This is a genomic window from Streptomyces sp. NPDC003027, assembly GCF_053591435.1.
The window spans coordinates 113,579-159,087 of the sequence record NZ_JBSFTU010000009.1; the positions used below are offsets into that span (position 1 = coordinate 113,579).

The following is a 45,509-nucleotide window of genomic DNA, read 5'->3' on the forward strand; positions in this document are numbered from 1 at the left end:
CTCCGGACGGAAAGAAGGCCGCGCCGGCCGCCGAGACGGGCGGAGGAGATGATTCCGGTACTGCCGCGGAGACTGACGGAGGAGATGATTCCGCTAAGGCCGCCGCAGGGCTCTCGGTGCGAAAGGATCCCAAGCTCGGTGACGTCGTGGTGGATTCGCGCGGAATGACGGTTTATCGCTTCACCAAGGATTCCGCCTGGCCGATGAAGACGGCCTGCACGGGGCCCTGTCTGAAGAAGTGGCCGGTTGTCGCCCCCGTGGACAAGAACGGCGTCGAGGGCATCACCCGCAAGGGCTTCGTCACCTTCAGCCGCCCCGACGGCGTCAAGCAGCAGACCATCGACTGCTGGCCCCTGTACACCTTCGCCGGCGACGAGAAGCCCGGGGACACCAACGGCCAAGGTGTGGGCGGCACCTGGTACGCCGTGTCACCCGAGGGAAAGCTGGTCGGAGCGCCCCGATAGGTCCCCCCGCCGCGCTCCGGCCGCTCGGGCCCGCCGTCACACCTCCCGTGACGGCGGGCCCGACGCACGTCCACATGCACGTGAATGTGCACGGTCCGAAGGCGTGAAGTCTTCGTTCTGCTCGCACGTGCCAATGGCGTGTGACCAAGAACGGACCGCGAATTTCCGTTTCTGCTCGCTCTCTCGGCGGGCGATCAGTAGCCTCGGCTCGAACACCGGCCGCGAACACATGGCCGCACCCCCGTGGCGACTTGTTGGAGACATTGATGGAGCGTCCCGCCTGGGCTCCGCCGGGTATCGATATTTCGGTGCCGAGCGTGTCCCGTATGTACGACTTCTATCTGGGCGGCTCGCACAATTTCGAAGTGGACCGCGAAGCGGCCCGCAAAGCCATGGAGTTCGTGCCCGGCCTCCCCAAGGTCATGCAGGCGAACCGGGCGTTCATGCGCCGCGCCGTACGGTTCGCCGTCCAGCAGGGCGTCACCCAGTTCCTGGACATCGGCTCCGGCATACCGACCTTCGGCAACGTCCACGAGGTCGCCCAGGCCGCCAGCCCCGACGCCCGCGTGGTCTACGTCGACCACGACCCGGTCGCCGTCGCCCACAGCGAGGCCGTCCTGGCGGGCGACGACCGCTCCGCCGTCGTCGCCGCGGACCTGCGCAAGCCGCGGGAGATCCTCAACAGCCCCGAGGTCGGCCGGCTCCTCGACCTCGACCAGCCGGTCGCCCTGCTCCTGGTGTCCGTCCTCCACTTCGTGGAGGACGCGGACGAACCGCAGCAGGCCGTCGCCGAACTCGGCGAGGCACTCGCCCCCGGCAGCCTCCTGATCATCTGCCACGCCGGCTACGAAGGCATCCCCCTGCCCCAGGAGCGGGTCGGCGGAGCGGTCGATGTGTACCGGGACATCCGCAACCCCCTCGTGATGCGGACCCGCGAGGAGGTCCAGCGCTTCTTCGACGGGTACGAGATGGTCGAACCCGGCCTCGTGTTCATGCCCGACTGGCGCCCCGACGGCCCGGTCGACCAGGAGGATCCGTACGCCTTCTCGGGCTTCGCAGGGGTGGGGCGCAAGGCGTGAAGCTGCCGTCTCAGCCGTCCGGTTCCGGCGCGGAACCGGACGACGTCGAGGACAGACTCAGGCGGTTCGTGACCATCTGGAGCCGGGCCATCTTCCCGGTCACCGCCACCTCGCTGACCCGCGCCGAGTTCGAGAGCCATCTGCTGCCGCTGGCCCGCTCCCTGAGCGCCGCGCTGCACGGCAGACCCTTCGACACCGCCCCCGCCCACCGCGCGGGCGCGGGCCTGGTGGCCGCCCACTGCACGGACCCGGACGCCCTCAGCCGTACCCTCGGCGTCGTCGACTCCTATCTCGTGCTCTACTGCGGCACCGCGCGGGACACGCCGGGCGAGGAGCTGCGGGCCCGCTGCGCGCGGCTGCAGCACGCGATGGCCGCCGGGTTCGCCCAGGCCCTGCGCGAGCGGACACTGGCCGAGCAGGAGGCCATCGCCCGCTCCGCGCTCTCCGCCCGCAGCGCCGCCGAAGTCGCCCTGCACGCCACCGAGAGCCGCTTCCGGGCCGTCTTCGACGGCGCCGCGATCGGGATCGGCATCGCCGACCTCGACGGCAACGTCCTGGAGGTCAACGAGACCCTCACCCGGATGTTCGGCGGCCTGGAGCACCACGTCCGCAGCCGCAACATCAGCGAATGGGGCCATCCCGAGGACGGCCCGCACGTCTGGCGGCTCTACGACGAGCTCGTGCGCGGCGAACGCGAGCACTACCGGGTCGAGAAGCCGTACTACCGCGGCGACGGCACCGTCCTGTGGACCAACCTCACCGTCTCGCTGCTGCGGGACGCCGAGGGATTCCCCCAGTACCAGCTCGCGCTGATGGAGGACACCACCGAGCGGCGGCTGCTCAACCTGCGGCTGCGCTACGAAGCCACCCACGACGCGCTGACCGGACTGCCCAACAGGACCCTGTTCTTCGAACGCCTGGAGAAGGCGCTCGCACCGGCCGACGGCGCCCGCTTCGGGCTCTGCTACCTCGACCTCGACGGCTTCAAGGCCATCAACGACAGCCTCGGCCACTCGGCCGGCGACCGGCTGCTCGTCGAGGTCGCCGACCGGCTCCAGAGCTGCGCGACCGCGCCCGGCGAGATGGTGGCCCGGCTCGGCGGCGACGAGTTCGTCGCCCTCACCACGGGCGCCGGCACCGAGCGGGGCGTCGTGGAGCTGGCGAACCGTATCCTCGCGGCGCTCGCCACCCCCGTCCGGATCGACGGCCGCGAACTGACCGTGCGCGGCAGCATCGGCGTCGTCGAGGGGCCGGCCGGCGAGCGGACCCCCGCCGAGGTGCTGCGCAGCGCCGACATCACGATGTACCGCGCCAAGTCGGCGGGCGGCAACCGCTTCGAGTTCGCCGACGCGGAGGCCGACGCCCGCGCCATCACCCGGCACGGGCTGACCACCGCGCTGCCGGCCGCGCTGGAGCGCGGCGAGTTCTTCATCGAGTACCAGCCGCTCGTCCACCTCGGCGACGGCAGCGTGCACGGCGCGGAGGCCCTCGTACGGTGGTGCCATCCGCAGCACGGCGTGCTCGGGCCCGACCGGTTCATCCCGCTCGCCGAGAACACCGGCCTGATCGTGCCGCTCGGCCGCTGGGTGCTCCAGGAGGCGGTACGCCAGGCCCGGTTCTGGCAGACCCGGCACTCCGACGGGGGGCCGCTGCGGATCAACGTCAACCTCTCGCCGACCCAGCTGCACCACCCGCGGCTCGTCGCCGACACGGTCGACGTCCTGGAGCGCTCCGGCCTGGAGCCGGGGGCGCTCTGCCTGGAGGTCACCGAGTCGGCGCTGATCGGCGCCGACGACGACCTGCTCAAGCCGCTGCGGCAGCTCGCCGAGATGGGCGTGGACATCGCGCTCGACGACTTCGGCACCGGCTACTCCAACCTCGCCAACCTGCGCCGGCTGCCGGTGAGCGTCCTGAAACTGGACCGCTCCTTCACCCGGGGCATGCAGCAGCATCCGGCGGACCCCGTCGACCTCAAGATCGTCGAAGGCATCGTCTCGCTGGCCCACAGCCTGGAGCTCGCGGTCACGGTCGAGGGCGTGGAGACGGGCGCTCAGGCGCAGCAGCTGCGGGAGCTCGGCTGCGACACGGCCCAGGGCTGGTACTACGCCAGGCCGGGGGCCCCGGACCGGATCCACTCCCTGGTCCTGGCGGACGCGGTGTAGTCCTCTCGTCCGGATCATGCCGGGCTCAACGGGCCCTGCCGCCCCGGTGCGGTGCCCGCACCGGGGCGGTCACGTGGAGCGCAGCAGCAGTCTCTGGAGCTCGCGGGCCGCCCGGGGCGGGGCCACGTCACTGCGGTGCGCGAGCGCGATCGTGCGCCGCAGGCCCGGGCGGGCCAGGGCCGTGACCCGCAGGTCGCGGCCCGCCCGCGCCGCCACCATGGCAGGCACCACCGCGACCCCCAGGCCCGCCCGTACGAAACCGAGCACCGCGTCCATCTCGCCGCCCTCCACCGTGAACGAGGGCTCGAAGCCCTCCGCCCGGCACGCGGCCACCGTCAACTCCCGCAGGTCGTAGCCGTGCCGGAACATCACCAGGGGCTGGTCGCGCAGATCCGCGATCCGCACCGGCCGCCGCGGGGCCGGCGCCGCCGCGCTCGACACCACCACCAGGTCCTCCCGCAGCAGCTCCACCGTCGTCAGCGCCGGTGACGGACTCGGCAGCGGCAGCACCACCAGCGCCAGATCGAGCGCGCCGCGCGCCAGCTCCCGTACGAGATCGTGCGAGCCGCCCTCCTCGATCAGCAGACGGATCCCCGGGTGCAGATCGTGGAACGCGCGCAGCACGTCCGGCAGCAGCCCCGTGCACAGGCTCGGCGTCGCGCCGAGCCGCACCCGCCCGCGCTTCAGCTGCGCCAGCTCCTGCACCTCGTGCCGGGCCGTGTCCGTGTCGGCGAGGATGCGCCGGGCCAGCGGCAGCAGCGCCTCACCCGCGTCCGTCAGCGTGATGTTCCCCCGCGCCCGGCTGAACAACTCCGCCCCGAGCTCCTGCTCCAGCGCCTTGATCTGCTGGGACAGCGACGGCTGCGACACGTGCACCCGCTCCGCGGCGCGGGTGAAGTGACGGGTCTCGGCCACGGCCACGAAGTAGAGAAGCTGCTGGAACTGCATAGGCTCAGCCTATCGAGATCAGCCGGACCATGTCTTGGACCTCTGGGGTTCTTCGGCCCTAGCGTCGTGCGCATGGCTCTGGCAACGAAGACGGCACCGACGGAACGACCACCGTCGCCCCCGCGCTCCCGCGGATTCTGGGCGTCCACGATCGGCAAGAAGACGGTCATGGCCGTCAGCGGCCTGCTCATGCTCGGCTACCTCGTCGCCCACGTGATGGGCAACCTCAAGGTCTTCTTCGGCCCCGAGGAGTTCAACGCGTACGGCCACTGGCTGCGCACCATGGGCGCCCCCGTCCTGCACCACTCCTGGGCGCTGTGGCTCGTACGGATCGTCCTCCTCACCGCAGTCGTCGCCCACGTCGTCTCCGCCTACCAGCTCAGCCGGCGCGACATCAAGGCCCGCCCCACCGCCTACGTCCACCGCCGCAAGCGGTCCTCCTACGCCACCCGCACCATGCGCTGGGGCGGCGTCATCGTCGCCCTCTTCATCGTCTGGCACATCCTCGACCTGACCACCGGAACCGCCCACCCGGGCGGCTTCCAGGAGGGCCACCCGTACCAGAACGTCGTCGACACCTTCTCCACCTGGTACGGCAACGTCGTCTACATCGTCGCCATGCTCGCCGTCGGCCTGCACGTCCGCCACGGCTTCTGGAGCGCGGCCCAGACCCTCGGCGTCGGCAACGCGCGCCGCGAGCGGGCCCTGAGGCTGCTCGCCAACGGGCTCGCCCTCGCCCTGACCCTGGGCTTCGTCTCCGTACCCGTCGCCGTCATGACCGGAGTGGTGAGCTGACATGAGCTTCCTCGACTACGAGGTCGGCGCCCCGCTCGCCGACGAGAAGGCCCCCACCGGACCCATCGCCGAGCGCTGGGACACCCGCCGCTTCCAGGCCAAGCTGGTCAACCCCGCCAACCGGCGCAAGCACACCGTCATCGTCGTCGGCACCGGCCTCGCCGGCGGTTCCGCCGGCGCCACCCTCGCCGAACAGGGCTACCACGTCGTCCAGTTCTGCTACCAGGACTCCCCGCGCCGCGCCCACTCCATCGCCGCCCAGGGCGGCATCAACGCCGCCAAGAACTACCGCAACGACGGCGACTCCGTCCACCGCCTCTTCTACGACACCGTCAAGGGCGGCGACTTCCGAGCCCGCGAGTCCAACGTCCACCGCCTCGCGCAGATCTCGGTCGAGATCATCGACCAGTGCGTCGCGCAGGGCGTCCCCTTCGCCCGGGAGTACGGCGGCCTGCTCGACACCCGCTCCTTCGGCGGCGTCCAGGTCTCCCGTACCTTCTACGCCCGCGGCCAGACGGGCCAGCAGCTCCTTCTCGGCGCCTACCAGGCGCTGTCCCGGCAGATCGCGGCGGGCAACGTCGAACTGCACGCCCGTACCGAGATGCTGGACCTGATCGTCGTCGGCGGGCGGGCGCGCGGCATCGTCGCCCGGGACCTGATCACCGGCGCGATCTCCACCCACTACGCGGACGCGGTGGTCCTCGCCAGCGGCGGCTACGGCAACGTCTTCCACCTCTCCACCAACGCGATGAACTCCAACGCCACCGCCGTCTGGCGGGCCCACCGGCGCGGAGCGTACTTCGCCAACCCCTGCTTCACCCAGATCCACCCCACCTGCATCCCGCGCACCGGCGACCACCAGTCCAAGCTGACGCTGATGAGCGAGTCGCTGCGCAACGACGGCCGCATCTGGGTGCCGAAGGCGAAGGGCGACACCCGGCCGGCCGCCGAGATCCCCGAGGACGAGCGCGACTACTACCTGGAGCGGATCTACCCCTCCTTCGGCAACCTCGTCCCGCGCGACATCGCCTCCCGCGCCGCCAAGAACGTCTGCGACGAGGGCCGGGGCGTCGGACCGGGCGGCCAGGGAGTCTACCTCGACTTCGCGGACGCCATCCGGCGGATGGGCCGCAAGGCGGTCGAGGAGAAGTACGGCAACCTCTTCGACATGTACGAGCGGATCACCGCCGAGAACCCGTACGAGGTGCCGATGCGGATCTACCCCGCCGTGCACTACACGATGGGCGGACTCTGGGTCGACTACGACCTCCAGACCACCGTGCCGGGCCTGTTCGCCATCGGCGAGGCCAACTTCTCCGACCACGGGGCCAACCGCCTCGGCGCCTCCGCGCTGATGCAGGGCCTCGCCGACGGCTACTTCGTCCTGCCGTCCACGATCAACGACTATCTGGCCCGCCACCCGTCGAGCGAGCCGCTCGACGACGACCACCCCGTGGTCCGGGAGGTGCTGGCCGAGACCGAGGACCGGATCAACTTCCTGCTCTCCGTCGACGGCGACCGGACGCCGGACTCCTTCCACCGCGAACTGGGCGAGATCATGTGGGAGTTCTGCGGCATGTCCCGTACGGACGAGGGCCTGCGCAAGGCGCTCGACCGCATCCCGCGCCTCCGCGAGGAGTTCTGGCGCCGGATCAAGGTCCCGGGCACCGGCGAGGAGTTCAACCAGTCCCTGGAGAAGGCCAACCGGATCGTCGACTACCTGGAGCTCGCCGAGCTGATGTGCCTCGACGCCCTGCACCGGGCCGAGTCCTGCGGCGGCCACTTCCGCGAGGAGTCCCAGACCCCGGACGGCGAGGCCGCCCGGCGCGACGAGGAGTTCTCGTACGCCGCCGCCTGGGAGTTCCGGGGCACCGGCGACGCCCCCGTCCTGCACAAGGAAGACCTCGTCTTCGAGTACGTCCACCCCACCCAGCGGAGCTACGCATGAAGCTCACCCTGCGCGTCTGGCGCCAGAAGAACGCCGACGCCGAAGGCACCATGGCCACCTACGAGGTGGACGGCATCTCCTCCGACATGTCCTTCCTGGAGATGCTCGACACCCTCAACGAGGAGCTCATCCTCCGCGGGGAGGACCCCGTCGCCTTCGACCACGACTGCCGCGAGGGCATCTGCGGCGCGTGCAGCCTCGTCATCGACGGGGAGGCCCACGGCCCCGAGCGCACCACCACCTGCCAGCTCCACATGCGGTCCTTCCGCGACGGCGACACGATCGACATCGAACCCTGGCGCGCCGCGGCCTTCCCGGTCGTCAAGGACCTCGTCGTCGACCGCTCCGCCTTCGACCGCGTCATCCAGGCCGGCGGCTACATCAGCGCCCCCACCGGCGCGGCCCCCGAGGCGCACGCGACCCCGGTCCCGAAGGCCGACGCCGACTTCGCCTTCGAGCACGCCGAATGCATCGGCTGCGGCGCGTGCGTGGCGGCCTGCCCGAACGGCTCGGCGATGCTCTTCACCTCGGCGAAGATCAACCATCTGAACGTGCTCCCGCAGGGCGCGCCGGAGCGCGAGACGCGGGTGCTGGACATGGTGGCCCAGATGGACGCGGAGGGCTTCGGCGGCTGCACGCTGACCGGGGAGTGCGCGACGGCCTGCCCGAAGGGCATCCCGCTGCCCTCGATCGCGGCGATGAACAGGGAGTGGCTGCGGGCACGGCGGAAGGTCCGCGGCTGAGCCCGACCGCCGACCGCCGCCGGGCTCAGCACCTCAGGGTGAGGGGCGGCCGCCAGACCTGCCCGTCCCCGGGCACGCCGGGAGTCGGCGCATAGCTGAGCGGTACGAGGTGGGTGGCGGCCCCGGCCTCGTTGCGGGTCCCGAGCCACAGGTCGATGATCTGCCAGGGCCGCCCGTCCAGGACCGCCACGGTACGGGGCTGCCCGCCGCACGAGTTCGCGTGGAACGCGCGACGCCCGAACGCCGGGGCGCCCCACCCGACGTTGCCCGGCGCCGACCAGCCGTCGTAGAGGCTCGGGGCCGTGGCGTAGCCGATGGGGGTACCGGCGCAGTAGCCGCAGCCGTGGTCGGAGTAGGTGAGGACGTACCGCCGGTGGACGGGGTCCCAGTAGCCCCCGGGTCCCTCCGCCCTGCTGATGCCGGCGACCCGCTCGACTCCCCGGCCCGGAGTACCGCCGGTGCCCCACCGATCGAGCTCCTGGAGGGAGAGCGCAGCCGTGCCGGCTCGGGTGCAGACGAGGGCCGGGCGGGCTCCCGGCGTGGCCGAGTCGATGAAACCGAAGTCGCCGTTGCCCCGGCAGATGTCGAGGTCCGGCTTCCGGTACGACCCGAAGGGCGCCCCGGCCTCCGGACCGCACGGCCCCACCGGACCCTCGCAGCCCATGGCGTTGTAGGCGTTCCGAGCCCCCATCGAGTACTGGCGGGGCGCGTTGAACCACAGGATGAACGCGCCGTCGTCCTCGCCCCATCCCTTCCGCCGGATCATGCGGGGGTTGAAGCAGCCCTGACCGGTCCGGCCGCACGTCTCCTGCCAGGACTGGAGCGTCGAGGGATCGGTGGACGTCGGGGAGAACAGCGGCCGGGGTTCGCTCCACGGCCCCTGCGGCTTCCAGGCGGTGCTGACCCCGAAGCCGCACCACTTGGTGCCGCGGACGTACCACTGGAACCCGCAGCCGTACATGCTGCCGTACATGAAGTAGCGGCGACCGAACTTGACGATCTGCGCGTCATGGAGGTCGACGCCGGAGATCGTGAACGACTTCGGCCTCGACGCGGTGCCGTGCTGGTCGCCCGTGGACGGAACGGCGGCCAGGGCCGTCGTCGGCGTCGACAGGAAGAGCAGCACTGTGGCCAGGAATCGGCGGAAACGCACAGCACATCTTCATCTCTTCGGTCCGGGCGCGAGGGGCGCGACACGGCACTTCCGTGCCCTTGTCACGCGGTCGGCCGCGTGACAAGGGCGGACTCGGGCCCCGTCGGGGCGTTATCCGGTATCAGCCGTCCGTGCCGGTCAGGCCCGTGACGCGGGCGAGCCGGCGGTACGAGTCGAGCAGCGCCCCGCGGTCGTACGTACTGGTCGTCACCAGCACCTCCTGCGCCCCGGTCTCCTTCACCACCCGCTCCAGCGCCTCGGCGACCTGCTCCTCCGTGCCGTACACATGGCCCCGCAGCCCCGACTCGAAGAAGCCGCGCTGCTTGTCGGTCATCGGCAACCGCTCGATCCGCTCGGCGGGCATCAGCGGCGGGAAGACGCCCCGCGTGCGCGAGTACGCCAGCGACCACGCCTCCGGAACCAGCAGGCGCCGGGCCTCCTCCTCGCTCCCCGCCACGGCGACCGTGCCCGCGACGACGACGTACGGCTCCCGCGCCCAGGCCGAGGGACGGAAGCCGGACCGGTACGCGTCGATCGCCGTCAGCAGCCGTTCCCGGCCGCGCAGATCGCCGATGACCAGCGGCAGCCCCGCCTCGGCGGCGAGGGCGGCGCCCTCCCCGGTCGCGAGGACGTACGGCGGGACGCTCAGGCCCTCCGCCGGGCGGGCGTGCACCTGGGGATGGGCGGTCTGGGTCCCCGTGAACCAGCCAAGCAGCTCGGTCAGCTGCTCCCCGAACCGTTCGGCGTCCTCCTTGTCCCGCCCCAGCGCCCGCCGGATCCCGTCGGTGAAGCCGACGGAGCGGCCGAGCCCCATGTCGATCCGGCCGGGGAACAGCGCTTCGAGGACGCCGAACTGTTCGGCGACGACCATCGGCTGGTGGTTGGGGAGCATCACCCCTCCCGTACCGACCCGGATGACCGAGGTCGCGCCGGCCACGGCGGCGGCCAGGACGGTCGGCGCCGACCCCGCCACGCCCGGCACGCTGTGGTGCTCCGAGACCCAGAAGCGGTGATAACCGAGCCTCTCCGCCTCCCGCGCGAGGCGTACGGTGTCGCGCAGCGCCTGAGCGCCTTCCTCGCCCTCCCGGGTGCGGGAGCGGTCGAGGACGGAGAAGCGGATGCCGTCGAGTGAAGAGGTCACGCCCGGTTCAACGTCCTCGCGCCACGAGGATTCCCCGGAGGCCGTCTTGCCGATCAGGCCCGGCTGATCGACAGGACGCCCCCTAGGCTGGCGACGTGACGCGCATCAACCGGCCAGTGGCCGTCTTCGACCTCGACAACACGCTCTCCGGCACCGCCCACCGCCAGCACTTCCTGGAGCGGCGGCCCCGTGACTGGGACGGCTTCTTCGCCGCCGCGCCCGACGACCCGCCGCTCGCCAAGGGCGTCGAGTTCTGCCTGGAGACGGCGCGGGAGTGCGAGATCGTCTATCTCACGGGGCGCCCCGAGCGGTGCCGCCGCGACACCGTCGCCTGGCTGGCCGCCCAGGGGCTGCCCGAGGGCCGGATCCACATGCGGCGCGACACCGACCGCCGCCCGGCGCGGGTGACCAAATTGGAGATCCTGCGCAGGCTCGGCCGGGAGCGTGAGATCCGGATGCTCGTCGACGACGACGACCTGGTCTGCGACGCGGCGGAGGCCGCGGGCTTCACGGTCGTACGGGCCCGCTGGGCGGTGCCGTCCGCGGAGCTGAAGGACGCCCAGGAGAGGGAGGGCCGCACCTGACGGCACCGCGCAGGCGCCGTCAGCCGCTGTCGCGCGGCCCGTCACCCGGGTCGCGGCTCCCGCCGTCCCCACGCGCGGTCGCGCGGTCTGTCACCCGGGCCCGCGCTCCCGCCGTCGTCACTCACCGTCCTCCAGGCGGAAGCCGACCTTCAGACCGACCTGGTAGTGCTCGATCTGCCCGTCGACGATGTGGCCGCGGACCTGCGTCACCTCGAACCAGTCGAGTGACCGCAGCGTCTGCGCGGCACGGCCGATGCCGTTGCGGATGGCCTGGTCGACGCCTTCCGTGGAGGTGCCGACGATCTCGGTGACGCGGTAGGTGTGGTTCGACATGGGGGCCGAACTCCTCTCCATGGGGTCTCAACGGGGTCATTCCACCGTGCCCCACCACGCCCCGGTCCGCGACACGTCGCGCGCCGGACCGGCGGCACGACCGCGGGCGGGGCCTCGTGCTCCTCCGGAAGGAAATCGTCCAGGACTTGACCACCCCGTTGGTCCAGACCAGAATCCAGGCCACCACCCGCGCGAACACCCCGTTCGTTCCCCCCACGTCGGGTCAGCTCCTCATGCCGCACTCCATGCCATGGAACGCAGAAGGTGACCTACGTGAAGAACCGCCCTCTCGCCTGCCCTCTCGCCGTCGCCACCGCCCTCGCGGTCACGGGCTGCGGGCTCCTGCCCGGCGGGGACCAGAGCCGCACGGTGAGCGTCTGGCTGATGCGGGACAGCGTCAGCGAGGACTTCCTCAAGCGTTTCACCGCGGCGTACGAAGCCGAGCACGCGGGCGTGAAGCTGCGGTTCACGTTCCAGGAGTGGACCGGCATCGGCAAGAAGGTCACCGAGGCGATCCAGGGGCCCGGCGGCCCGGACGTCATCGAGGTCGGCAACACCCAGGTCGCCCAGTACGCGGACACCGACAAGCTCTTCGACCTGACCCTGGAGTCCGTGCGCGACCTCGGCAGCGAGGACTGGCTGCCCGGCCTCGCCGAACCCGGCCGGATCGCGGGCTCCCAGTACGGCATCCCCTGGTACGCGGCCAACCGGGTCGTGATCTACCACAAGGACCTCTTCGCGGCGGCCGGCGTCACCAAGCCGCCGGCCACCCGCGCCCAGTGGCTCGACGACACCGAGAAGCTCAACCGGGACGGCACCCAGGGCGTCTACCTCGCGGGCCAGGACTGGTACACGCTGGCCGGCTTCATCTGGGACGAGGGCGGCGAACTGGCCGACGACAAGGGCGGTGACTGGACCGGCGCCCTGGACAGCCCGGCGGCGCTGCGCGGCATGGATTTCTACAAGGACCTGCAGTCCCTCGGCTCGGGCCCCAAGAACGCGGACGAACAGACACCGCCCCAGGCGGAGGTGTTCGCCAAGGGGGACGTCGCCCAGATCATCGCCACGCCCAGCGCCGTCTCCGCCATCACCCGGGCGAACCCGGCGCTGAAGGGCAAGCTCGGCTTCTTCCCGATCCCCGGAAAGAAGGCCGGAGAGCCCTGCGCCGTCTTCACCGGCGGATCCGACCTGATCATCCCCGAGAACGCGCCCGAGCGGACCGCCGCCATCGACGTCGTGAAGGCCCTGGCGGGCGAGAAATGGCAGACCGAACTCGCCCGCGCCATGAACTACGTCCCCAACAAGACGTCGCTCGCCTCCGTCGTCGAGGGCCAGGAGGCCACCGCCGTCATGGCCGTCGGAGCGGCGCGCGGCCGGGCCACGCCCAACTCCCCCCAGTGGGCCGACGTCGAGGCCGCCAACCCCATCAAGCCGTACATGACGGCGGTCCTCCAGGGCGAGGATCCCAAGCGGGCGGCGGAGCACGCCTCCGAGCAGATCACCCAGGCGCTCGCCGAATAGCATTCAGCGCATCCACACCCGCGAGCCCCCGAACGGACACGTCGAATCCAGCCGGTCACGGAAGAAGTAAGGAGCCGGACCACCGCCCCGCGCGGCCCGGCCCTCACCGTCCCCTTCCGTACGCCGGAGGAGCCCGACATGCCCGCACCGTCGCCCGCAGTCGCCGTCGCACCCGCCGTCCCGGTCCCGGCCGGCCTCCCGGCCCAGACCGGCACCGCGACCGGCACCACGGCCCCGCTCGGCGTCCCGGCTCCGCCCGGCCCCGCCGCCGGCGGTGTCCCCGCCCAGGCCGGGGTGCCCGCCCGGCCGACCGGGGACCCGCAGCCCCGCTATGTCGTCGGCCTCGCCCGCGACCAGGAGGACGTCCGCGCCGCCCAGCGGCTGCGCCACCAGGTCTTCGCCGGGGAGATGGGCGCACGCCTCGACGGGCCCGAACCCGGCCTGGACACCGACGCCTTCGACGCGTACTGCGACCACCTGCTGGTACGCGAGGAGACCACCGGCGAGGTCGTCGGAACGTACCGGGTCCTGCCGCCGGACCGCGCCCGGATCGCCGGACGCCTCTACTCCGAGAGCGAGTTCGACCTCGGCCGGCTCGCGCCCGTCCGCGACGACCTCGTCGAGGTCGGCCGCTCCTGCGTCCACCCGGCCCACCGCAACGGCGCCGTCATCGCCCTCATCTGGGCCGGACTCGCCCGCTACATGACCCGTACCGGCCACAACTGGCTGGCCGGCTGCTGCTCGCTACCGCTCGCCGACGGCGGCGGGCTGGCCGCGGCCACCTGGGACACCGTCAAGGCCAAGCACCTCGCCCCGGAGGAGTACCGGGTCACCCCGCACCGGCTCTGGACCCCCGACGGCGTCGCCCGCCCCGAGGGCCGCACCGAACTCCCGCCGCTGCTGCGCGGCTACCTCCGGCTCGGCGCCTGGGTCTGCGGAGCGCCCGCGCACGACGTGGACTTCGGCGTCGCCGACCTCTACGTCCTGCTCTCGCTGCGCACCACCGACCCCCGCTATCTGCGCCACTTCCTCTCCCTCGCACCGGCCCGGTGAACGCGGCCCCGTCCCCCTGGCTGCCGACCGCGCCCTGCACCCCCGGCAGGTGCGGCGCGCACCACGGTCCCGGGTGCGCCACCGTGCGGCCCGCCCGAGCGCTGGCACGGCTGACCGCCGGCCTCGCCGTGGTCCTCGCCGGAGTGCTGCTGGCCCCGCTCACGGCGCTGCTGCCGCCGGACGCCCGGCTATGGTCGGCGCGGTGGTGGTGCCGGGCGGTGGTACGGGCCTTCGGCGTACGGATCAGAGTCACCGGCGCTCCCGTCCCCACCGGGCGCGGCCCCCTCCTCGTCGTCGCCAATCACATTTCCTGGCTCGACGTCCCGCTCCTCGCCGCCGTCCTGCCCGGCCGCATGCTCGCCAAGCGGGAGATCCGCACGTGGCCCGTGCTCGGGCCGCTCGCGGCCCGGGGCGGCACCCTCTTCATCGAACGCGACCGGCTGCGGGCCCTGCCCGGCACCGTCCGGGAGATGACCCGGGCGCTCATCGACGGCGGACGGGTGATCGTCTTCCCCGAGGGCTCCACCTGGTGCGGGCGGGCCGGCGGCACCTTCCGCCCGGCCCCCTTCCAGGCCGCGCTGGACGCGGGGGCCGCCGTGCAGCCGGTACGGCTCGGCTACCGGCCCGCCGGGCCCGCCGCCTTCGTGGGCGACGATCCGCTGGCCGCCTCTCTGTGGCGGATCGCGGCGGCCCGGGGGCTGGTCGCCGAGCTACGGATATTGGATCCGATATCCAGCATCCGATATACGGACCGGCGCACCCTTGCCCGGGCGGCTCAGCGCGCCGTCGCCAGCGACAGCGCGAACCGCCCCTCCCTATCCGTCCACCAGTGGGCCGGCTCCAGACCGGCCGCCGTCAGCTCCTCGCACACACCCGCCTGACGGAACTTCGCCGACACCTCCGTCCGTACCTCCTCACCCCGCTCGAACGGCACCACCAGATCCAGCTCGCGCACCTTCACCGTGAGGGCGTGGCGGGCCCGCAGCCGCATCTCGATCCACTCCCGCTCCCGGTTCCAGAGCGCCACATGGTCGAAGTCCTCCGGCCGCACGTCGGCGTCCAGCTCACGGGCGATCACGGCCAGCACGTTCTTGTTGAAAGCGGCCGTCACCCCGGCCGCGTCGTCGTACGCGGCGACCAGCGTCGCCTCGTCCTTCACCAGGTCCGTGCCGAGCAGCAGGGCGTCGCCCGGCGTCATCATCGCCCGCACCGAGCGCAGGAACACCCTGCGCTCGGCCGGCAGGAGATTGCCGATCGTGCCACCGAGGAACGCGATCAGGCGCGGCCCGGGTGAGCCGGGCAGCGCCAGGCCCCGCGTGAAGTCGGCGACCAGCGCGTGGAGGTGGAGCCCCGGCCGCTCCGCGAGCAGCGCCTCGGCCGCCCCGGTCAGCGCCGACTCGCTCACGTCCACCGGCACATAGCTGTCCAGGCCGGGCAGCAGCGCCTCGATCAGGAACCGGGTCTTCTCCGACGAGCCGGAGCCCAGCTCCACCAGCGTCCGGGCGCCGGTGGCCGCCGCTATGTCAGGCGCCCGGGCGGCAAGGATCTCCCGTTCGGCACGGGTCGGGTAGTACTCGGGGAGCCGGGTGATCTCCTCGAACAGCTCGCTGCCGCGCGTGTCGTAGAACCACTTCGGCGGCAGCTCCTTGGGGGTGCGGGTCAGGCCGTGCAGCACGTCGGCGCGCAGAGCGGCGTCGGTGGCGTCCTCGGGAAGGGTGCGGGTCAGCTGGAACGGGCTCACGCGGAGGGCTCCTTGAGCGGGGACAGGGTGACGTCGGTACGGGTGGCGCGGAGCACTGTGTGGTCCGGCACCTCGCGCCAGAGCGGATCGTCGTCGTAGGGCTCGGACGCCACGACCGTGCGCGGCGCGCCGCTCCGGTCGGGGCCCGTCAGATAGAAGAGCGTGTTCCCCCAGGTCGTCGCGGTGATCTCGGACCCGTCGGTGACGAGCAGGTTCAGCCGGGAGCCGGGGGCCGCCCCGGCGGCCTCCCGCACGGTGTCGGCGAGCGCCCGCCCCGGCGCGTCCCCGGCCCGCAGCCGGTGCAGCACCAGCCCCCACAGCAGGGCCGAGTCCGTCCGTGCCTCCAGCCCGATCAGTTCCCCGGCCGACAGCGCCGCGGCCGGGCCGGCCATCGACTCCGGCCAGCCCTCGACCGCGCCGTTGTGGCTGAACAGCCACGGCCCCGCCCCGAACGGGGCCGCCGCGGCCTCCCCATCGGCACCGGGCCGGGTGGCCCCCCGGACGGCCGCGAGCAGGGCGCTGCTGCGCACCACCCGGGCGAGATCGGCCAAGGACGTGTCGGCCCAGACCGGCACCGCCCGGCGGTAGCGCGCCGGGACCGGGTCGCCCTCCGCGTACCAGCCCACCCCGAACCCGTCCGCGTTCACCACGCCACTGACCTGCGTACGCGGCGCCCACGCCTGCCGGCACAGGGAGTGCTCCGGCCGGAGCACCAGCTCCCCGAGGGCGACCGGCTCGCCGAGATAAGCGACATGACGGCACATCAGGTGGCCTCCGCGTCCCGTGCGGTACGGAATCCGGAGAAGATCTGGCGCCGCACCGGCAGGTCCCAGTTGCGGAACGTGCCCCGGCAGGCGACCGCGTCGACGGCGAACGACCCGCCCCGCAGCACCTTGTGCGCGGGACCGAAGAAGACCTCGGAGTACTCCTTGTACGGAAAGGCCCGGAAGCCCGGATACGGCAGGAAGTCACTGGACGTCCACTCCCACACGTCCCCGATCAACTGCCGTACCCCGAGCGGCGAGGCACCGTCCGGACAGCTGCCCGCCGGAGCCGGCCGCAGGTGTCGCTGGCCGAGGTTCGCGTGGGCCGGAGCCGGGTCCGCGTCACCCCAGGGATAGCGCCGGGAGCGCCCGGTCGCCGGATCGTGGCGGGCCGCCTTCTCCCACTCCGGCTCGGTGGGGAGCCTGCGTCCGGCCCAGCGGGCGTAGGCGTCCGCCTCGTACCAGCTGACATGCACCACGGGCTCGTCCTCGGGGACCGGCTCGGTCACCCCGAACCGGCGGCGCAGCCACTGCCCGCCCTCCCGGCGCCAGAACAGCGGCGCCCCGATGCCGTGCCGCCGGATCTGTGCCCAGCCCTCCGGCCGCCACCAGCGTTCGTCGGTGTAGCCGCCGTCCGCGACGAACGCCGTATAGGCGCCGTTGGTGACCGGCGCGGTGTCGATGAAGAACGCCGGGACGACCCGGGTATGGGCCGGGCGTTCGTTGTCCAGTGCCCACGGCTCGTCGGAGGTCCCCATCGTGAACGGGCCGCCCGGGACGAGGACTTCGGCGGGCAGCGGCCCGGCGCTCGCCGCCGGCGGTGGGGGCGCCGTCAGCGCGGACGGCCCCTTGCGGAGCTGATGGGTGATCAGCATGGTCTCGTCGTGCTGCTGTTCGTGCTGGGCGATCATCCCGAAGGCGAAGGCGGCCTCCACCAGCGGACGGCCCTCCAGCGGCGTGCGCTCCAGGACGTCCAGGACCCGGCCGCGTACGTCGGAGGCGTAGGCGCGGGCCTCGGCGGGGGGCAGCAGGGGCAGGGACGGCCGGCTGGCACGAGGGTGCTCGAAGGCGTCGTAGAGGGAGTCGATCTCGGGCCGCAGCGCGTCACGGCCGGCGACCGCCCGCCACAGCCACTGCTCCTCCTGGTTGCCGATGTGCGCCAGGTCCCACACCAGAGGCGACATCAACGGCGAGTGCTGTGCGATGAGTTCGTCGTCCTCGACGCACGAGGTGAGGAGCGCGGTGCGCTTCCGTGCCGTCGTGAGAGCGTCCAGCGCCCGCCGCCGCAGCGTCGTCGGATCGTCGGTCGCGGTCATGACGTCACCTTCCGGAGTTCGTCGGCCGGGCAGCCGCCGGGAATCACGTACCGCTCGTGGAAGGCGGCCACCGCCCCCTGGACGGACTCGCTCGCACCCAGCCGGGGGAGCGCCTCCAGAGCGGCCGGGAACGCCACCAGGGCGGCGGCGTGCAGATCGGGATCGGCCAGCCCGTCACGGGCCGCCGCCAGCCAGAGCGGATTGCGCGGAGCCGCTGCCGAACCCGCGTACTCCGCAAGCGGTTTGACGGCCCGGTACACCGTCTCGGAGGCCTCCGGATCGTCGAAGAGCGCGGCGGCCACGGCCACCGGCACGATCCAGCCGTCCACGCCGGGCTGCGCGTCGATCATCCGCAGCTCCAGATGGCCGCGCGGCCGTACCGGAGGGAAGAGGGTGGTCAGGTGGTAGCGCAGGTCCTCCTGGCCGGCCGGGCGCGGCCGTCCCGTACGCAGCCACTCCCGGAAGGTCAGCCCCTCCGGGACGGCCCACGTCCCTTCGTCGGCCCGCACACACAGCACCGGGGTGTCGAGCACATGCGCCGCCCACGCCGCGCGCGGCTCGCCGTCCACGGCGGGCGGGGCGAGCGCCCGGGCCGGGTCGAGATCGGTCCACAGAGCCTGCCGGGTCGAGCGCCATCCGGTGCGACGGCCGCCGTGGAGGGGGGAGTTGGCGAAAGCGGCCACCAGGACCGCGCCGAGGAGATGCGCCAGCCGCCAGCGGCGGTGGTAGCCGAGCGGGCCCGGTTCCTCCAGCCCGGCGTCCAGACAGACCTGCACCGACGCCGACTCGCACATCATGGCCCGGCCGGCCGGGCCGGTGCGGTCGAGGGCGAGCTCCATCGCGTCGTAGCGCGGCTCGCGCAGCAGCCGGTCGCGGGGAGCGTGCCAGGGGTCGACCCCGTAGCCGCTGAGCGAGAGTCCGAGGGGGGCGAGCGCGTCGCGTACCGCGCCGAGATCGGCCGACAGAGTGCCGACACACTCCATGAGGGAGGCGGCGGGCGGCGAGCTGAGCTCCAGCTGCCCGCCGGGTTCGAAGGTCAGTGCCGAGGCCAGTGGCAGGGTTCGTACGGTGTCGAGGGCGGAAGCCAGCCGCCGCGACGGGACGGGGAGCCGGGGGTCACGCAGTTCGTGGAGGAGCCACTCCACCTCCACCCCGATCGTGCGGGGCGGTCCCGTCTTGAAGCAGATACATCGCAGCAAATCCTCCGCTTCGTCCTCTGTCAAGGGCGGACCGCCCGGCGGTATACCGCTCGACGCCATGTCGGATCCTCCTGTCGTGGAAGGCGCTGACTCCACCTAAAGCCACCGTCGACGGGCGTGCAAGACCGCCTTTCCGCCCCCCGCGCGGGAAAACCCCTTGTCGGGAGGGATGGAGTCGATCAAGCTTCCGGCCATGAGCGCACGGTTGCGGGGCATCGCGAAACAGACCGAGGAGATCGTCGAGGCGGGCCGCTACCGAGCTCCCGGCGGACGGAAGGTGTCCATCGAGGCGGAACTGACGGCGGCGGTACGGGCGACACGGCTGTACGGCCCCGAGCCCGTACCCGTCACCCCGGACACCGACCGCGACACCCTCATCGAGGTCACCGACGAGAGCAGCCTCGCCGCCGCCCGCCGCATGACCCGCGCCCACGACGGCCCGGTGGGCGTCCTGAACTTCGCCTCGGCCCGCAACCCGGGCGGCGGCTACCTCAACGGCGCCCAGGCCCAGGAGGAGGCCCTCTGCCGGTCATCCGCCCTCTACACCACGCTGCTGCGCGTCCCCGAGTACTACGCCCATCACCGGGCCGGGGACGCCTCCCGGGCGAACCCCTGGGGGACGGACGTCTTCTACAGCGACCGGGTCATCCTCTCGCCCACCGTCCCGGTCTTCCGCGACGACCGGGGCGCCCTCCTGGACGAGCCGTTCACGGTCGGCTTCCTCACCTCGCCCGCTCCGAACGCGGGCGTGATCCGCCGGCAGACGCCCCGGCTCGCACCCCGCGTCCCGGCCGCCCTGGCCTCCCGCGCCGAACGGGTCCTGGAGACGGCCGTCGCCGGCGGCTACCGCCGGCTCGTCCTCGGCGCCTGGGGATGCGGGGTCTTCCAGAACGACCCGGCCGAGGTGGCGGGCGTCTTCAGGACGCTCCTCACCGACGAGGGCCGGTTCGCCGGCCACTTCGACGAGATCGTCTTCGCGATCCTGGACCGTACGGCGGGCAGGACGACGCTCGCCGCGTTCCAGCGGGTCTTCCCGGAAGCCTGACCTGCGGATCCGGCCTGCCGGACCCGCGCCTGCGGCGAAGGGAGGACCCGCGCCTGCCCGGCGAAGAAGACCCGCGCCCGCCCGGTGAATCGAGGACCCGCGCCTGCCCGGCGAAGCGAAGACCCGCGCTGCCCGGCGTGCCGAAGTGGGACCGCGCCTCCCGCGGAGCCTGGATGGCCCAACCCGCAGGGCGCCGCCGGCCCCGTCCGCCGAGGCTCGGTCCATGGCCCTTACGACACCGTCCCGCACCCTCGCCCTCGCCCTCCTGACCGCGCTGACGGCCCTGCTCATCGCCGCACCCCAGGCGGCCGGGGCGGCCGAGGACGACCCCCCGCGCACCGTCTCCGCCTGGCTCCCCTACTGGGACCAGGAGGCCGCCTATCTCGCCGCGCTCCGCCACGCCGACCAACTGCACACCGTCAGCCCCTTCTGGTACGAGACGAAGACCGCCGACCGGATCGCCCCGCACACCGGCGCAGGCGAGCGGCTCGTCATCGACGGCCTCCACCGGGCCGGCATCAAGGTCGTCCCCACCGTCATGGAGACCCTGCCCTCCGGCGTCCTCGCGGGAATCCTCACCGACCCCGTCCGGCGTGCCACCCACGCGAAGGCCCTGGCCGCCGTCGCCGTGTCCCGCGACTACGACGGCCTCGACCTCGACTACGAGTCCATCGCCACCACCGGCGACTCCGCCTACCCGGCCGTACGCGACGGTTACACCGCCCTCGTCGAGGACGTGTGCGCCCGACTGCACGCCCTCGCCAAACAGTGCGTGGTCACGGTGAGCCCCAAGACCGCGACCACCGGCCGCGTCTGGGACTACGCCGCCCTCGGCAGGGCGGCCGACCGGGTGCGGATCATGGCGTACAACCTGCACTGGGCGGGCGGCGCCCCCGGACCGATCGCGAGCACCGCCTGGTACGACGAGCTGCTGCGTACCGCCGCCTCCCTCGTACCGCCCGAGCGGATCGAGCTCGCCCTGCCCGCCTACGGCTGGGACTGGGCCGCGGCGGGCGGCGGGAAGGCGGACGGCGGGAAGGCGTACGCCGGAAAGGCCGCGCACGTCACCTGGAAGGAGGCCGAGGCGCTGCGCCGCGCCCACGGCGCCCCCTACCGGCTCGACCCCGTCTCCAGCACCCCGTACTTCACCTACCGGGACGGCGACCTCACCCGTGAGGTGTGGTACCAGGACGCCAAGGGCGTCGCCGGACACCTGCCCGTCCTGCGCCGCCACGGCGTCGTGAACACCGCCCTGTGGGCGCTGAACTTCGAGGACCCCGACCTGTGGCCGGTGCTGGCCGGGCGCACCCCCACGCCCTGACATGCGCCGCTCGCACCCGCGTGCGAATCTGGGAACGGCCCAGCGTCCCGAGTCCGCTCCAGGAGTCACAGGAGGCACGATCGTGGGCAAGAAACAGACCCGGGTGAACCACGGAGCCCGTACGGGCGGGCACGAACACCGAGCCGTGGCGACGACGGCGAAGGAACAGACCGGCACGTCGGCGACGGGCGAGACACCCCGCACGCTCGCGCGGCAGGTCGCCCACAAGAAGGAACGGAAGTTCGGCCACAACTGACCTTCCGCACACGCTGGCCGGGGTCCGGAGCCGCGTGGGCCCCGGCCGCGGTGTGCTCCACTCGCCGGACGCGTACACGCGCCCCGGCACCTCAGATCCAGCCGTCCAGGGCGGTCATGAACCCGTCGAAGTCGTCCCGGTGGATGGTGTGGCCCGCGCCGACGACCGTACGGAGCTCGAAACCGCGCTCCTTGAGCATCCGCGCGTTTGCCGTTGAGACCAGCATGCTCGGATCTGCGAGCGTGATCAGCGAGGGGACGACCGGCTCGACGGGCCACGCGTCCCGGCCGGCGAAGCCCACCAGGCCGTGGGCCGTTCGCTCGTCCCAGAGCCGTATCGTCTCCGTCTCGATGTCGAGATCCTCCTCCTCCCAGTGGGGATTGAACTCCCGTAGGTGCTCGCGGGTGAGGAACTTGCTCTGCGTGAACAGCTCCGGGCGGTAGCCGCCGGGCCCGGCCGGCAGCTGCCAGGCGGGGTCGGAGTAGACCGCGCGGCGCGGTGCGAGCCGCTCCACGGCCAGGGCCAGCGTCAGCCCGCCGAGCGAGTGCCCGATCGCCAACTCGGCCCCGGACGGCAGGGTTTCGACCACATCATCGGCGTAGTCCGCCGGGGTGTACCCCTCCGGGCCGGTGGCGCGGCCGCTGGCGCCGTGACCGCGCAGGTCCACGGCGATGACCCGGTAGCCGCGCGCGGCGAGCGCCGGCCCGACCCTGCGCCAGGTGCGGTGGTCGGACATGATGCCGTGGATCAGCAGGGCGATCCGGTCGCCTGATCCCCAGGTGGTGGTGTGCAACCGCACGGTGACGCCTTTCGGGACGGGGTGCTCAAGCGCACCTACGGATCGGGCGCACGGCCGGCGCCCCGAGCACCGACAGTACGGCGGCCGCGAGGAGAGCCCGCCCGGCGTGGGGGAAGAAGCGGAAGAGAGTCAGGTGACACGGGTAAGCGCGTGTGCGGGCACTGCGGAGCACTCGAATCCGGCCATCCACCGGACCCCGGTCCGCGCGGGTCTGGAAAGATGCCGGAGCGATGAGCCAGTCACCCAGACACTCCGCCGAACGTCCCGTGCCGACGAGCGCCGATGTCGCGCGGCTCGCGGGCGTGTCCCGAGCCACCGTCTCGTACGTGCTGAACAACACCGCGGCCGTACGGATCAGCGAGCCGACCCGCCGCCGGGTGCGGGAGGCGGCCGAGGAGCTGGGCTATGTGCCGCACGCCGCGGCCCGCAGTCTGCGCGCCGGCCACAGCCGGATGGTGCTGCTTCCCAGCGCGCACATGCCGGTCGGGCCGCTGTACAGCCGGTTCTTCGACGAACTCCAGTGGGCGCTGCGCCGCCTCGACTACACCGTGGTGCAGTACGGCAGCCTGGGCCTGGAGGGTGACGAGGCCGCCCGGGCCTGGGCGGAGCTCCGCCCCGTCGCCGTGGTCTCCCTCGGCGAGGTGCAGCTCACCCCGAGGGGCGTGAAGATCCTCAAGCGCTCCGGCGCCAAGGCGGTGATCACCGTCGGCCCGCAGCGGATCGAGGGCACGCACGCGCTGGTCATGGACCAGGCGCGGGTGGGCCGTGTCGCGGTCGCGCATCTGGTCGAGCGGGGCAGGCGCCGGATCGGCGTGGTCGTCCCCGAGGAGCCCGGCCTGGAGCTGTTCTCCGGGCCGCGGCTGGAGGGCGCCCGGCAGGCGGTCGAGGGCACGGACGCCACCGTCGTACCTCTGCCGATGCGGTACGAGGAGGAGTCCGCCGGCGAACTGGCCGCCCGGTGGAGGGAGTCGCGCCTCGACGGGGCCTTCGCGTACAACGACGAGTACGCGATGCTGCTGATGCGGGCGCTGCAGGACGCGGGGGTCTCGGTCCCGGACGAGACCGCGATCGTCGGCTCGGACGACCTGCTCCTCGGGCGGCTGCTGCGGCCCCGGCTGAGCACGGTACGGATCGACATGGTGCTCGGCGAGGACCTGGCCGAGCTGGTCGACCGCGCGGTCCGTGACCCGGAGGCCGCCCCGTCGACGCGGGATCTGATGGCCTCGCGAGTCGTACCGCGCGAGTCGAGCTGAGGCTCGGGAGGGCATGTCCGGCGCGGACCGGGGCGAGCGCTTAGCGTCGGAAGTATGAGCAGAATTCCGAAGCGTTTCGAGATCCTCCTCGTCCCCGAGCACGTGGAGGACCGCGGTGGCGCGTCCGTGGAGGACAGCGCGGTCCGCTCCGCGGTGGTCGAGGCCACCGGCCGCCAGGGCTCCTCGGGCTACCCCCGCTACGAGGGCCACGGCATGGCCGCCGACATCGATCCGGAGACCCGCACGGTCGAGGCCCTGCTGGTCGACGGACGCGAGCTGGACTACGGCCTGACGGCGCTGGTCCGGCACGATACGGGCCCCTGAGGGCGCGCCGTCCCGTCGCCCACCGCCCTCCGGCGGACCGACGGTTGTACAGACCACATATCGTCCCTCCGGACCGTTGACAGAAGGCGCCGTCCGGCAGAGACTCGGCGCGCATGATTCCGAAGGAAGGTTCACCGGCGAACGCTTCCTGTCGAAGTCCCCGTGGGAGAGAACCGATGAGCATCCGCGACGTCTACATCGTCGACGCCGTCCGCACCCCGATCGGCAAGTTCGGAGGCGCCCTCTCCTCGGTCCGCCCCGACGACCTCGCCGCCCACGTCGTCAAGGCGCTGATCGGCCGCGTGCCGGACCTCGACCCCGCCCGGATCGACGACGTGTACTTCGGTGACGCGAACGGCGCCGGCGAGGACAACCGCGACGTGGCCCGCATGGCCGTCCTGCTCGCCGGCCTCCCCACCTCCGTGCCCGGCGTCACCGTCAACCGCCTCTGCGGCTCCGGCCTGGAGGCCGTGATCCAGGCCGCCCGCGCCATCGCGCTCGGCGACGCCTCCGTCGTCGTGGCGGGCGGCGTCGAGTCGATGTCCCGCGCCCCCTGGGTTCTGCAGAAGCCCGAGCGCGCCTTCCCGGCGGGACACCAGCAGCTGCACTCCACGACCCTGGGCTGGCGCATGACCAACCCGAGGATGCCCGCCGACTGGACCGTCTCGCTCGGCGAGGGCGCCGAGCTCGTCGCCGACAAGCACGGCGTCACCCGCGAACAGCAGGACGGCTTCGCACTGGCCAGCCACCGGAAGGCGGCCGAGGCGTGGGCGAAGGGTCTGTACGACGCCGAGGTCGTGCCCTACGACGGCGTGGACCTCACCCGTGACGAGTGCGTCCGCGACAACACCTCGCTGGAGGCCCTGGCTCGGCTGAAGCCGTCCTTCCGTACCGACGGCGGCACGGTCACCGCGGGCAACGCCTCGCCGCTCAACGACGGCGCCGCGGCCCTGCTCCTCGTGGACGAGGAGGGGCTGCGCGAGACCGGCCGCGAGCCGCTCGCCCGCATCCGGGCCTCGGCCGTCACGGGAATCGAACCGCAGCTCTTCGGCCTCGGCCCGGTCGAGGCGGTCCGGCGGGCGCTCGGCAAGGCGGACCGTTCCTTCGCGGACCTGACGACCTTCGAGCTGAACGAGGCCTTCGCCGCCCAGTCCCTCGGCTGCCTCGCCGAGTGGCCGGAACTCGACCCCGAGATCGTCAATCCGCGCGGCGGCGCCATCGCCATCGGGCACCCGCTGGGCGCCTCGGGCGCCCGGCTCGCCGGCTCGGTCGCCCACCAGCTCGCGGCGGCCGGCTCGGGCACGGGCCTCGCCGCGCTCTGCATCGGCGTCGGCCAGGGCCTGGCGCTGGTCCTGGAGCGCTGAGCACGGAGCGCTGTCACGGAGCACGGAGCGCTGACACCGAGTACGGAGCGCTGAGCACCCGTACGGGCCGCCGACGCCGAGCAGCGGCAGCGCGAAGGGCGGTACGGATTCTCCCCGTACCGCCCTTCGCGCGTGCGACCTACTGCTTGGCGTCCTCGATGGACTTGCGCACCTCGGCCATGTCGAGCTTGCGCGCCTGACCGATCACATCCTCCAGCGCCGCCTCGGGCAGCGCGCCGGGCTGGGCGAAGACGGCCACGTTGTCACGGACGATCATCAGCGTGGGGATCGAGCGGATCTCGAACGCGGCGGCGAGCTCCTGCTGCGCCTCGGTGTCCACCTTCGCGAAGACCAGGTCCTCGTGACGCTCCGACGCGGCCTCGAACACCGGCGCGAACTGGCGGCACGGACCGCACCAGGAAGCCCAGAAGTCGATCAGAACGAAGTCGTTGTCGCTCACGATCTGGTCGAAGTTTTCCTTGGTGAGCTCTACGGTGCTCATGCTTCCTACCTCTCCGGGGCTCCTGATGGTGTCCTCACGGTCCCCTGGGGACTCGCCCCGCACAACGGCGCGTCGCCCCCGGCTATTCCGGAACCGCACCGCGGCGCCTTCCCCTGTGGCCTCCCGGCACACCTGCGGCCAGACTGGGGCCCATGACACGAGCGGTGGAGCACGAGTACGACGTGGTGGTCCTCGGCGCGGGACCGGTCGGCGAGAACGTGGTGGACCGGGCCAGGGCGGCTGGCCTGAGCGTGGCGGTGGTGGAGAGCGAACTGGTCGGCGGGGAGTGCTCGTACTGGGCCTGCATGCCCAGCAAGGCGCTGCTGCGCCCGGCCATCGCCCGCTCCGACGCGCGCAAGGTGCCCGGGCTCCGGCAGTCGGTCCAAGGGCCGCTGGACGCCGCCGCCGTGCTCGCCCACCGCGACTACTACGTCTCCCACTGGAAGGACGACAACGCCGTCACCTGGCTCGACTCCACCGGCGCGCGGCTCTTTCGCGGCCACGGACGGCTGGCCGGAGCCCGGAGGGTCGCCGTCGAGGCACCCGAGGGCGAGCGCCACCTCCTCGCCGCCCGGCACGCCGTCGCCGTGTGCACCGGCAGTCGCGCCGTCCTGCCCGAGCTGCCGGGCCTGACCGGCTCCAGGCCCTGGACCAGCCGCGAGGCCACCAGCGCCCACCGCGTCCCGGACCGCCTCGTCGTCGTCGGCGGGGGAGTGGTCGCCGCGGAGATGGCCACCGCCTGGCAGGCGCTCGGCTCGCACGTCACGGTGCTGGTGCGCGGCGACGGCCTGCTGACCCGGATGGAGCCGTTCGTCGGCGAGCACGTCGCCGAAGCCCTCACCGCGCGCGGGGCCGACATCCGTACCGGCGTCTCCGTCTCCGCCGTCGTACGGGACGGCAGCACCGGCCCGGTCACGGTGGTCCTGGAGGGAGGCAACCACGTCGTGGGTGACGAGGTCCTCTTCGCCACCGGCCGCGCCCCGCGCACCGAGGACATCGGTCTGGAGACGGTCGGTCTGGAGCCCGGCTCCTGGCTCTCGGTGGACGACAGCCTCCGGGTCACCGGCCACGACTGGCTCTACGCCGTCGGTGACGTCAACCGCCGTGCCCTGATGACGCATCAGGGCAAGTACCAGGCCCGGATCGCGGGCGCCGCGATCGCCGCCCGCGCCGCCGGGGACTCCCTGCCCGAGGAAGACCCCTGGGGCGCGCACGCGGCCACCGCCGACCACACGGCGGTGCCCCAGGTCGTCTTCACCGACCCCGAGGCCGCGTCGGTCGGCCTCTCCCTGGCGGAGGCCCGGCGCGCCGGGCACCGGGTGCGCGCCGTCGACCTCGACCTCTCCGGCGTCGCGGGCGCCGGGCTGTACGCGGACGGCTACCGCGGCCACGCCCGTATGGTCGTCGATCTCGAACGGGAGATCGTCCTCGGTGTCACCCTCGTCGGGCCGGGCATCGGGGAGCTGCTCCACTCGGCGACCGTCGCCGTGGCGGGAGAGGTCCCGATCGCCCGCCTCTGGCACGCCGTTCCGGCGTATCCGACGCTGAGCGAGGCGTGGTTGAGGCTCCTCGAGGCGTACCGCGACGGCGCCGGGACGTCATGAGCCCCGGGCCGGGGGCGGCTGCCGGGCCCGGTGCGGGGCCGGGGGGCTTCGTCAACGACTACGACGGGCCGTGCGCGGTGTGCGGAGCCGTGGTCCACGCCGGTTCGGGGGTGCTCCGGCACGGCCGGACCGGCGGCTGGGAGGTCTACCACCCGGAACACGTACGCGAGCCGACGCCTCCCGCCCGGCTCGACCACCCCGGCTGGCACCGCCGCCGGCTCATGGCCCTGGACATCGCGACCACCGGCAACCGGGCGGCCGTCGACCGTGTCCTCGCCGCCTCCGTACGGACGAGTGACGGCCTGTCATCGGACTGGATTCTGGATCCTGGATCCGATCCGCTCTCCCTGGCGCCCGGCAAAGGCCACGGCATCACGATCGAGCGGGCGCGGAGGGAGGGGGTTCCGGCGGCGCACGCGCTCGGCGAGGTGGCGGACCTGCTCGCCGGGCACCTCGCGTCGGGGGAGCTGCTGGTCGTCTGGTTCGCGCCCCACGTCCTGACCACCCTCCACGCCGAACTCCTGCGCCATGGCGTGCGCCCGCTGACCGAGCGGCTGCCGACGGGCGTGGCCCCCGTCTGCGACCCTCTCGTCCTGGACCGTCACGCCGACCGCTACCGCCCCGGCCGCCGCTCCCTGGACGCGGTCACCGCGTGGTACGGCGTCCCCCACCCCCACCCCGGGCAAGCCGCCTCCGATACCGAGGCCACCCTCGCCCTCGCCCAGGTCATCGGCGCCTCCTACCCCTCGATCGCCCGGCTGTCACGGGCCGCGCTCCACGCCGAACAGATCCTCTGGAACGCCGACCTGTCCCGCCACCGGCCCGGCACGCCGGACTGGCCCATGACGCCCGTGGAGCCCTTGCCGTGGGAGGACCCGACGACGGGGTGAACGGACCCCCGCGCCCCGCGCCCTCGCGGGCCGGCGAGGTCGACGGAGTTCAGCGGGCTCGCGGGATCAGCCGTTCGGCCGCCGCTCTCGCCGCCTCCAGCGCCGGGCGGGAGTCCCGCCCCTGTTCCTGGCCGAGGACGACCCGCGTGCTCAAGCCGTCGAGGAGCGCGAGGAGTTCGGAAGCACGCTCGGTCACCTCCGTGGCGTCCATCGGAGCGAAGCGCCCCTGCGAGACGCCCTTGGTGAGCAGCGCCTCCAGGTCCTCCTGCCAGCCCCGGTCCAGCTCGCGCTGGGCCTCGCGGAGGGACTCGTTGGCGGGAGTGCGGGCCCACAGTTCGATCCAGAGCGTCCAGCGCGGATCGCGCGGGCCGCGCGGGAGGTACAGCCGCAGGAAGAGGTCCAGCTTGCGCTCCGCCGTCAGCCGGCGGGACAGCAGCGAGCGGCGCTCCTCGGCGAGCGCCGTCTCGCTCCAGCGCAACGCGGCCAGCAGCAGCAGGTCCTTGCTGCCGAAGTAGTACAGGATGTGGCCGCCGCTCGTGCCCAGGCGTTCGGCCAGCGCCGACATGGTGAGCGCCGCCAGACCGTCCTCGGCGATGGCCGCCATGGCCTCCTCGAGCATCCGCTCCTGGGCGATGTGCCCGTCACGCCGTCGTGCCGACCCTGTCACCCGCTCCGCCTCCGCCGTCTGGTCCCGAGGGTCACGACTCTAACCGGGTGTCCCCGAGGTCTTGACGAGGCGGGTACGCCTCCCACATCTTGAATGACGTTCTAACTTCTAGAACGGCATTCAAGGTCTGCGGACCTGGTGGAGGCGGAAGCGGGAGTGGGCATGGCGCCACAGGAGAGAGCGGCCGACGTCGGCCGGGACGAGGTCTTCCAGGTCGAGGGCCACGGCATCGACCCCATCCCCGACACCGAACGGCACGGCAGTGCCAAGGACCTCTTCTGGCTCTGGTTCGGCTCGAACCTCACCTTCACCTACGTGATCAACGGCGCCCTCGCCGTCGCCTTCGGCCTCTCCTTCTGGCAGGCCACCGCCGTCGTCGTCATCGGCGGACTCTTCTTCTTCGCCGTCAGCGCCGCCGGACTCAGCGGGGTCCGCACCGGCACGGCGACCCTCGTCATCTCCCGTGCCGCCTTCGGCGTGCGCGGCAACTGGCCCGCCGGACTGCTCAACTGGGTCGTCGGCATCGGCTACACCATCGTCAACACGGTCGTCGGCACCCTCGCGCTGGAAGCGTTCTTCGCCGACGTCGGCTGGGGCGGCGGCGCCGTCGCCCGCGCCGCCGCACTCGCGGTCACGCTGACGATGACCTTCGCCGTCGCCCTGTGGGGACACGCCACCGTCCAGTTCGCCGAACGCTGGATGGCCTACGCCCTCGCCGTCGGCTTCGCCGCCCTGCTGGTCTTCGTCCTGCCCGGCGCCGACACGGCCGCGCCGGCCACCGGGCCGGGCGCCTCCGGCTGGAGCCTCGCCTTCGTCGTCATGCTCGCCGGCCCCTTCTCGTACCTCCCCATGCCCGCCGACTACACCCGCTATCTGCCGCGCGCGACCTCCCTCAGGGCCCTCACCTGGAGCGGCGCGCTCGGCGGCTTCCTCTCCTCCGTCGCCCTGGGCGTCGCCGGGGTCGCCGCCGCCACCCAGACCGACATGACGGACGCGGTCGCCGGCGCGGAAGGGCTGCTCCCGGGCTGGTTCCAGCCGCTCTTCCTCGCCCTCGTCCTCGGCGGTTCGGTGACCAACTCCATCATCACGCTCTACTCCTCCAGCCTGAACCTCCAGGTCCTGGGCATCCCGTGGAGCCGCGCCCGCGCCATCGTGATCAGCGCCGCCGTCACCGCGCTCGGCTCCCTCGGCGCCCTGTTCCTCACCGACTTCACCACCTCGCTGCTCTCCTTCCTCTCCCTCCTGATCATCGTCTTCGCCCCCTGGGGCGGTGTCTTCCTCGCCGACATGGTGCTGCGCCGCTGCGCCTACGACTCCGAGGCGCTGCACGCCGGCGCCCGAGGGGCGTACGGGTACCGCGCGGGCTGGCACCCCGCCGGAATGACGGCCCTGCTCGCCGGCATGCTCTTCGCCGCGCTCACCTGCGACTCCGAGCTGTGGACCGGCCCGCTCGTCGCACCGCTCGGCGGGGCCGACCTCACGCTCCTGGGCGCGCTCGTCTCGGCGCTCGTGTACGTGCTCCTCGCGCGCCACACGGTCGCGCCAGCCCGCCGGGAAGCCTCCCCGGCCCACCCGTAAGCCTGCGTGGTCCCTCCGCGTACCCCCGTCATCCCCCGCACGTCACCGCCAAGCCCCCTCAAGGTGCCCGCGTGGCACATGGAGTCCCCTCTCATGCACACCCCTGTCACCCAGCCCGCGCCCGCCGATCTGGTTCTCACCCACGCCCGTATCCACACCGTCGACCCCGATCTGCCCGAGGCCGAGGCGCTGGCCGTGCGCGACGGACGGATCGTCTGGGTCGGCGCCGACGCCGACGCCGCCGCGTGGACCGGTGCCGACACCCGGATCCTGGACGCCGGCGGCCGCCTCGTCCTGCCCGGCTTCATCGACGCCCACAACCATGTACGCCTCGGTTCCGACGACGCCTGCGTCCAGCTCGCCGGAGCCCGCACCCTCGACGCCGTCCACCAGCGGATCACCTCCTGGCGGGCGTCCCACCCCGACGCCGCGTGGATCGAGGCCGAGGCGTTCGACTACTCCGCCATCCCCGGCGGCCGGATGCCCACCGCCGCCGACCTCGACCCGGTCACCGGAGACACACCGGCGCTCGTCCTCAGCTACGACGTGCACACCGCCTGGCTCAACACCGCCGCCCTGCGCCGGCTCGGCGTCCACCGGGACCGCACCAGTCTGCCGTTCGGCGAGGCCGTCACCGACCCGGCCACCGGCGAACCCAACGGATTCGTCCGGGACTTCGCCGTCAAGGGACTCTCGCGCGACGGCCACCGCGCGCTGCGCGAGCTCGGCGTGCCGTGGGCCGCGCCCGACCGGCAGTACGGGAGACTCACCAAGAGCCTGGACGACGCCATCGGTTATGGCATCACCACGGTCGTCGAACCGCAGAACTCCCTCGACGACCTGGCCCTCTTCGAGCGGGCCCGCGCCGAGGGCCGGCTCCGCTCCCGGCTGGTCGCGGCCCTCTTCCACCCCCGCGGAACCACCGACGCCGACCTCGACGCGTTCGCCGCCGCGGCCAGGAAGTACAACGACGACCGACTCCGCGTCGGACCGCTCAAGCTCTACATCGACGACGTCGTCGAACCGCGTACGGCGGCGCTCCTGGAGCCGTACGCCGGCTGCGGCCGACACCGAGGCGACACCTTCTACCCGGCGGAGGAGTTCGCCGAGCTGCTCACCCGGCTCGACGCCCGCGGCTTCCAGTGCTTCGTCCACGCCACCGGCGACCGAGGCATCCGTACGGTCCTCGACGCCGTCGCCCGCGCCCGGGCCGTGAACGGCCCCCGGGACGCCCGGCACCAGATCGTCCACGTGGAATGCCTCGACCCCGCCGACACGCCGCGCTTCGCCGAACTCGGTGTCGTCGCCTGTATGCAGCCCCGCCACGCCGCACCCGACATCGCGGGACCCGGCCAGGACTGGGCCGAGAACATCGGCCAGGAACGCTGGCACAAGGCATGGCCGCTGCGCGGCCTGCACGCCGCCGGAGCCGTACTGGCCCTCTCCAGCGACTGGAACGTGGCGGAGATGGACCCCATGGTCGGCATCTACACCGCCGTCACCCGGCGCCCGCTGTCGGGCGGCGGGGAGCCCTGGACGCCGCAGGAGACGATCGACGTCGCCACGGCCGTCGAGGGGTACACGATGGGCTCGGCCTACGCCAACTTCCTGGAGCACGACCGGGGTTCGCTGACCGTCGGCAAGCTCGCCGACTTCGTGATCCTCTCCCGCGACATCCTGCGCGTCGACCCCGAGGAGATCCCGGGCACGGTGGCCGAGACCGTCGTGGTGGGGGGCGAGACCGTCAGCACACGCCCGCGCGCCTGACGCCGCGGGCCCGGGGGCGTCCCTCACCGCGAGGGACGCCCCCGGGGGCTTCGGTCAGAGCCGTCCGAGGAGGGTCCGCAACTGGGTGACCTCGGCGGACTGCGTACGCACCACGTCGTCGGCCAGCTTCTTCGCCGACTCGTTACGGCCGTCCCTCTGTTCGGTCCTGGCCATCGCGACCGCGCCCTCGTGGTGGGCGATCATCAGCTCGGCGAACTTCCTGTCGAAGGCCTCGCCCTTGGCGGCTGCCAGGTCCTTCATCTCCTGCTCGGACATCATCCCGGACATCTCGTGGCCGCCGCCGTGGCCGTCATGACCGGCGGACTCGGGCTTGCCCCACTGCTTGAGCCAGGCCTTCATCCTCTGGATCTCGGGGTCCTGGGCCTTCTCGATCCGGACGACGAGCTTCTTGATCTCGGGGTCCTGGGCCCGGCCGTCGGCCAGCTTCGCCATCTCCAGGGCCTGCTCGTGGTGCGGGATCATCATCTGGGCGAACGCCACGTCGGCGTCGTTGAACTCACCCGACGCGTCGGCCGTGGCGGGAGCGGATGACGTGGCGGGAGCGGAGGACCTCGCGGGAGCGGAGGTTTCGCCGCCGTGCTCGGTCCCGCTGGACGAATGGCCGTCGGAGCCACAGGCGGAGAGCAGCAGGCCGGCCGCGGTCGCGGCGCCGATGAGGGCGAGCTTCCGGGCGGCGGGGTTCGTCAGGGCACGCATATGGGTCACACCTCGTGTGCTGTCTGTGCGGCGTACGCCCGTGCGTACGCGCGGAAAGGGCCGAAGGGACGCGTCCACGGGCGGCGCGAGGCGCCCGCGGTGGCGATTCGGCCTAGATCCGCAGGATGGACAGCTGGGCGAGGTCGGGGGGCCGGGGCGGCGGGGCGTTCGGCCCGAGGCCCGGTGAGAATCCGGCGATCATCCGGGCGGGCCGGTCGCGACGGCGTCCGAGCGCCGCCCGGACGAGCCCCGCGAGCAGCCAGACGCTGAGGACGGCCACGCAGAGCGTGGTCATGTCCATCGTCATACCGGAGTCGTGCGGCGGGGCGGGCGCGTGGGGCCCGGCGGCGGAGTGGTGTGAGGAGTCCGGCTCATCGGGGCCGGGCGCGTGCGGTCCGGTGGCGGAGACATGTGCCGTCCCGGTCGCACCACTGCTCGGCGACTCCGACGGATGGCCCACCGAGTGCATCACGAAGACGCCGAGCGCGAGCACGACGACGAGCAGCAGGTGCGCCAGGGCGCCTCCCGCTCGCATGCCGCTGTGTCCCAGCCGTTCCGCGCGCACGGTCCGAACCTCCCGGGCCGACCCTACCCAAGCCCGGTGGTGGTTTCGCGCGGGGCGCCACCGGTTTGCCGGATGGGATCGGACGGCCGCCTCGTCGGTCCCTCGCGGGAGGACGTCCCCGCCGGGAGGGCGTCCCCTCGGCTCAGGGGCGGCGCGGCTCCCCGCGTCCGCGCCCGAAGATCACTCCGGCAGCTCCCCGGCCATCGCCGCGGCGAGCCGCAGATGCGGCGCCGCGTCCGCCGCGCGCCCCTGCCGCTCCAGCGTGCGCCCGAGCATGAGCCGGGCGTAGTGCTCCACCGGGTCGCGCTCCAGTACGGCCCGGAGCTCGGTCTCGGCGCGGGAGAGCTGAGCCGAGTGGTAGTAGGCGCGGGCCAGCAGCAGGCGCTGGGCCGTCTGCTCGGGGTGCTCGGAGACCAGGCCCCGCAGGATGCACGCGGCGGGGAGGTACTCCTTCGCCTCGAAGAACAGCCGCGCGCGGTCCCAGCGCTCGGCGGCCGTACCGAACTCGTAGTACGTCTCGCTCATGGGATCTCCTCCACCGGTTTTCCGCTCCGCCACCCCGTGAGGGCGCACTGCCGTCAACAGAACCGAGTGGTTGAACATTCCACTATCATTCTCGTGCGGGCGCACCCGCTCCATGCCCGGACAGGAATAGGTTGAGCGCCATGAGTAATCTTGATCGTCAGGCCGCCCTCAACGTCTGCGGCGGTCGCGGCTTCGTCGTCGCCGAGCCGGTACGGGAACTCCTCAGCCCCCGCCGTGTCCAACTGGGCGAGTCCACCGAGGTCCGTCGTCTGCTGCCCAACCTGGGCCGCCGCATGGTGGGCGCGTGGGCCTTCGTCGATCACTACGGGTTGGACGACATCGCGGACGAGCCCGGCATGCAGGTGCCGCCGCACCCGCACATGGGGCTTCAGACGGTCAGCTGGCTGCACGAGGGCGAGGTGCTGCACCGCGACAGCACCGGCAGCCTCCAGACGATCCGGCCGCGCGAGCTGGGCCTGATGACCTCGGGCCGGGCCATCTCCCACTCCGAGGAGAGCCCCCGGCCCCACGCCCGCTTCCTGCACGGCGCCCAGCTGTGGGTCGCCCTCCCGGACGCCCACCGCCACGTCGAGCCGCACTTCCAGCACCACGCGAACCTTCCGAGGGTCACCGCTCCCGGCATCACGGCCACGGTGATCCTCGGCGAACTCGACGGCGCGACGTCCCCCGGCACGGTCTACAGCCCGCTGATCGGCGCCGACCTGTCCCTGACGGCGGGCGCCGAGGCGAACCTCCCCCTCGAACCCGACTTCGAGTACGCGGTCCTCTCGATGTCGGGCGAGGCCCATGTCGACGGCGTACCCCTGCTGCCGGGCTCGATGCTCTACCTCGGCTGCGGCCGCACGGAACTGCCCCTGCGCGCCGCGTCCGACGCCGGTCTGATGCTCCTGGGCGGTGAGCCGTTCGAGGAGGAGATCGTCATGTGGTGGAACTTCGTGGGCCGCACGGACGAGGAGATCCGCAAGGCACGCGAGGAGTGGATGACCAGCGACCGCTTCGGCGAGGTCAAGGGCTACGACGGCGTTCCCCTCCCGGCCCCGGAGGTCCCGGCGCCCCAGCTGAAGGCCCGGGGGAGGGTGCGCTGACCTGGGGTTTCCTCCTCGCGGCCGATGTCCGAAGCAGGCTTGCCCGGCTGTGCCTCCGACTTTCGGCGTGTCACCGGGAGGGATGGTTTCGCATCCTCTCTCGGTGGCGCAGCCAGCGGGGTGTGCTTTTACGGTGTGCTCGTGTGCGAGCAGGTATGGTCAGCTAAATGCTGACCTTTTGCTGACTTTACTGACGAGTCGTCAGGTGCGTCTCCGGGGCCAGCGTCTTCCTCGCCTGGTAGCCGTACAGGCGGTTTGGCGTGCTTGGTCTCTCTCCCCCCGCGGCGGTGCCGATCATCGTCCCGCCGTGTCCTCAGGGTTGCTGCTTGTGCATCATGAGCGGATGGAGAGCCCAGACGAGTTGCCCATCGTGATGATCACAGCCGATCGTGGTTCGGACGCCCTCGTGTTGGTCAGGTCCGACGGCAAAGAGGCGCGGCTGCCGCTGCCTGGCCCCTTGTTCGAACCGACAAGTCTGCTGTCTCGGGTCTCCTACCCGCCGACCTTCGAAGGCTTGGTTGTGGAGACTCTCAAGGGCGACAGCATCGTATTCGAGCTCCCCCGGCTTGACCGAGCCGACCAGCTGGCCGGACGGCTCATCGTCTATCTGGATCAGAACAAATGGCGCCTCGTAAGCGATGCGATGAAAGGGCAGCAGAGCGGGACGGCGGATGATCGAGTCGCGGCTCTTCGACTTGCGCAGTGGTCAGCGGAGCGCAAGATCATCCTTCCTGCTTCGTCGGGGCACTATTACGAGACGACCAAGTGGTCGAACGCGGAGGGGCGCTACCGTCTAGGTCTGTCCATTCTTCAGGCCAGCAGGGGCTGGCAGTTGCGGGATCCGCTGCAGGTTTGGAGGGATGAACTCCGTCTGATGTTCCGTGCGGAGCTCGGGCAGCCTGAGGTGATGGCGCCGGTCGTGACGTTGGAGCCGAACTCGCTTCATTCCGCCGCGAGAGGCTTCGTTCCTGCCTCGGCGCCGGCGGACTTTCCACCGACGGCAGCGTTCCAGCATGAGGCGCTTGTCTCTGCCGTGAGTCTGATCGACACCATGCTGGACTCGGAAGCTGGGGAGCGCGGTCCTGAGCTTGGCTGGACGGAGGTGAACCAGAAGTTCAGTGACTGGCTGGACATCCAAAGCGGCGATGCTCAGCAGAAGCGCAAGGCGATCGACACATGGCTCCTCAGCGACCTGCGGAACAAGGTGGCCGAGGAATCCTTCGCCGCAGGAATGACGCCGGAGCAACTGAAGGACTGGGGGACAGGCTCTCAGCCCGTCCAGAAGATGAGCTCTCTTCCGGCTCTGGGCCTCTTCCGGGAGATGCTCCATGAACGTCACCTCAATCGTGGCACCACATGGAAGCCGAATGACGTGATCGACATGGTCTATCTCTCCTGCGCGGCCGGTTACGCCGACTTCGTCGTCTGCGAGCGGCAGATGCGCGAGCCACTGGCGCGTGGAACGAAACGGCTTGGGCGTAGCACTCAGGTCTTCCGAAGTCTGGCCGAAGCGGTATTGGCAGTCGAAGCAGCACTTGAAACGTGACTTAAAGCCAGCGATAGCACGCCAGTTTGAGGGGAGTAAACGGTGTCTGTCAGTCCTTGACCCGCGCGGGTGCCTGGGAATCACCGGAGCCCCACCGCAGAACAGGGACTGAGATCGCCGGGTCGGAAGAGCGAGTTGAGCAGGCGATTCGGCGAGCCGTTGACCGCGCTCTTCGCGACTCCGCTCGTGGTGTCGGCCACCATGGCGTCGCTGCCGTGGGCGTGAGCGGCGGACAGATGGGCCGCCAGGCGCAAGGTGGCTCCACCGGCAACGCGCGGGGTGCTGTCGAGGTGTCGCTGAGGGGGTTTGTGGCAGTGTCGTTCGTGCTCCAGGACGAAGTGATGCCAATGCCGGGCGCCCCAAGGACGCCAACCGGGTACTCGCGCGGTGCCGCTGGCCCTCCGGACTGGACCGAGACAGTGCGGGCCGCGGGCGAAGACGCGCATGGCGTGTGGTGCCTCGTGCGTGGCCAAGCCGAGGCAGACGGGACATGTGTTCCGGCGGGACGTAGAGATTTCTTCGGCGATGTGCCAGAGGGAGAGGCCCGTCCTGCGATGGCTGCTGCGCCACGGGGCTGGACCTCCGGTGCCGCGGAGTCCTCGGCCTTTCGTAACACTGCCAGCGATGTCAGCGGGGCCACGTACGGTGTGGCGCATGTGGCCCCGCAGCATGAGGAGAACCACGTGACCGCACCCACCATCACCGAGCCCGGGACGGAGAACGGCCATGTCTCCAGGCCCACTCCGGACGCGGCCCCACCGACCTCGCTGCCGTCACGCCTCGCCCGCCCCTGGAGGTGGTGGCGCCGACGCTTGCAAGCATCGGACGACAAGGTGGTAGCTGACCTGCGCCGAGCCCTGGACGACCTCGGCATCGACCGCCCCATCGCCGCCGGCGTCGAGAGCGCACTCCGCCGCTACAACCGGCACACCGGCTTCTGGTTCACGGTGCGCGGTTCCGTAGGGATTCTCTGGGTGTGGTTCTGGGCTTCCTGGATTCTCGGGATGGCGACGATTGCCGTACAGAAGCTGATCACCAAGGGGCCGGACAAGGCAGACATCCTGATCGCCAAGCTCACGAAGCTCTACGGGACCACGGAGCCGGTCGTCTTCTGGCTTTACATCACCGGCGGGACGATGGTGTTCGCGTTTATGAGCGTCGCATTTATGACGTTCCCGGCGATGATCGGTTTCCCGAAGCTGTTCACCGGCAGCCCGCTGGCACACCGACAGATGGAGCCCAAGGGGGACCGTGCACCCGTCCAGGTGTACACCCCGATCCACCACATCGCCGAGGTGATCAAGCGCTGCGCCGAAGCGGCCACAGCCACCGGAGAGCAGAAGATCTACAAGACGGGCGACATCCCTGCCAAGGCGAGCCCTGCGCTCAGGAACATTCGCAGGGCCTACTACATGCGCGGCATAGTGCCACTCCACACCATGCGTTGGGGGCATCTGCAGAAACACGCCCGCAAGGTCGTCGCGCGAATCCATGAAGTGGAGCACGGCCTCTACAGCGACCCCGATCCGACGCTCACCGAGCTGGCTGACAAGTGGCTGACCATCGCCGAGCGCTATGCGGAGGGGCGCGTCGGCGCGCTGCTCGACGACGACCTGACCGAGGTCGAGCCGGCACGGTCACTGGTGCGCGATCGGCTTCGGGATGTGCTGGCGGTGGTGTTGACGGTCGGCGCCGTGTTCTTCACGGCGTCGCTCGACTTGCCGCAGGCGATCGAGGGCTACGTCATCTCAGCCACGGCGGTGGGCGTCCTGCTCCTGGTGTATGGCTCCGGAGCCATCGTGGACATCCGGCGTCGGTAGCAGCCGCCAACTACACGGTCACCGGCCCGCCGTTCGGCATGCTGCTTGTTGGCGACCACAGCAATCACGCGGCCGGATACTCCGACTTCGATGACCGGGTATGGATCAACACCTATGCCCGCAGCGCCACCGAAGTTCCCCGCCTCATCGTGGTAGGCGCCCTGCCGATCGGCCGTCCCACTCCTTCGGCGCTGCGGCTGCCAGTGAGCTGACAGCCGGAAGGTCAGGGGTCAGGACGGTGTCACTGCGCCGGGGCTCGCCAGCCTCTGTCCAGCCGAGGGAATCGGGTAGCGGTGCACCACGTCAAGAATCACCGCCTCGGCAGAACAGCGGTCGAAGTACTCGCGTCCCCGTATCGGTTTGATCCCTGCCAGGGTGAGCGTCGCTTTCACGTCGCGTTCCAGGTCCGGGGCGACAGTCTCTGGAAGGCCGGCCAAAAGACGCACCACGACCTCGAAGCCATCACGGGCGTGATCGCCGAGCCGGGGGCGCGGATCTCCCGAAGTGATACCGAACTTGATGCGGTTGCTCACCTCGTCAACGACGACATAGAACACGTCCCACGCCCTCCCCGCGCAGGTGCGGCACACCCCTCCCCCTCTCGTCACGTCGTTGGGACGTGGTGCACTTTCGTGCCCCTCCTTGCACCTAATCCGGTGCGGCACGTCGACGCTAAGCCAGGTTGGTTCCAGGACCTCTCCGCCCAATTCGGCCACACGGGCTCGGAACGCTGCCTCGGCTACACGGGGATCCAGCCCTGCGTAGGTGCGGCAGATCCCCTGCCCTTGGGCGATGGCATTGGGCTGGGGTGTATTCTCACGCCCCTCCTTGCAACGGACACAGTGCGGGCGGCTCACACCGAGCCAGGTAGGTTCCAGGACCTCTCCGCCCAATGCGGCTACACGGGCCCGGAATGCAGTTTCGGCTGCACGCGGGTCCTGCCTGCGCAGGTGCGACAGATCCCTTGACCCTGCTGTACGTCGTTGGGGCGCGGTGCACACTCGTGGCCCTTGTTGCAGAGGACGCGGTGGGGGGTCTTGATGCCAAGCCAGGTTGGTTCCAGGACCTCTCCGCCCAATGCGTTCACAGGGGCTCGGAACGCAGTTTCGGCTGCACGCGGATCCCTGCCCGCGCAGACGCGGCAAATTCCCTGCCCACGCAGCACTGTCGCGGGCCAGGGGCTCCCCTCGTGCCCTTCCTTGCAGCGGACACGGTGCGGGCGATTGCTGCCGAGCCACCCGGACTCCAATACCTCGCCACCGAGTTCGGTCACGCGAGCCCTGAATACGTCCCATGCCCGCTGCGACTTGGGTGGAAGCTGCCGTACCGTCCCCATGCTGATCTCCCTGGGATCAGAAGGGGCCCCGGCCGGAATCTCACTCCGGCCGGGGCCGCGTCTACTGGCGGGATGGTAGTAGTCAGCTCCGACAGGACCCGACCTCCACCGTCTTTTCGCTTGCCTCTAGTTGGGCCAAGACCAGGTCGATGATGTGCTCCACCGCGGGGAATGGGTGCCTGGCGCCTGTCGCCTGGGCCGTTCAACGCCGGCTCGCGCCGTCCAGGAAGTACGGCTCGTTCTCTAACCGCCGGCAACTCAGCGCGGAGCGTTCAGAACGGGGTACCGGCCGAGCACCTCCAGTAGGCCACTCCAAACGCCGCTGTGACGAGAGTGGCTCGGAAGTTGAGGTCAGCGACCTACCTGATAGTGCGTTAGGTGCACGGTTCCAAGTCTGTTCCAGGAAGTCCAGATGCCCCTTTTGAGGTACATGACGGTCTTGCCTGATCCCGTGTGGCGGGAGCGTTGTCGGGAAATAATCCCGCAGCCCTGCGGCGTTCTCGCTCGGCGATAGCTGAGTGGGGGTGGCTGGACCTGAAACTGTTCGACACAACGAACGGCGTGACTGAGGTCACGCCGTGGCTGGCTGAGGCTGAGGCCGATGTGCAGGCGCTCGTCGAGAGCGCGATGGAGCCGATGCTCGGCGTCCGCTTCCTGGCGACCGAGTACAGCACCGGCCCCGTCCACGGCGGGTGCATCGACTCGCTCGGGCTGGACGAGAACGGCTCGCCGGTGATCGTCGAGTACAAGCGGGCGACCGACCCCGGTGTCCTGTCGCAGGGCCTGTACTACATGGCGTGGCTGATGGACCGCTGGGACGAGTTCCAGGCCCTGGTCCGCGAGCGCCTCGGGGTGACCCCGGCCTCGGCGGTGCTGTGGAGCGCTCCGCGGCTGATCTGCATCGCCGGCGACTTCACACGCTACGACCTGCACGCGGTGCGCGAGCATCGTCGGTCGATCGACCTGGTCCGGTACCGGCTGTTCGGCGATCACCACATCGCGCTGGAGACGGTCGCTTCGGTCGCCGGCCAGGGGAGGTCGGCCCAGCGGCGTGTCGGTGCGAGCGCCGCGCACGGGCGGACACCCCGACGGCAGGCCGGCGCCATGTCGGAGCTGGCGGCGGTCGTGGACGAGGTCCTGCGTGGGCTGGGGGAGGATGTGACGAAGGTGCCGCGCAAGCAGTACGACGCGTACCAGCGGCTGCGGAACTTCGCCTGCGTCACCGGACGGCAGGACAAGCTCCTCGTCTACCTCAAGGCCGCGCCGGCGGACGTTGGCCTCGTGGAGGGCTTCACCCGGGACGTGACGGGGCTGGGGCACCACGGCACGGGGGACCTGGAGGTCCAGCTGCGCTCGGAGAAGGACGTGGAGCGGGCGCTGGAGTTGTTCCGGCTGTCGTACGCGGCGGCGTAGCGGTCGGCAGGGCGTGGCTGTCTCGGTCTGGGGCCTTTCGACGAAGGATCGGGGAAGTGGCGGTGGTGTCGTCCATCCTCCGAAGGATCCCCGGTTTCCGAAACCGGGGATCCTCGCCTATATTCCGCCCGTCCCGACGCCGGGCGGCTCACCAGCCTGAGGGCTTGGTGGGGCCCAAGACGCGGGTGACGGTGATCTCGATGACGACCCGGTTGGGGTTGACCCGCGGGGTCTTATACCGCTCGGTGTACCGGCGCTCAGCGTCGGCGACGGAGGCGGGGTCGTCCTTGATGACGGCGGTGCCTTCGAGGGTGGACCACCGGCGGCCCTCGGCCTGACTGACGGTGACGCGGGCTTCGGTGCCGGCGGCCAGGGCGGCGCGGATGTTGCGGACTTTCTTGTTGTCGCCGTCGGTGATGACGCGGGCGATCCGCGTCTCGGGGTCGTACGTGACGCCGACAGGGGTGGTGTGCGGGGAGCCGTCGGGCCGAAGGGTGGTCAGGAAGCAGGTTCTGCGTTCCTGCCAGAATGCGTCCCCGTCGGTGGGCAGGGCGTCGGTCTCCAACGGACGGTCTCCTCGGTGCGAGCGGCTTCGGCACGATGGTGCGGGCGCCGGAACGGCGCCGGGCAGTCGCTTCGACCGTAACGCGGAGCGGCCCCAGCCCCGGCGCCGGGTTCCCTCCGTGTGACAGTGGGGAGGATCAGGCCCCGGTGTCGCCGGGCTTCGAGGGTGTGCGGCGGTGCCGGCCACGGCCCTCGCCGAGGGCCGGCCGGTCCCACTCCGGCGGTCGAGCAGGCTCCGGCGGAGGCGGATAGAGCAGCGCCTGCGCTTCGGCCAGATTCGCCACGATCGCGACCGGCACCCAGGCCAGGCCGTCGTACTCCACGATCGCGCGGGGTGCCGATGGAGCGAGGTGGCTGCCCCGAAGCGGGCCATCGACCAAAGGAAGGGCACGACGGCGCCCTCTCCGTTCCGCGAGACGCTCCTCGCGGCGCCGGGCCCAGTCGGCCAGCGGCTCCTCGGGGTCACTCATGCGCGGCATCCTGCCGGACGTTCCCGGTCAGCTCCCACCTTCGGGCCCCGCTTCACCCGGTGGGGTGAACTCCGCCGGAGCGTGCTGGCATGCGGGCCGGGGACTGCTACGGTCGGTGCACCTCTTCGTGAGGTGGGCCCTGCGCAGGCCCGCGTTGCCGGCTCCGCTGGCGCGCTCGGACAAGGTGCACGGCGCCGGCGCATTCAGATGACCTGGATGCTCATGGAGTTGCCGTGCCCGCCCATCACGCCCGCAAGGGTTCCGCTCGCCGCCGTCAGGCCGAAACCGGGGAGTCGTACACCGACGCCGCCAAGGCCCTGCGCCGCGAACGCTACAACCGGCCCGTATTCGACCCCTTGGTGGCCCCTCGATGCGAGGTGGACGACCCGATCCCGGGCCACGACGCCTGGCTGTCGGGGCCGTGCCCCGAGGGATGCCCGACCCGCGAGCGGCCGGATTACCGTGCCTACCTGGAGACCTTGCCGCCCAAGGAACGCCTTCCCCGGCCGGTAGTGCCGAGGGAGCCGTACGAGTGCCCGGGCCCTGCCACCTGTGACGACGGCGACTGCGCCTGCAACCAGGACTACATGGCGCTCTGCCCGGCGTGCGACTACGTGTACGACCTGGAGCTCGACGGCGCCAATACCTGCCCGAACGGCTGCCGCCCGATGTAATCCGGGACGGTCACGGTCCTGGTCGGCGGCAGCGAGGCGGGTTTGCGCCCTGGCGTACATCTGTTCGGGGCGGCATCGTCGCAGGGCACCATCGCGCGTCATCAGCCCCTTCGTCGGAAGTGAGCGAGGACGATCATGGCAAGGCAGGAACATCCCGCGAGCGACGCGGTCCCCGGGCTTCTGATCGCGGTCGAGCACCTGGCCCGGGTGCAGGACCGGTTCGACACCCAGGAGTCTGACCCGACCGGTACGTCCGCCGGCGACGACGGAGAGAACCGCGACGGCCTGAACCACCCAGAGGCGTAGGCCGCCGCTGTTTACCGATCCCGGCCCGCCGCACCGAGCGGCGGGCCCGGCCCGTCGTACGTCCCGGAGGACATGTGCAGCACCAGCTCGTTCAGGCCATCGAGTCCGCACTCGGCTGGGACGGCCCCGCCCCGATGGGCTCCGCCTTCGTCCGAGGCCGGATATCCGACCCCGCTCTCCTGCCACGGCTGTTGACTCCGGCCCGGCTCCTGGACATGGTCATGCGCCGGGGCCTGTCGAACCCCCAGTTCCGCGTGTTCCAGAACGGGCGCGAGCTTCACCCCGGCGAGTACTTCACCGACACCGTCACACGGCGCGGGCAGGGCATCCGCTTCGCGAACATGACCCGCCTCGGTGCCCTGATGGGCGAGGGCTGCACTCTAATCCTCGACGAACTCGACTTCTTCGACCCCACTCTGGAGGCGGCGTGCCGGGCGCTGCAGTGGTGGTCCCACGAGCTCGTCCAGGTGAACGCGTATCTGACGACGCAGGATGCTGCCGGCTTCGCGCTGCACTGGGACGACCACGACGTGGTGATCGTGCAGGTGGCCGGCGAGAAGTCGTGGGAGGTGCGAGGAACGTCGCGGCCGGTACCGATGTACCGGGACGCCGAACCGAACAACATCCCGCCCGAGCAGGCGCTCTGGAAGGGCACCCTTCGGGCGGGGGACGTCATGCACATCCCCCGAGGCCACTGGCACCAGGCGACCCGCACGGACCGCGCAGACGGCTACAGCCTGCACGTGACGTTCGGCTTTGTGAAGCGGACCGGGGTGAACTGGCTGACCTGGCTGACGGACCAGTGCCGCCGCGAAGAGGTTTTCCGCACCGACCTGGACCGCTGGGGCACCGCCGAGGCGCAGGCCGAGCAGACCGCCGCGCTCACCTCCGCGACCGCCCGCCTGGCCGACCGACTCGGGCCCGCCGCCTTCCTTGCCGCCCGGGAGCAGGAACGCCCAGCCGCCCGGCATGTGCAGACCGCTGGCCTGTTCGGCCGCCGGCCGCCGTGGTGTGCGTGACGGAGTTCCCGCCGATCCTCGAGCCTGACGGCGACCACGTCACCGTCACGGCAGCGGGCAAGCGCCTCACCTTCCACGGCAAAGCCCTGCCCGCGCTGCGCCTGTTCCTCTCCGGCGCGCCGGTGGACGTCGACCGGGCGGCCATCGAGACCGGCATCGACGCCGGAGAACTTGCCGACATCCTGATCCGGGAGGGTCTGTGCGCGGAGCTGACCGACGAATTACGCTCGGGCTATACCGGACTGGTCCCACCCGCCCTGTGCTCGAACGCGCCCTAGAAGTCGGCGTCACCGCGGTCGATACGGCCTACAACTACGGCCGGTACGAGGGGCATCGGGCACTCATGACGGCGGCGGGCGACCTACTGGACCGGTTCGAGGTCTCCGCCAAGGTGGGGTACTTCCCCGGCGGTCACGACCTCGCGCCGGCCCGGCTGCGGGCGGCGGTCGCAGAAGCCGGGGAGGTGCTGGGGCGGGTCCCGGACACGGTGTTCGTCCACAACCCGGAGCACGACCCCGACGGCTTGCCCGCCGCATGCGAGGCACTTGCCGCCTGCCAGGCCGACGGGCTGTGCCGGGCCTGGGGAGTCGCCACGTGGAACCCGGCGCCCCTGCTCCGCGTCGCAGCCCTCGCCGAGGTCCGGCCCGGTGTGCTGATGGTGCGGGCCGGACTCGCGGTGCCGGGCCCGGTCCTCGACGCTGCTGAGCAGCTCGGCCTCCGCATGGCCGCCGGAGAGGTCTGGGGTATGGCACCCTTTGCCGGGACCGAAGTCCTGATGAGGCCTGCCAGCTGGCAGGCGCCACCTTCCTGAGGATGGACCCCGCCCACCGCACACCCATTGTGGAGGAGCGAGCCCGCGAGGTTGTAGAGGTTCTCCCGCCGGCGATACGGACAGGCCGGGCGGCACGCGAGCTTCTTGAGATCATCGAACTGCCGCCAGGCCGGATGTGACAGGACGGGTCCTTGTCGGTAAGCCTGTGCGACATGACAATCACGCCGGCCCCTGGTGGGTTCGACGAGTTCGAGATGTACCAGGTACTAAGGGCTGTCCCGTAACTGCGGGAGCATGAGGGCCTGCCCCGGCTTCGCGGACATCAGAGAAAGAGAAGCTCGACGTCTTTCGCGACGCAGAGC

General features: G+C 71.6%; 44 protein-coding genes and 1 pseudogene (1 of these 45 cut by a window edge). 28 read left to right on the forward strand and 17 right to left on the reverse strand.

All coding sequences use genetic code 11. The annotated features are described in order from the left end of the window. From ACWDX6_RS09880 to ACWDX6_RS09890, 3 genes are all read left to right on the forward strand, one after another. Positions 1-464: the 3' portion of an SCO0930 family lipoprotein gene (locus ACWDX6_RS09880; RefSeq protein WP_451484433.1), read on the forward strand. 553 nt of this gene lie to the left of the window's left edge; only the last 464 of its 1,017 coding nucleotides appear in the window; the start codon falls outside the window, past its left edge; it ends in the stop codon at positions 462-464. A 266-nt stretch (positions 465-730) separates the two neighbouring features. Continuing rightward, positions 731-1,543 (forward strand): SAM-dependent methyltransferase, encoded by an 813-nt coding sequence (locus ACWDX6_RS09885; protein WP_451484434.1) that lies wholly within the window; start codon positions 731-733, stop codon positions 1,541-1,543. Then, the gene (locus ACWDX6_RS09890) at positions 1,540-3,705 is read left to right on the forward strand and encodes a putative bifunctional diguanylate cyclase/phosphodiesterase (RefSeq protein ID WP_451484435.1); all 2,166 of its coding nucleotides are present in this window, start codon (positions 1,540-1,542) and stop codon (positions 3,703-3,705) included. The genes ACWDX6_RS09885 and ACWDX6_RS09890 overlap by 4 nt, the downstream gene beginning before the upstream one ends. 69 nt (positions 3,706-3,774) lie before the next feature. On the opposite strand, the gene ACWDX6_RS09895 is transcribed toward ACWDX6_RS09890, so the two are convergent. After that, positions 3,775-4,653: a LysR family transcriptional regulator gene (locus ACWDX6_RS09895; protein WP_451484436.1), complete on the reverse strand. Its 879-nt coding sequence runs from the start codon at positions 4,651-4,653 to the stop codon at positions 3,775-3,777. 72 nt (positions 4,654-4,725) lie between these two features. On the opposite strand from ACWDX6_RS09895, the gene ACWDX6_RS09900 reads away from it, so the two are divergent. From ACWDX6_RS09900 to ACWDX6_RS09910, 3 genes are read left to right on the forward strand one after another with little or no spacing between them, the layout of a single operon-like run. Further along, positions 4,726-5,448: a succinate dehydrogenase gene (locus ACWDX6_RS09900; protein ID WP_451484437.1), complete on the forward strand. Its 723-nt coding sequence runs from the start codon at positions 4,726-4,728 to the stop codon at positions 5,446-5,448. 1 nt (position 5,449) lies between these two features. Beyond that, positions 5,450-7,396 (forward strand): fumarate reductase/succinate dehydrogenase flavoprotein subunit, encoded by a 1,947-nt coding sequence (locus tag ACWDX6_RS09905; RefSeq protein WP_451484438.1) that lies wholly within the window; start codon positions 5,450-5,452, stop codon positions 7,394-7,396. Continuing rightward, a complete protein-coding gene (locus tag ACWDX6_RS09910) occupies positions 7,393-8,139 on the forward strand; it encodes a succinate dehydrogenase/fumarate reductase iron-sulfur subunit (protein WP_451484439.1) in 747 nt (248 codons plus the stop codon). Before ACWDX6_RS09905 ends, ACWDX6_RS09910 begins: the two co-directional genes overlap by 4 nt. A 25-nt stretch (positions 8,140-8,164) precedes the next feature. Here the strand turns inward: ACWDX6_RS09910 and ACWDX6_RS09915 are convergent, their stop codons facing one another. Together ACWDX6_RS09915 and ACWDX6_RS09920 are read right to left on the reverse strand one after the other, a co-directional pair. Next, complete coding sequence (locus ACWDX6_RS09915) at positions 8,165-9,292, reverse strand: hypothetical protein (RefSeq protein ID WP_451484440.1); 1,128 nt, start codon at positions 9,290-9,292, stop codon at positions 8,165-8,167. 121 nt (positions 9,293-9,413) lie between these two features. Then, complete coding sequence (locus tag ACWDX6_RS09920) at positions 9,414-10,433, reverse strand: LLM class flavin-dependent oxidoreductase (protein ID WP_451484441.1); 1,020 nt, start codon at positions 10,431-10,433, stop codon at positions 9,414-9,416. A 95-nt stretch (positions 10,434-10,528) separates the two neighbouring features. On the opposite strand from ACWDX6_RS09920, the gene ACWDX6_RS09925 reads away from it, so the two are divergent. Then, positions 10,529-11,017 (forward strand): phosphatase domain-containing protein, encoded by a 489-nt coding sequence (locus ACWDX6_RS09925; protein WP_451484442.1) that lies wholly within the window; start codon positions 10,529-10,531, stop codon positions 11,015-11,017. Positions 11,018-11,134: 117 nt separating this feature from the next. On the opposite strand, the gene ACWDX6_RS09930 is transcribed toward ACWDX6_RS09925, so the two are convergent. Next, on the reverse strand, positions 11,135-11,350 hold the full coding sequence (locus ACWDX6_RS09930; RefSeq protein WP_451484443.1) for a dodecin: 216 nt from the start codon (positions 11,348-11,350) through the stop codon (positions 11,135-11,137). 273 nt (positions 11,351-11,623) lie between these two features. On the opposite strand from ACWDX6_RS09930, the gene ACWDX6_RS09935 reads away from it, so the two are divergent. The 3 genes from ACWDX6_RS09935 to ACWDX6_RS09945 all read left to right on the forward strand — a co-directional run bounded on the left by ACWDX6_RS09935 (position 11,624) and on the right by ACWDX6_RS09945 (position 14,805). Beyond that, a complete protein-coding gene (locus ACWDX6_RS09935) occupies positions 11,624-12,871 on the forward strand; it encodes an extracellular solute-binding protein (RefSeq protein WP_451484444.1) in 1,248 nt (415 codons plus the stop codon). Positions 12,872-13,009: 138 nt separating this feature from the next. Beyond that, a complete protein-coding gene (locus ACWDX6_RS09940; protein ID WP_451484445.1) occupies positions 13,010-13,924 on the forward strand; it encodes a GNAT family N-acetyltransferase in 915 nt (304 codons plus the stop codon). Further along, on the forward strand, positions 13,921-14,805 hold the full coding sequence (locus ACWDX6_RS09945; RefSeq protein ID WP_451484446.1) for a lysophospholipid acyltransferase family protein: 885 nt from the start codon (positions 13,921-13,923) through the stop codon (positions 14,803-14,805). The genes ACWDX6_RS09940 and ACWDX6_RS09945 overlap by 4 nt, the downstream gene beginning before the upstream one ends. Here the strand turns inward: ACWDX6_RS09945 and egtD are convergent. From egtD to egtA, 4 genes are read right to left on the reverse strand one after another with little or no spacing between them, the layout of a single operon-like run. After that, on the reverse strand, positions 14,700-15,665 hold the full coding sequence (gene egtD, locus ACWDX6_RS09950) for an L-histidine N(alpha)-methyltransferase (protein ID WP_451484447.1): 966 nt from the start codon (positions 15,663-15,665) through the stop codon (positions 14,700-14,702). The genes ACWDX6_RS09945 and egtD overlap by 106 nt on opposite strands. Then, complete coding sequence (gene egtC, locus ACWDX6_RS09955; RefSeq protein ID WP_451484448.1) at positions 15,662-16,429, reverse strand: ergothioneine biosynthesis protein EgtC; 768 nt, start codon at positions 16,427-16,429, stop codon at positions 15,662-15,664. Before egtC ends, egtD begins: the two co-directional genes overlap by 4 nt. Next, positions 16,429-17,745, reverse strand: coding sequence for an ergothioneine biosynthesis protein EgtB (egtB, locus tag ACWDX6_RS09960; RefSeq protein WP_451484449.1), 1,317 nt, complete (start codon positions 17,743-17,745; stop codon positions 16,429-16,431). Before egtB ends, egtC begins: the two co-directional genes overlap by 1 nt. Further along, positions 17,742-19,004 (reverse strand): ergothioneine biosynthesis glutamate--cysteine ligase EgtA, encoded by a 1,263-nt coding sequence (gene egtA / locus ACWDX6_RS09965; protein ID WP_451484450.1) that lies wholly within the window; start codon positions 19,002-19,004, stop codon positions 17,742-17,744. The genes egtB and egtA overlap by 4 nt, the downstream gene beginning before the upstream one ends. 133 nt (positions 19,005-19,137) lie before the next feature. Between egtA and ACWDX6_RS09970 the strand changes: the two genes are divergently transcribed. The 3 genes from ACWDX6_RS09970 (at position 19,138) to ACWDX6_RS09980 (ending at position 21,566) form a co-directional block, all read left to right on the forward strand. Next, positions 19,138-19,989 carry a TIGR02452 family protein gene (locus ACWDX6_RS09970; protein WP_451484451.1) on the forward strand — a complete coding sequence of 284 codons (852 nt, stop codon included), beginning with the start codon at positions 19,138-19,140 and terminating at the stop codon, positions 19,987-19,989. A gap of 223 nt (positions 19,990-20,212) precedes the next feature. Then, on the forward strand, positions 20,213-21,310 hold the full coding sequence (locus ACWDX6_RS09975; protein ID WP_451484452.1) for a glycosyl hydrolase family 18 protein: 1,098 nt from the start codon (positions 20,213-20,215) through the stop codon (positions 21,308-21,310). Positions 21,311-21,392: 82 nt separating this feature from the next. Then, positions 21,393-21,566, forward strand: coding sequence for a hypothetical protein (locus ACWDX6_RS09980; RefSeq protein WP_451484453.1), 174 nt, complete (start codon positions 21,393-21,395; stop codon positions 21,564-21,566). 91 nt (positions 21,567-21,657) lie between these two features. Here ACWDX6_RS09980 and ACWDX6_RS09985 read toward each other — a convergent pair whose 3' ends face one another. Beyond that, positions 21,658-22,365: an alpha/beta fold hydrolase gene (locus ACWDX6_RS09985; protein ID WP_451484454.1), complete on the reverse strand. Its 708-nt coding sequence runs from the start codon at positions 22,363-22,365 to the stop codon at positions 21,658-21,660. A gap of 230 nt (positions 22,366-22,595) precedes the next feature. On the opposite strand from ACWDX6_RS09985, the gene ACWDX6_RS09990 reads away from it, so the two are divergent. The 3 genes from ACWDX6_RS09990 to ACWDX6_RS10000 all read left to right on the forward strand — a co-directional run bounded on the left by ACWDX6_RS09990 (position 22,596) and on the right by ACWDX6_RS10000 (position 25,306). Then, complete coding sequence (locus ACWDX6_RS09990; protein WP_451484455.1) at positions 22,596-23,618, forward strand: LacI family DNA-binding transcriptional regulator; 1,023 nt, start codon at positions 22,596-22,598, stop codon at positions 23,616-23,618. A gap of 54 nt (positions 23,619-23,672) precedes the next feature. Next, positions 23,673-23,942, forward strand: coding sequence for a hypothetical protein (locus ACWDX6_RS09995; RefSeq protein WP_451484456.1), 270 nt, complete (start codon positions 23,673-23,675; stop codon positions 23,940-23,942). A 176-nt stretch (positions 23,943-24,118) separates the two neighbouring features. Then, complete coding sequence (locus tag ACWDX6_RS10000; protein WP_451484457.1) at positions 24,119-25,306, forward strand: thiolase family protein; 1,188 nt, start codon at positions 24,119-24,121, stop codon at positions 25,304-25,306. Positions 25,307-25,445: 139 nt separating this feature from the next. Here ACWDX6_RS10000 and trxA read toward each other — a convergent pair whose 3' ends face one another. Beyond that, positions 25,446-25,808: a thioredoxin gene (trxA, locus tag ACWDX6_RS10005; protein WP_356896301.1), complete on the reverse strand. Its 363-nt coding sequence runs from the start codon at positions 25,806-25,808 to the stop codon at positions 25,446-25,448. A 152-nt stretch (positions 25,809-25,960) separates the two neighbouring features. On the opposite strand from trxA, the gene ACWDX6_RS10010 reads away from it, so the two are divergent. Continuing rightward, positions 25,961-27,412 carry a dihydrolipoyl dehydrogenase family protein gene (locus tag ACWDX6_RS10010; RefSeq protein ID WP_451484458.1) on the forward strand — a complete coding sequence of 484 codons (1,452 nt, stop codon included), beginning with the start codon at positions 25,961-25,963 and terminating at the stop codon, positions 27,410-27,412. Beyond that, positions 27,409-28,302, forward strand: a complete 894-nt coding sequence (locus tag ACWDX6_RS10015) for a hypothetical protein (protein WP_451484459.1) — start codon at positions 27,409-27,411, stop codon at positions 28,300-28,302. The genes ACWDX6_RS10010 and ACWDX6_RS10015 overlap by 4 nt, the downstream gene beginning before the upstream one ends. A 49-nt stretch (positions 28,303-28,351) precedes the next feature. Here ACWDX6_RS10015 and ACWDX6_RS10020 read toward each other — a convergent pair whose 3' ends face one another. Beyond that, the gene (locus tag ACWDX6_RS10020; protein WP_451484460.1) at positions 28,352-28,969 is read right to left on the reverse strand and encodes a TetR/AcrR family transcriptional regulator; all 618 of its coding nucleotides are present in this window, start codon (positions 28,967-28,969) and stop codon (positions 28,352-28,354) included. A 162-nt stretch (positions 28,970-29,131) separates the two neighbouring features. On the opposite strand from ACWDX6_RS10020, the gene ACWDX6_RS10025 reads away from it, so the two are divergent. Together ACWDX6_RS10025 and ACWDX6_RS10030 are read left to right on the forward strand one after the other, a co-directional pair. Further along, positions 29,132-30,547, forward strand: coding sequence for a purine-cytosine permease family protein (locus ACWDX6_RS10025; protein ID WP_451484461.1), 1,416 nt, complete (start codon positions 29,132-29,134; stop codon positions 30,545-30,547). Positions 30,548-30,640: 93 nt separating this feature from the next. Continuing rightward, entirely contained in the window at positions 30,641-32,314 is a 1,674-nt protein-coding gene (locus ACWDX6_RS10030; protein ID WP_451484462.1) for an amidohydrolase, read from the forward strand. A gap of 54 nt (positions 32,315-32,368) precedes the next feature. Here ACWDX6_RS10030 and ACWDX6_RS10035 read toward each other — a convergent pair whose 3' ends face one another. From ACWDX6_RS10035 to ACWDX6_RS10045, 3 genes are all read right to left on the reverse strand, one after another. Then, on the reverse strand, positions 32,369-33,031 hold the full coding sequence (locus ACWDX6_RS10035; protein ID WP_451484463.1) for a DUF305 domain-containing protein: 663 nt from the start codon (positions 33,029-33,031) through the stop codon (positions 32,369-32,371). 112 nt (positions 33,032-33,143) lie between these two features. Continuing rightward, positions 33,144-33,596 carry a DUF6153 family protein gene (locus ACWDX6_RS10040; protein WP_451484464.1) on the reverse strand — a complete coding sequence of 151 codons (453 nt, stop codon included), beginning with the start codon at positions 33,594-33,596 and terminating at the stop codon, positions 33,144-33,146. Positions 33,597-33,776: 180 nt separating this feature from the next. Beyond that, the gene (locus ACWDX6_RS10045; protein ID WP_451484465.1) at positions 33,777-34,121 is read right to left on the reverse strand and encodes a tetratricopeptide repeat protein; all 345 of its coding nucleotides are present in this window, start codon (positions 34,119-34,121) and stop codon (positions 33,777-33,779) included. A gap of 140 nt (positions 34,122-34,261) precedes the next feature. Here ACWDX6_RS10045 and ACWDX6_RS10050 point away from each other — a divergent pair, with 140 nt between their 5' ends. The 3 genes from ACWDX6_RS10050 (at position 34,262) to ACWDX6_RS10060 (ending at position 38,593) form a co-directional block, all read left to right on the forward strand. Beyond that, the gene (locus ACWDX6_RS10050) at positions 34,262-35,227 is read left to right on the forward strand and encodes a pirin family protein (RefSeq protein WP_451484466.1); all 966 of its coding nucleotides are present in this window, start codon (positions 34,262-34,264) and stop codon (positions 35,225-35,227) included. 343 nt (positions 35,228-35,570) lie between these two features. Beyond that, a complete protein-coding gene (locus ACWDX6_RS10055; protein ID WP_451484467.1) occupies positions 35,571-36,773 on the forward strand; it encodes a hypothetical protein in 1,203 nt (400 codons plus the stop codon). A 683-nt stretch (positions 36,774-37,456) separates the two neighbouring features. Next, a complete protein-coding gene (locus ACWDX6_RS10060) occupies positions 37,457-38,593 on the forward strand; it encodes a hypothetical protein (RefSeq protein WP_451484468.1) in 1,137 nt (378 codons plus the stop codon). A gap of 230 nt (positions 38,594-38,823) precedes the next feature. On the opposite strand, the gene ACWDX6_RS10065 is transcribed toward ACWDX6_RS10060, so the two are convergent. Beyond that, entirely contained in the window at positions 38,824-39,150 is a 327-nt protein-coding gene (locus ACWDX6_RS10065; protein WP_451484469.1) for a hypothetical protein, read from the reverse strand. 1,340 nt (positions 39,151-40,490) lie between these two features. Between ACWDX6_RS10065 and ACWDX6_RS10070 the strand changes: the two genes are divergently transcribed. Further along, entirely contained in the window at positions 40,491-41,342 is an 852-nt protein-coding gene (locus ACWDX6_RS10070) for a transporter (protein ID WP_451484470.1), read from the forward strand. Positions 41,343-41,490: 148 nt separating this feature from the next. Here ACWDX6_RS10070 and ACWDX6_RS10075 read toward each other — a convergent pair whose 3' ends face one another. Beyond that, positions 41,491-41,907, reverse strand: coding sequence for a PPOX class F420-dependent oxidoreductase (locus tag ACWDX6_RS10075; RefSeq protein WP_451484471.1), 417 nt, complete (start codon positions 41,905-41,907; stop codon positions 41,491-41,493). A 136-nt stretch (positions 41,908-42,043) separates the two neighbouring features. Continuing rightward, complete coding sequence (locus ACWDX6_RS10080) at positions 42,044-42,376, reverse strand: DUF6087 family protein (protein ID WP_451484472.1); 333 nt, start codon at positions 42,374-42,376, stop codon at positions 42,044-42,046. A gap of 233 nt (positions 42,377-42,609) precedes the next feature. Here ACWDX6_RS10080 and ACWDX6_RS10085 point away from each other — a divergent pair, with 233 nt between their 5' ends. The 4 genes and pseudogenes from ACWDX6_RS10085 (at position 42,610) to ACWDX6_RS10100 (ending at position 45,186) form a co-directional block, all read left to right on the forward strand. Next, positions 42,610-43,050: a hypothetical protein gene (locus tag ACWDX6_RS10085; protein ID WP_451484473.1), complete on the forward strand. Its 441-nt coding sequence runs from the start codon at positions 42,610-42,612 to the stop codon at positions 43,048-43,050. A 135-nt stretch (positions 43,051-43,185) separates the two neighbouring features. Further along, a complete protein-coding gene (locus ACWDX6_RS10090; protein WP_199813094.1) occupies positions 43,186-43,356 on the forward strand; it encodes a hypothetical protein in 171 nt (56 codons plus the stop codon). A gap of 74 nt (positions 43,357-43,430) precedes the next feature. After that, positions 43,431-44,653, forward strand: a pseudogene (locus ACWDX6_RS10095) (JmjC domain-containing protein). After that, a complete protein-coding gene (locus tag ACWDX6_RS10100) occupies positions 44,635-45,186 on the forward strand; it encodes an aldo/keto reductase (RefSeq protein WP_451484474.1) in 552 nt (183 codons plus the stop codon). Before ACWDX6_RS10095 ends, ACWDX6_RS10100 begins: the two are co-directional and overlap by 19 nt. The last annotated feature ends 323 nt before the right edge of the window (positions 45,187-45,509 follow it).

Excerpts from the sequence above, each read along its gene's own strand:
- ACWDX6_RS09995 (WP_451484456.1), top strand. The coding sequence starts at position 23,673 with ATGAGCAGAATTCCGAAGCGTTTCGAGATCCTCCTCGTCCCCGAGCAC.
- ACWDX6_RS09940 (WP_451484445.1), top strand. The coding sequence starts at position 13,010 with ATGCCCGCACCGTCGCCCGCAGTCGCCGTCGCACCCGCCGTCCCGGTC.
- ACWDX6_RS10090 (WP_199813094.1), top strand. The coding sequence starts at position 43,186 with ATGGCAAGGCAGGAACATCCCGCGAGCGACGCGGTCCCCGGGCTTCTG.
- ACWDX6_RS10045 (WP_451484465.1), bottom strand. The coding sequence starts at position 34,121 with ATGAGCGAGACGTACTACGAGTTCGGTACGGCCGCCGAGCGCTGGGAC.
- ACWDX6_RS09930 (WP_451484443.1), bottom strand. The coding sequence starts at position 11,350 with ATGTCGAACCACACCTACCGCGTCACCGAGATCGTCGGCACCTCCACG.
- egtA (WP_451484450.1), bottom strand. The coding sequence starts at position 19,004 with ATGGCGTCGAGCGGTATACCGCCGGGCGGTCCGCCCTTGACAGAGGAC.
- ACWDX6_RS09905 (WP_451484438.1), top strand. The coding sequence starts at position 5,450 with ATGAGCTTCCTCGACTACGAGGTCGGCGCCCCGCTCGCCGACGAGAAG.
- ACWDX6_RS09975 (WP_451484452.1), top strand. The coding sequence starts at position 20,213 with ATGGCCCTTACGACACCGTCCCGCACCCTCGCCCTCGCCCTCCTGACC.
- ACWDX6_RS09895 (WP_451484436.1), bottom strand. The coding sequence starts at position 4,653 with ATGCAGTTCCAGCAGCTTCTCTACTTCGTGGCCGTGGCCGAGACCCGT.
- ACWDX6_RS10035 (WP_451484463.1), bottom strand. The coding sequence starts at position 33,031 with ATGCGTGCCCTGACGAACCCCGCCGCCCGGAAGCTCGCCCTCATCGGC.
- ACWDX6_RS10030 (WP_451484462.1), top strand. The coding sequence starts at position 30,641 with ATGCACACCCCTGTCACCCAGCCCGCGCCCGCCGATCTGGTTCTCACC.
- ACWDX6_RS10050 (WP_451484466.1), top strand. The coding sequence starts at position 34,262 with ATGAGTAATCTTGATCGTCAGGCCGCCCTCAACGTCTGCGGCGGTCGC.
- ACWDX6_RS10010 (WP_451484458.1), top strand. The coding sequence starts at position 25,961 with ATGACACGAGCGGTGGAGCACGAGTACGACGTGGTGGTCCTCGGCGCG.
- ACWDX6_RS10025 (WP_451484461.1), top strand. The coding sequence starts at position 29,132 with ATGGCGCCACAGGAGAGAGCGGCCGACGTCGGCCGGGACGAGGTCTTC.
- ACWDX6_RS10015 (WP_451484459.1), top strand. The coding sequence starts at position 27,409 with ATGAGCCCCGGGCCGGGGGCGGCTGCCGGGCCCGGTGCGGGGCCGGGG.
- trxA (WP_356896301.1), bottom strand. The coding sequence starts at position 25,808 with ATGAGCACCGTAGAGCTCACCAAGGAAAACTTCGACCAGATCGTGAGC.
- ACWDX6_RS09990 (WP_451484455.1), top strand. The coding sequence starts at position 22,596 with ATGAGCCAGTCACCCAGACACTCCGCCGAACGTCCCGTGCCGACGAGC.
- ACWDX6_RS09900 (WP_451484437.1), top strand. The coding sequence starts at position 4,726 with ATGGCTCTGGCAACGAAGACGGCACCGACGGAACGACCACCGTCGCCC.
- ACWDX6_RS09970 (WP_451484451.1), top strand. The coding sequence starts at position 19,138 with ATGAGCGCACGGTTGCGGGGCATCGCGAAACAGACCGAGGAGATCGTC.
- ACWDX6_RS10000 (WP_451484457.1), top strand. The coding sequence starts at position 24,119 with ATGAGCATCCGCGACGTCTACATCGTCGACGCCGTCCGCACCCCGATC.
- ACWDX6_RS10055 (WP_451484467.1), top strand. The coding sequence starts at position 35,571 with ATGGAGAGCCCAGACGAGTTGCCCATCGTGATGATCACAGCCGATCGT.
- egtC (WP_451484448.1), bottom strand. The coding sequence starts at position 16,429 with ATGTGCCGTCATGTCGCTTATCTCGGCGAGCCGGTCGCCCTCGGGGAG.
- ACWDX6_RS09910 (WP_451484439.1), top strand. The coding sequence starts at position 7,393 with ATGAAGCTCACCCTGCGCGTCTGGCGCCAGAAGAACGCCGACGCCGAA.
- ACWDX6_RS10080 (WP_451484472.1), bottom strand. The coding sequence starts at position 42,376 with ATGAGTGACCCCGAGGAGCCGCTGGCCGACTGGGCCCGGCGCCGCGAG.
- ACWDX6_RS09885 (WP_451484434.1), top strand. The coding sequence starts at position 731 with ATGGAGCGTCCCGCCTGGGCTCCGCCGGGTATCGATATTTCGGTGCCG.
- egtB (WP_451484449.1), bottom strand. The coding sequence starts at position 17,745 with ATGACCGCGACCGACGATCCGACGACGCTGCGGCGGCGGGCGCTGGAC.